Origin of the sequence: Lactobacillus sp. UMNPBX6, from assembly GCF_002553975.1 — a bacterium.
Classification (GTDB): Bacteria; Bacillota; Bacilli; order Lactobacillales; family Lactobacillaceae; genus Lactobacillus; species Lactobacillus gallinarum.
The window spans coordinates 1-40,758 of record NZ_PCZD01000011.1 but is presented as its reverse complement, the minus strand read 5'-3'; the positions used below and the strand labels follow the sequence as shown (position 1 = coordinate 40,758).

Annotated in this window: 43 protein-coding genes, 2 tRNA genes, 1 pseudogene and 1 riboswitch; of the genes and pseudogenes, 21 read left to right on the top strand and 25 right to left on the bottom strand. The window is 36.8% G+C overall.

Features of this window, described 5'->3' with window-relative positions:
- Positions 1-70: 70 nt before the first annotated feature.
- A complete protein-coding gene (locus CP357_RS03305) occupies positions 71-829 on the bottom strand; it encodes a ribonuclease H family protein (RefSeq protein WP_087176616.1) in 759 nt (252 codons plus the stop codon).
- 87 nt (positions 830-916) lie between these two features.
- Here CP357_RS03305 and CP357_RS03300 point away from each other — a divergent pair, with 87 nt between their 5' ends.
- Positions 917-1,843 (top strand): alpha/beta hydrolase, encoded by a 927-nt coding sequence (locus CP357_RS03300; RefSeq protein ID WP_025005603.1) that lies wholly within the window; start codon positions 917-919, stop codon positions 1,841-1,843.
- 21 nt (positions 1,844-1,864) lie between these two features.
- On the top strand, positions 1,865-3,322 hold the full coding sequence (gene cls / locus CP357_RS03295) for a cardiolipin synthase (protein WP_098036531.1): 1,458 nt from the start codon (positions 1,865-1,867) through the stop codon (positions 3,320-3,322).
- On the opposite strand, the gene CP357_RS03290 is transcribed toward cls, so the two are convergent.
- Complete coding sequence (locus CP357_RS03290) at positions 3,317-3,796, bottom strand: hypothetical protein (protein WP_025005605.1); 480 nt, start codon at positions 3,794-3,796, stop codon at positions 3,317-3,319. The genes cls and CP357_RS03290 overlap by 6 nt on opposite strands.
- Before the next feature lie 91 nt (positions 3,797-3,887).
- Here CP357_RS03290 and CP357_RS03285 point away from each other — a divergent pair, with 91 nt between their 5' ends.
- Genes CP357_RS03285 through CP357_RS03275 form a run of 3 tightly spaced genes read left to right on the top strand, consistent with a single transcriptional unit; the run spans position 3,888 to position 5,935 of the window.
- A complete protein-coding gene (locus tag CP357_RS03285) occupies positions 3,888-4,592 on the top strand; it encodes an NAD-dependent protein deacylase (RefSeq protein ID WP_087235853.1) in 705 nt (234 codons plus the stop codon).
- A 49-nt stretch (positions 4,593-4,641) separates the two neighbouring features.
- On the top strand, positions 4,642-5,160 hold the full coding sequence (locus CP357_RS03280) for a methylated-DNA--[protein]-cysteine S-methyltransferase (RefSeq protein WP_025005607.1): 519 nt from the start codon (positions 4,642-4,644) through the stop codon (positions 5,158-5,160).
- Positions 5,147-5,935: a TerC family protein gene (locus CP357_RS03275; RefSeq protein ID WP_025005608.1), complete on the top strand. Its 789-nt coding sequence runs from the start codon at positions 5,147-5,149 to the stop codon at positions 5,933-5,935. Before CP357_RS03280 ends, CP357_RS03275 begins: the two co-directional genes overlap by 14 nt.
- Positions 5,936-5,972: 37 nt before the next feature.
- Here the strand turns inward: CP357_RS03275 and CP357_RS03270 are convergent, their stop codons facing one another.
- On the bottom strand, positions 5,973-6,335 hold the full coding sequence (locus tag CP357_RS03270) for a DUF488 domain-containing protein (RefSeq protein ID WP_087176621.1): 363 nt from the start codon (positions 6,333-6,335) through the stop codon (positions 5,973-5,975).
- A gap of 69 nt (positions 6,336-6,404) precedes the next feature.
- Here CP357_RS03270 and CP357_RS03265 point away from each other — a divergent pair, with 69 nt between their 5' ends.
- From CP357_RS03265 to CP357_RS03250, 4 genes are all read left to right on the top strand, one after another.
- Positions 6,405-7,037 (top strand): DNA-3-methyladenine glycosylase, encoded by a 633-nt coding sequence (locus CP357_RS03265; protein ID WP_087176622.1) that lies wholly within the window; start codon positions 6,405-6,407, stop codon positions 7,035-7,037.
- A gap of 48 nt (positions 7,038-7,085) precedes the next feature.
- Positions 7,086-7,259: riboswitch (Lysine riboswitch) on the top strand.
- Between the two features lie 105 nt (positions 7,260-7,364).
- Positions 7,365-8,978 carry an ABC transporter substrate-binding protein/permease gene (locus tag CP357_RS03260; protein WP_087235857.1) on the top strand — a complete coding sequence of 538 codons (1,614 nt, stop codon included), beginning with the start codon at positions 7,365-7,367 and terminating at the stop codon, positions 8,976-8,978.
- On the top strand, positions 8,978-9,733 hold the full coding sequence (locus tag CP357_RS03255; protein WP_098036530.1) for an amino acid ABC transporter ATP-binding protein: 756 nt from the start codon (positions 8,978-8,980) through the stop codon (positions 9,731-9,733). Before CP357_RS03260 ends, CP357_RS03255 begins: the two co-directional genes overlap by 1 nt.
- 80 nt (positions 9,734-9,813) lie before the next feature.
- Positions 9,814-10,746 carry a DUF805 domain-containing protein gene (locus CP357_RS03250; RefSeq protein ID WP_098036529.1) on the top strand — a complete coding sequence of 311 codons (933 nt, stop codon included), beginning with the start codon at positions 9,814-9,816 and terminating at the stop codon, positions 10,744-10,746.
- Positions 10,747-10,844: 98 nt separating this feature from the next.
- On the opposite strand, the gene CP357_RS03245 is transcribed toward CP357_RS03250, so the two are convergent.
- The 8 genes from CP357_RS03245 to CP357_RS03205 form a co-directional block, all read right to left on the bottom strand.
- Positions 10,845-11,759, bottom strand: coding sequence for an HNH endonuclease (locus CP357_RS03245; RefSeq protein WP_098036528.1), 915 nt, complete (start codon positions 11,757-11,759; stop codon positions 10,845-10,847).
- Positions 11,760-12,404: a YfbR-like 5'-deoxynucleotidase gene (locus CP357_RS03240; RefSeq protein WP_013436958.1), complete on the bottom strand. Its 645-nt coding sequence runs from the start codon at positions 12,402-12,404 to the stop codon at positions 11,760-11,762.
- Between the two features lie 86 nt (positions 12,405-12,490).
- Positions 12,491-13,594, bottom strand: a complete 1,104-nt coding sequence (locus tag CP357_RS03235; protein ID WP_098036527.1) for a glycosyl hydrolase family 8 — start codon at positions 13,592-13,594, stop codon at positions 12,491-12,493.
- Between the two features lie 8 nt (positions 13,595-13,602).
- The gene (locus CP357_RS03230; RefSeq protein WP_098036526.1) at positions 13,603-14,910 is read right to left on the bottom strand and encodes a glycosyltransferase family 2 protein; all 1,308 of its coding nucleotides are present in this window, start codon (positions 14,908-14,910) and stop codon (positions 13,603-13,605) included.
- Between the two features lie 134 nt (positions 14,911-15,044).
- Positions 15,045-15,911, bottom strand: coding sequence for a hypothetical protein (locus CP357_RS03220; protein WP_057726600.1), 867 nt, complete (start codon positions 15,909-15,911; stop codon positions 15,045-15,047).
- Positions 15,912-16,065: 154 nt separating this feature from the next.
- On the bottom strand, positions 16,066-16,206 hold the full coding sequence (locus tag CP357_RS03215; RefSeq protein ID WP_003548644.1) for a hypothetical protein: 141 nt from the start codon (positions 16,204-16,206) through the stop codon (positions 16,066-16,068).
- A 71-nt stretch (positions 16,207-16,277) separates the two neighbouring features.
- A complete protein-coding gene (locus CP357_RS03210; protein ID WP_098036525.1) occupies positions 16,278-18,056 on the bottom strand; it encodes a glycerophosphoryl diester phosphodiesterase membrane domain-containing protein in 1,779 nt (592 codons plus the stop codon).
- 92 nt (positions 18,057-18,148) lie between these two features.
- On the bottom strand, positions 18,149-18,553 hold the full coding sequence (locus CP357_RS03205) for an iron-sulfur cluster biosynthesis family protein (RefSeq protein ID WP_005727488.1): 405 nt from the start codon (positions 18,551-18,553) through the stop codon (positions 18,149-18,151).
- Between the two features lie 199 nt (positions 18,554-18,752).
- Here CP357_RS03205 and CP357_RS03200 point away from each other — a divergent pair, with 199 nt between their 5' ends.
- The 3 genes from CP357_RS03200 (at position 18,753) to htpX (ending at position 21,428) form a co-directional block, all read left to right on the top strand.
- Positions 18,753-19,859, top strand: coding sequence for an SLC13 family permease (locus CP357_RS03200; RefSeq protein WP_056945544.1), 1,107 nt, complete (start codon positions 18,753-18,755; stop codon positions 19,857-19,859).
- Positions 19,860-19,956: 97 nt separating this feature from the next.
- A complete protein-coding gene (locus tag CP357_RS03195; RefSeq protein ID WP_098036524.1) occupies positions 19,957-20,517 on the top strand; it encodes a LemA family protein in 561 nt (186 codons plus the stop codon).
- A 14-nt stretch (positions 20,518-20,531) separates the two neighbouring features.
- On the top strand, positions 20,532-21,428 hold the full coding sequence (gene htpX / locus CP357_RS03190; RefSeq protein ID WP_098036523.1) for a zinc metalloprotease HtpX: 897 nt from the start codon (positions 20,532-20,534) through the stop codon (positions 21,426-21,428).
- A gap of 31 nt (positions 21,429-21,459) precedes the next feature.
- On the opposite strand, the gene CP357_RS03185 is transcribed toward htpX, so the two are convergent.
- Entirely contained in the window at positions 21,460-22,401 is a 942-nt protein-coding gene (locus tag CP357_RS03185) for a helix-turn-helix domain-containing protein (protein ID WP_087176632.1), read from the bottom strand.
- Positions 22,402-22,556: 155 nt separating this feature from the next.
- Here CP357_RS03185 and CP357_RS03180 point away from each other — a divergent pair, with 155 nt between their 5' ends.
- Genes CP357_RS03180 through pepI form a run of 3 tightly spaced genes read left to right on the top strand, consistent with a single transcriptional unit; the run spans position 22,557 to position 25,455 of the window.
- A complete protein-coding gene (locus CP357_RS03180) occupies positions 22,557-23,906 on the top strand; it encodes an ATP-binding cassette domain-containing protein (protein ID WP_098036522.1) in 1,350 nt (449 codons plus the stop codon).
- Positions 23,907-23,908: 2 nt separating this feature from the next.
- Positions 23,909-24,562, top strand: coding sequence for an energy-coupling factor transporter transmembrane protein EcfT (locus CP357_RS03175; RefSeq protein ID WP_087176634.1), 654 nt, complete (start codon positions 23,909-23,911; stop codon positions 24,560-24,562).
- 8 nt (positions 24,563-24,570) lie between these two features.
- Positions 24,571-25,455 (top strand): proline iminopeptidase, encoded by an 885-nt coding sequence (pepI, locus tag CP357_RS03170; RefSeq protein ID WP_098036521.1) that lies wholly within the window; start codon positions 24,571-24,573, stop codon positions 25,453-25,455.
- A gap of 138 nt (positions 25,456-25,593) precedes the next feature.
- On the opposite strand, the gene CP357_RS10290 is transcribed toward pepI, so the two are convergent.
- From CP357_RS10290 to yycF, 9 genes are all read right to left on the bottom strand, one after another.
- Positions 25,594-25,968 (bottom strand): SLAP domain-containing protein, encoded by a 375-nt coding sequence (locus CP357_RS10290; RefSeq protein WP_098043882.1) that lies wholly within the window; start codon positions 25,966-25,968, stop codon positions 25,594-25,596.
- A gap of 140 nt (positions 25,969-26,108) precedes the next feature.
- Positions 26,109-26,498, bottom strand: a complete 390-nt coding sequence (locus CP357_RS10285) for a hypothetical protein (RefSeq protein WP_191335439.1) — start codon at positions 26,496-26,498, stop codon at positions 26,109-26,111.
- 131 nt (positions 26,499-26,629) lie between these two features.
- Positions 26,630-27,109, bottom strand: coding sequence for a 23S rRNA (pseudouridine(1915)-N(3))-methyltransferase RlmH (gene rlmH / locus CP357_RS03160; RefSeq protein WP_098036534.1), 480 nt, complete (start codon positions 27,107-27,109; stop codon positions 26,630-26,632).
- Positions 27,110-27,588: 479 nt separating this feature from the next.
- Positions 27,589-28,830 (bottom strand): S1C family serine protease, encoded by a 1,242-nt coding sequence (locus tag CP357_RS03155; RefSeq protein ID WP_098036520.1) that lies wholly within the window; start codon positions 28,828-28,830, stop codon positions 27,589-27,591.
- Between the two features lie 81 nt (positions 28,831-28,911).
- Positions 28,912-29,709 carry an MBL fold metallo-hydrolase gene (locus tag CP357_RS03150; protein ID WP_098036519.1) on the bottom strand — a complete coding sequence of 266 codons (798 nt, stop codon included), beginning with the start codon at positions 29,707-29,709 and terminating at the stop codon, positions 28,912-28,914.
- A gap of 16 nt (positions 29,710-29,725) precedes the next feature.
- Positions 29,726-30,550 (bottom strand): two-component system regulatory protein YycI, encoded by an 825-nt coding sequence (locus CP357_RS03145; protein WP_098036518.1) that lies wholly within the window; start codon positions 30,548-30,550, stop codon positions 29,726-29,728.
- A gap of 2 nt (positions 30,551-30,552) precedes the next feature.
- Positions 30,553-31,902, bottom strand: coding sequence for a YycH family regulatory protein (locus CP357_RS03140; protein ID WP_198995850.1), 1,350 nt, complete (start codon positions 31,900-31,902; stop codon positions 30,553-30,555).
- Entirely contained in the window at positions 31,892-33,748 is a 1,857-nt protein-coding gene (walK, locus tag CP357_RS03135; RefSeq protein WP_098036533.1) for a cell wall metabolism sensor histidine kinase WalK, read from the bottom strand. The genes CP357_RS03140 and walK overlap by 11 nt, the downstream gene beginning before the upstream one ends.
- Positions 33,749-33,815: 67 nt before the next feature.
- Entirely contained in the window at positions 33,816-34,532 is a 717-nt protein-coding gene (yycF, locus tag CP357_RS03130) for a response regulator YycF (RefSeq protein ID WP_056945541.1), read from the bottom strand.
- 135 nt (positions 34,533-34,667) lie between these two features.
- Between yycF and CP357_RS03125 the strand changes: the two genes are divergently transcribed.
- From CP357_RS03125 to CP357_RS03110, 4 genes are all read left to right on the top strand, one after another.
- Positions 34,668-34,740: transfer RNA gene (locus CP357_RS03125), tRNA-Lys, on the top strand.
- Positions 34,741-34,860: 120 nt separating this feature from the next.
- Positions 34,861-35,082 (top strand): hypothetical protein, encoded by a 222-nt coding sequence (locus CP357_RS03120; RefSeq protein ID WP_025005631.1) that lies wholly within the window; start codon positions 34,861-34,863, stop codon positions 35,080-35,082.
- Positions 35,083-35,222: 140 nt separating this feature from the next.
- Positions 35,223-35,295: transfer RNA gene (locus CP357_RS03115), tRNA-Lys, on the top strand.
- A gap of 170 nt (positions 35,296-35,465) precedes the next feature.
- Positions 35,466-36,146 (top strand): SLAP domain-containing protein, encoded by a 681-nt coding sequence (locus tag CP357_RS03110; protein ID WP_087363442.1) that lies wholly within the window; start codon positions 35,466-35,468, stop codon positions 36,144-36,146.
- A 50-nt stretch (positions 36,147-36,196) separates the two neighbouring features.
- Here CP357_RS03110 and CP357_RS03105 read toward each other — a convergent pair.
- A pseudogene (locus tag CP357_RS03105) lies at positions 36,197-37,192 on the bottom strand (helveticin J family class III bacteriocin).
- 52 nt (positions 37,193-37,244) lie between these two features.
- On the bottom strand, positions 37,245-37,568 hold the full coding sequence (locus tag CP357_RS03100; protein WP_098036516.1) for a helveticin: 324 nt from the start codon (positions 37,566-37,568) through the stop codon (positions 37,245-37,247).
- Positions 37,569-37,725: 157 nt separating this feature from the next.
- On the opposite strand from CP357_RS03100, the gene CP357_RS03095 reads away from it, so the two are divergent.
- Positions 37,726-38,079, top strand: coding sequence for a helix-turn-helix transcriptional regulator (locus CP357_RS03095; RefSeq protein ID WP_013436925.1), 354 nt, complete (start codon positions 37,726-37,728; stop codon positions 38,077-38,079).
- Positions 38,076-38,498 carry an ImmA/IrrE family metallo-endopeptidase gene (locus tag CP357_RS03090; RefSeq protein ID WP_098036515.1) on the top strand — a complete coding sequence of 141 codons (423 nt, stop codon included), beginning with the start codon at positions 38,076-38,078 and terminating at the stop codon, positions 38,496-38,498. Before CP357_RS03095 ends, CP357_RS03090 begins: the two co-directional genes overlap by 4 nt.
- A gap of 71 nt (positions 38,499-38,569) precedes the next feature.
- Here the strand turns inward: CP357_RS03090 and CP357_RS03085 are convergent, their stop codons facing one another.
- Both CP357_RS03085 and CP357_RS03080 read right to left on the bottom strand, forming a co-directional pair.
- A complete protein-coding gene (locus CP357_RS03085) occupies positions 38,570-39,763 on the bottom strand; it encodes an SLAP domain-containing protein (protein ID WP_098036532.1) in 1,194 nt (397 codons plus the stop codon).
- A 215-nt stretch (positions 39,764-39,978) separates the two neighbouring features.
- The gene (locus CP357_RS03080; protein ID WP_098036514.1) at positions 39,979-40,650 is read right to left on the bottom strand and encodes a hypothetical protein; all 672 of its coding nucleotides are present in this window, start codon (positions 40,648-40,650) and stop codon (positions 39,979-39,981) included.
- Positions 40,651-40,758: the final 108 nt, after the last annotated feature.

The window sequence follows — 40,758 nt, the reverse complement described above, 5'->3', positions numbered from 1 at the left end:
TTGAGAATTTTGATCGTTCTTTTTATGGCCTAGGATTTAGTTTTTTCCCAGACACATTTTTTTATGCTTTTTACATTTTATTGTCCATATAGCGATTTAATTCATGATCCACAAATTCATTGCCTCGATTATTGGCGTGGCCTTTAGTCCATTCAAATGTACTATCTGGGAAATGCTTAAGCAAACGATCAAGTTCTTGCCATTCTGCCACATTTTTTAAAGGTCCGCCAGAACGCTTCCAACCGCGTTTCTTCCAACCGGCTAACCAGTGCTGATTAATTGCATTTAAAACATACTTAGAATCTAGCACAAACAATAAATGCTTTTCATTAAAGCCAAGCTCAATTAGTTTTTTCAAAGCATTAATCAAAGCAGTCTGTTCCATCTTATTGTTAGTTGCACCATATTCACCGCCTGAATCATGAACTTCTTGATCATCCCATTCAATCAAATAAGCCCACGCTGCTTTATCAGTTTTCTTAACATGGCCGCCCTTATATACGCCTGTATTACGAGTACCGCCATCAGTATAAGTCACTGCAAAAAACTCTACGGTTGAATGCGCCGTTACTTTTTTAGCTTGTGGCTTATTTTTTACTCTATTACTTTCTTGTTTAATCTTGGCAATGGCATTTTGCAAGGTATCTTCACCCTTTTGCAAAATATCTCCCTGAGTCCCATTGTTTAAACCTAGATAGTCAGTCGCATCAGTAATATTTTCAAATGACTTATACTCTGCTCCGGAAAAACCATCTACCTGCTTTTTTGCATCATCCCACGTGCGGTAGACGCCTGGTACACGACCATTTTTTACAGCATAAAACTTCATGATTCACCTCAAAAACAAAAAATCTCTACCCAATGTTAAAATATAATTATTATTCATTATAGGGAATTATGTAAGAAGGTGGCAAAAATGTTCTTTAACTCCAAAAAATATGCCGAAGAAGCTGAAAAGAACCATAAATATGATCTAAAACAAGAACCCAGCATGTTTAACATGATCTCATTAGGTCTGCTTGCTTCCTTTGCCCCTACACGTATCTTTCTCAAGTTACGCAAACGACACATCGAAAACAAGGCAGTAATTCAAGAAAGTTCAGTAAAGCAAGTTCCTATTATTTACTTCCATGGCTTTCGCGGTGGAGATTACACTACTAATGTAATGGTTCATCAAGCAATGCATGATAAGGGAACCGATAAATTTTTAAAGGTTACGGTTGATTTATTAGGCAACTTCAAATTAGAAGGTACTTGGTCCGGCGATGAGCATCCTATTGTACAGGTTGCCTTTCGTCAAAGAATTGTGGGAATTTACGGCATTGATTATTATCTTAGCTTTGTTTTACCCTTTCTTTCTAAAAAATATCACTTCAAAAATTATATTGCTGTAGCTCACTCTTTAGCCTGTCCTTGTATCATTAGAACGGAAATGAAGCATGCCTCTAGTAAAACTTTCCCTCATTTAATTAAATGTGCGTTAATTGCCGGCCCCTTTGACGGTGTTACTTATCTAGGCGATATTCCTAACGTAAATATTCTTAATGAAAATGGCCGTCCTAGTGTCATGAATCCTCATTATTTATATTTGCTTTTTAATCGCCGAAAATTCAATTCAAATATTTCAGTGCTAAATATCTACGGCAATGTTCTTGATAACACTAACACTGATAAATTTATTTCTGTAGTTTCAGCTAAAAGCATCCGCTACATTTTGGCTCCTAAAGCACATTTCTACCAAGAAGTAGAAGTTCGCGGCAAAAATGATGCAGAACATAGTTGGATGCATGATAATCCATTCGTTATTGATATTGTTGATAAATTTCTCAATTTAAAAAAATAGACTGTATTTGGGAGGAAGAACATGGTCTGGTGGCATGATTTTATCAGAATTATCTTTATTACTAACACACTCCTTGCTTTTTACATCGTTTTCCACCGAAGGCGATCAGTTTCTACAACTTGGGCCTGGTTAATTGTTTTGCTTATTTTTCCAGTAGTTGGTCTTACTCTTTATGCATTTTTCGGCCGGGGTATTTCCCAGGAAAATATTTTTTCAATTAATAAGCAACACCACATTGGCTTACGCAACGTTCAAAAATCAATTGCCAAAGCACCCAAAGAAGTCAGCCCCTCTGACACTTCTAAATTAGGCAAAATCGCGATTCATTTTTTTAACCGCAATAATGAATCGCCTCTCACCAAAAACAACAACGTGGAACTCTATACTGAGGGTGAAACCTTCTTTCATGATTTGCTCAAAGACATAGTTCGAGCAAAGGAAACTATCAATGTAGAGTTTTATACTTTTTATAGCGACAATATTGGTAACCGTGTTTTACAACTTTTAATCCAAAAGGCTAAACAAGGTGTAAAAGTACGAGTTATCTATGATGCCTGGGGATCAATGGGTGCAACCAAAGCCTGGTTTGATCAATTACGCAAAGCCGGCGGAGAGGTTTTGCCTTTTATTACTTCCAGAAATATGATCACTAGATATCGAATTAACTATCATTTGCACCGTAAGATTGTTGTAATCGATGGGCGTATTTCCTGGACTGGTGGCTTCAATATCGGTGATCAATACTTAGGAAGGAAAAAGAAATTTGGTCATTGGCGTGATAGTCAGGTGCGCATCGTCGGCTCTGCTTCTTTGTTATTGCAAGAGCGATTCGTGATGGACTGGAACGCTTCAATCAAACGTCCTGAACAAATTATTCGCTTTAACGATACGCTTTTCCCTGATCTTGATGAAAAAAAGATCCATCGCGGAGATGTTGCTACACAGATCATTTCTGATGGCCCTGACCGTTATATTCCCTATATGCGTAACGGTATGATGCGCTTAATGCAGCTAGCGAGAAAAAGATTATGGATTCAAACACCTTACTTAATTCCTGACGATGCCGTCTTTGCCACATGGCAAACTATCGCTATGTCTGGTGTCGATGTGAGAATCATGATCCCGTGCAAGCCCGATCACCCTTTTATTTACCGGGCTTCTCAATGGTATGCCAATGAGCTTACACGCTGCGGCGTAAAAATTTATATTTATGAAGACGGCTTCTTACATGCCAAGACTACTATCATCGATGATTATTTTTCTACCGTTGGTTCGATGAATCAAGATTATCGTTCATATGATCTTAACTTTGAAGACAATGCCATTTTCTATGATAAAAAATTTACTAAAAAAATGATCGAAGTTTTTGAAGCAGATATGAAAAAATCTCACTTGCTTACTCACGAGGAAATAAAAAAGCAAGGTCGTATATTACGAACCTTGCAAAGTTTTTCACGGATGCTTTCCCCAATCTTATGATTGGATTTCAACGGGAATATTTTTACCTATATATTTTTGCAATGCGGCAATAACTTCGTTAACTTGAATCCGAAACCGCATCATATATGCCTTATTATTGTTAGTTCTAAAAATGGCCATTACTAATGGCTTTTTAGGATTAGGGACATTAATTAATGTGACACTAGAGATTTCATCGTACTTAACCGTTCGCTTAAAGTAACCTGAAACCACCATTTTTTTAGGACTAAAACCTGAAAAACCATCAACTATGCTAATTAACAAGAATAAGGCTAAAAATACATTTAAACCTGGATCACCTTTTTCAATGTAGTTCCAGGTAAAACCTAACCAAATAAAAATAATTGCCCAAACGATTGAGGAGATACGATAGTGTCCACGAAATTCTACTTTAGCTTGCCAATACCAACTGTAGCAAGCATAAGCTAGCATCAATATATTAACTACAATGTAAAAATAAGACATATAAGCCATAAAAATCCCCTCAAAAAATTTATTTCTTTTAATTATAACAAAGACAGGATTCATAATTAAACAAACAGATTATAGAACAGAGGCATAAACTATGAAAAAATCTGATTTAATAGAACTGCAACAAGAAATTGATAAAGCAAGCCACATCGTTTTCTTAACCGGCGCAGGTGTCTCAACTCATTCAGGCATTCCTGATTATCGTTCAAAAAATGGGATTTATAACGGCGTGCAAGAAAGTCCGGAAAATATTCTTAGTGAAAGCACTCTTTACAACCGTCCAGAATTTTTCTACCAATTTGTAATGAATAATATGTATTTCCCAGACGCTAAACCCAACCTAATCCACCAAAAAATCGCTCAAATTTGCAATCAAAAAGGTGATCTTATTACCCAAAATATTGATTGTTTGGATACGAAAGCCGGAAATAAACACGTGACAGAGTTTCATGGAAATCTATATAATATATATTGTACTAAATGTCACCATTCAATTTTTTACGAAAAATATTCTCAAAATTACATCCATCAAAATTGCGGTGGCATTATTCGACCAGACATAGTACTATATGGTGAATCAATTAAGCCTGAAACTTTAACTAAATCCGTTGAAATTATGCAAAAATCTGATTTAGTTATTATTTGTGGGACAAGTTTTGTAGTTTATCCATTTGCTCAACTTTTGGCCTATCGCAATGAGAAAGCAAAAATTTTTTCCATTAACAAAACTAAGATTCCTGCATCAGGAATTAAACAAATTATTGGTGACGCTCTTGATGTATTTAAAATATTGAATTAATATAACATTTAATATTTTCAAAGTGAAAATTTATGTAGGTGGTGAAAATATGGCAGAGGTTTTTTATTATGATTATGTGACGATCAAACCATGGACTTACTTTTTAACAGCTTCCATATTTGGTTTGACTTACGTAGGGCTCAAAGGTGACAAAAGCGTTTCTCCCATTTTTAGCTTTTATCCTCACCGAATGCTTGTACATGATCCTAAAAAATTAGCTCCATATATTGAACAATTAAAAGAATATTTCGCTGGAACAAGAAAAAAGTTTGATGTTCCGATTGATATTTCTGAATTTGGCACTGAATTCCAAAGAAAAACATTACAAGTTGTGCAAAATCTTCCATATGGTTTTACAGCCAGTTACGGTGATATTGCAACATCATTACCTAACGCTACTTCTGCACGCGCAGTAGCACATGCGGTAGCGTTAAATCCTGTTTTGATTTTTATTCCAGACCACAGAGTTATTCTCTCCAATAATCAAGTGGGAACTTATCGTCTAGGACAAAAAGAAAAAGTTAGGTTAATTGATTTAGAAAAGAGTCATATGCATGGCAATCTTTAAAATGTATGCCCCATTTTTTGACCTAGGCAACTGGGCTCATGTTTTAACCAGTGGTAAAGATTGGATGATTATCCTAACCCTGATTTTAATGGAATGTTTGCTTTCCGTTGACAATGCCGTAGTTTTAGCAGCACAAACGCAAGTGTTGCCTACAAAAGCAGAAAAGGAAAAATCATTATTATATGGTTTATGGGGTGCCTACCTTTTCCGCTTTATTGTTATCGGAATTGGAACATATTTAATTCATTTTTGGGAAATTAAATTAGCTGGTAGTATTTATTTATTCTACCTAGCTTTTAAGTTTTTCTATGATCAGCGTCACCCTAAACAAGCCGCTGAACGTGAAAAAGAAAAGGAAGAGCGTGAGGCCGCTCACCATAAAGGAAAGAAAAAGAAGAAACACGTTTTGTCTTTATTCTGGCGAACGGTTATCTCAATTGAATCCATGGATATCGTATTTTCTATCGACTCAGTTCTGGCGGCATTAGCTGTCTCAAGTAATCCTGTCGTAGTTTTAATCGGTGGAATGATCGGTATTCTCTGCATGAGAGGGGTTGCCGAAATAATTATTAAATTAATGGATATCATCCCTGAATTACAGCCGATGGCTTATCTATTAATTGGGATTATCGCCTTAAAATTACTTTTAGCACTTCCACCTCTTCGTTTTGAATTACCAAACATGGTTTTCGCTATCATTGTTTTTACTATTTTAACTTTGACTATTCTTTTCCACTTCTGGCGTGTTAAACGTCATGGACATAAGCATATTTAAAATAAAAAAGCTTGTCTGTTATGATAAGCTTCTTTATTTACTTCAATTTCTTTTCTACATATTTCTTCAAAACAACCGCTTGATTATGTTCCCTATTTTTAGCCCCATAAAGAAAGAGTACATCACCTATTTTCAATTTCTCTTGTACAGTTTTGATAAACTCAGGCATAAAATCATTGGCATCTAATTCTGTAATATACTTTTGTTCAAATTCCGGGAACTTCTCATCCTCATGATTAAACCATTTTCTTAAATCATTTGTCGGTCCAATCTGCTTATCCCATTCATCCAGGGCCGCTTTAACTTTGCTTATTCCTCGTGGCCACATACGATCAACTAATATTCTATAGCCAGCAGGTTGCTCATGATCATAAATTCTTACTAATTTTATTTCACTCATTTGAAAGAATCCTCTCTTTTAGATTAGTCTATAACTAAGATTAAAAAATTTAAACCAGAAAGGCGTTAAATGAACTACACAAATTACTTTACTAATCGTCCAACTGATGAAATTACACACGATTTAATTGGACGACCTCTTATTTATAATGAGGGAAAAGAAAAATTAGGCGGCTATATTGTCGAGGCTGAAGCGTACATGGGCAAAGATGATCGTGCAGCTCACTCTTATGGCGGTCATCGCAGTCCCGCTAACGAAGGACTTTACCGCCGCGGCGGCACCATTTATATCTACGCACAAAGACAATATTTCTTTTTTGATGTTGCCTGTCAAGAAGAAAATGAACCACAAGGGATTCTTATCAGAGCAATTGAACCTGTTTGGGGAATTGATACTATGATTAAAAACAGAAACGGCAAAAGCGGCGTTTTGCTTACTAATGGCCCAGCCAAAATGATGCAGGCTTTTGGAATACACGACAAGAATTGGAATTTGCATTTTCTTTCTGATTCTCCATTTATAATTGATCTTGAAGACAAACACAGAAAACCTGCCCAAGAGATTATTGCAGATAAACGCGTGGGTATTAATCAATCTGATCCTATTTGGGCTAATAAAAAACTACGTTATTACGTAGCTGGAAATCCTTACGTTTCAGATATGAAAAAGAGAAATTATGCTAAAAATAATGGATGGACTTGACATATTTTAATTTTTCTTTTATTATCTTTCCATAGTTAAATAATTTTCCAATGCAATAGAGGTTGCGACAACCACAAGATAATTCAGAGTCCGCGAAGACAATGAAGGTTATCTTAGGGCTGCCGCCGAAATGGATTTAACATTCGCGTGTTGATCTGTTGGGCTATAGAACAATATTCTATAGACTGTCCTGGTTAGTCCCCAGGGAGCGCTATAAGATTTGGTTTTAATACTGATGATTATGACCTCGTTGCTGATGAAGCACCGAGGTTTTTATTTACGCTTTATTGTATTGGCTTTATGTTGAAAACATTGGAGGGTTTTTCATTGAAGTCAAGATTTAGATGGATTGCAGCATTACTAACAATCCTGATCGGTTTATTTATTGGATTCAGCTTTAACAGCCGCGAGACTCAAGCTGCTAAAAAAGATTCCAGCGTATTAAAAATAGGTATGGAAGCTAACTATCCACCATACAATTGGACTCAACCTAAGAAGACAAACGGTGCTGTGCCAATTGATGGCTCAAATTCTTATGCAAATGGTTATGACGTTCAAATCGCCAAAATTATTGGTAAGAGACTTCACAAAAAAGTTGTGGTTGAAAAGACTCAATGGGATGGTTTATTACCTGCTTTAACTTCCGGCAAAATTGATTTAATCATCGCTGGTATGAGTCCTACTGCTGAAAGACGTAAGGCTATCAACTTTTCAGAGCCATACAGAAAGAGTACTTTCGTTGTTATTACCAATAAAGCAAGTAAATACTCAAATGCTAAGAAATTATCTGATTTTAAGGGTGCTAAGTTAACTGCTCAACAAGGTACTTTGCACTACGATTTAATCAAGCAATTAAAGGGTGCTAAGCGTGAACCAGCTATGCGTGACTTCTCAGCCATGCGTCAAAGTTTAGCTTCTGGTACCATCGATGGTTATGTTGCAGAAGACATCGAATTCGAAAGTTACCACAGCGTTAACCCTAACATCATTGCCGTTAACTTGAACAAGATGGCTGGTTTCCACGTTGATCATGATGATTCCGTAACTAGTATTGGTGTTAAAAAGGGCAACACTAAATTACTTAACGAAGTTAACGCTACTTTAAGAACTATTTCTAACAAAAAGCGTGAACAATTGATGTCACAAGCCGTTAAGGAACAACCTAAGGCTGGTAACGAAACTAAGAAGGAAAACTGGTTAGTAACTACTTGGAAGCAATACGGCAGCATGATCATGTCCGGTATTGGTATGACTTTACTTTTAGCCTTAGTTGGTACTATTGTTGGTTTCTTTATCGGTTTGCTCGTTGGTATCGTTCGTACCATCCCTACCCCAACTACTCGCGGTAAGCGTTGGGCTTTAAACTTCGTAAAATGGCTATTATCAGTTTACGTTGAAATTTTCCGTGGTACTCCAATGATGGTTCAGGCCGCTGTAATTTACTACGGTATTGCTCAATTCTGGCACTTAAACTTAAACAGAACTATTGCCGCTTTAATCATTGTTTCAATCAATACTGGTGCCTACCTTGCCGAAGTTATCCGTGGTGGTATTATTTCTACTCCAGAAGGACAATTTGAAGCAGCTAGTGCACTTGGTATGACTCACAACCAAAGAATGTGGCATATCATCTTGCCTCAAGCTATTAGAAACTGTTTACCATCAATCACCAACGAATTTATCGTTAACATCAAGGATACTTCAGTATTGAGTATCATCTCAGTTTCTGAATTGTTCTTCGTTGGTACTACTATTGCCAGTCAATCATTCAAGTTCTTCCCAACTTACTTAATGATTTCGGCAATCTACTTAATTTTGACATTTACTATTACCAGAATCTTCAACTTTATTGAAAAGAAACTTGAAGGTAAAAAGAACTACAACTTGATGGCTAACCAAGTTCAAGTTGGTACTCCAAAAGATGCGGAGGCAAACAATTAATGACTGAATCAAACGAAGTAATTTTAAGTTTAAAGCATATGCAAAAGTCCTATGGGGCTCACAAGGTATTGAAGGACATTTCTTTCGATATCAACAAAGGCGAGATCGTGACCATCATTGGTCCTTCCGGTGGTGGTAAGTCTACTACCCTTCGCTGCATCAACTTGCTCGAAGAACCTACTGGTGGCGAGATCGATTTCCACGATGAAAACATTTTGGCACCTGGTTACAACCGTAATACCTTTAGATCCAAGGTCGGCATGGTATTCCAGCAATTCGACTTATTCGAAAACAAGAATGTTTTGGAAAACTGCATGATCGGCCAAGAATTGGTCCTCAAGCGTTCAAAAGACGAAGCACGTAAGATTGCTATGGAGAACCTTAAAAAGGTTGGTATGGATCCATTTATCAAGGCTAAACCACAACAATTATCTGGTGGTCAACAACAGCGTGTTGCTATTGCCCGTGCGATTTCAATGAATCCAGAAGTTTTATTGTTCGACGAACCAACTAGTGCCCTTGACCCAGAAATGGTTGGCGAAGTACTAGACGTTATGCAAAAGCTTGCTACAACCGGTTTGACGATGGTGATCGTTACCCACGAAATGGGCTTTGCCAAGAGCATTTCAGACCGTGTATTGTTCATCAGTGACGGTATCATTACTGAACAAGGTTCACCTGATCAAATCTTTGATCATCCAAAGAATGAAAAGACACAAAAGTTCCTGAGTAACTTCAGAAAAATGGACTTTTAAAATTTTAAAAGCAGAGAAGTTTGATTACTTCCCTGCTTTTTTAGTTTATAATTAATAAAAAATTAATTGGAGGAATATTTATGAATGAAAGAGTGTATTACTTCGTCAAATCGTATGATGAAGATTTACCAAAACCACCAGCAGAAAGTTTTGGTCAAATTTTAAACGAAACCTACTTGCATCCCTTCGATTGGAGCGCAAGAACCACTCGTAAGTCCTACTGGTGGAGCGTCTTAACCAACTTCATTATTGCCATTTTAGCTATTGTAGTTGGCTTCTATGCTTTCAATGAAGGCCTTAATCCGGGTATCAGAGTAATCGACGCTGTGGTTGCGATTGCTATCTATGTCTGGGTATTTCTAGCTGGTCTTGGTCAAATGATCCGTCGTTTGCATGACGTTGGCTACAGCGGCTACTGGTACTGGGCTACCTTCACTGGTTATGGCACAATGTTTATGTTTTACTTAGCACTTCAGCCATCTGTCCAACACAAGGTTAAATGGGGCAAGTACTTGTTCAGCGATCAAGATTATCCTGAGGACGGCGCAAAAAGTAATGTTCCTATACCAACTATTGGTCAAATCTTGAAGGAACACTTCTTTGACTGCTTCAAGTGGGATGCTAGATCTACTAGAACCTCATTCTGGGTAGGTACTGCAATTAGCCAAGTTATCATGACAATCGGCGTACTTGCTTGTTACCTACTTGCTTTCATGCTTTTAGCTCCTTTCAGCGTTACTGAATTTGATTCTGGCGATGCCAAGGTAATCGGTGTAATCTTCATCATTTTTATTATTTCCTTTATTGCAGCAGCTATTTGGGCCTTTTTAGCACAATTAGGTCACACTGTTCGTCGTCTGCACGACGCAGGCTTTAACGGTGGTTGGTGGTGGCTGGGCGTAATTCCTTACGTTGGTCAACTGTTGCTAGCATTCTTGCTCTTCCACCCTACTGTCCAAAATGAAGTTAAATGGGACAAATATTTATTTGATCCAGAAGATCGAATTAGATAGATCAAAATTAAAAAGATCATTCCTATATGGGGATGATCTTTTTAAAACTCATTTTCTATTTTGAATTGAGTTTACAAAAAATAGCGCTTTTTTACGTTTTAAATAATATCCTTATTTTCCTTAATGCGAGCTAATTTCCAGCCCGTATCAAAATACATCTTGCGCGTTTGACGCAAATCATCATAATCACTTTGTAAACTATCAATGGCATCCTGTAAGCCCTTATTTTGCTTTCTAATCGCATTTAGCTCAGGATCATTGATCACACCCTTAAGGTGTACTTGAGCCGCTAAATAGCGCCGACGATGCTCAAATTCTTCTCTCAAAGTACCCAGCGCATCTTCATACTTAACTAGCTTTTTATTGATCTCAGAAATTTGATCATTCAGTTGAATAAACAACTTATAAGGCATATCCGACTTAATTCGGTTGCATTCCGCACAAGCTAAAGTTAAATTATCTAAGCTGTTGTTGTGACTAAGAGAAACAGGATCCTTATGATCTACGCTGCGGCCACGTCTGCCGCAATATTGGCAGCGGTATTTATACTTGGCCCGAATGCGTTCACGATCAATAAAATCAACTTCGTTTAACTGGAAATTGATCTCCAAATCCATTCCCTTTAAATTTTGCTCAAAAGTTACGCCTTGGTTAGGCACATAATTAAGCTTGCCATCTTCGCTTTTAATTACCGCCAAATTCAAATCAGACCTTTTAATCTGTTGGCGGGCGATTTCATTGCCATCATAATCTTGTAAAAAGGCCTCGTATTTTTTACGGTCCTTTTTATTTTTCACAATAAAACCTGATTGATCTTGTTTCTTTGCACCGACAAACGTGTAAAGCAAGCTTTGAGCAAAAGTTGCGACCGCATCATTTGCGTAATCTTCCGGATTCAGGTTGCGCGTGATACAAATGTCGCAAATACTGGTCAACTTAGGATTCATTAACCCCTCTTGCTTAAAATGCAAAGAGTCCATGCGTAGCCCGCATGAACTACATTGAAATTTCACCTAATCATCCCCTAACAATAGAATGCTAAAAGCTATTCGTTGCATCTTATCCTTTCCCGCGAAATCACCTTTAAAAAGATCTGGCAAAATTTTCTTAATAAAGTATTGTACGCAAACTAAATCGTCGAACTTCTTGATCGTTTCAAGACTTTCCTTGAACATTTGCATATAAACCGGGTTCGGATTACCTAATTCGATTTCTCCATAAGCTTCATATAACAAATCTAATTTATCACAGATTGATAAAATTTTACCCTCTAAAGTATCATCTTTGCCTTCTGAGAGACGTTTAGTATAAATTTCTTGAAATTCTTCTGGAATCTCATCCTTAATGAACTTGGTGGTCATTGTTTCTTCAACGTCACCGATCATCTTTCTAAGTTGAGGAGTAGCGTATTTAACCGGTGTCTTAATATCACCGATGAAACGTTCAGTATAATCGTGATTCAAACTCTTTTCGTAAAGGGCCTTCCAATTGATCTTCTTATTGCCGTGAACTTCTTCGATATCACCCATCATTTGTGCGAGTTCAGCTGTTCTGAAACAGTGATCAGCTACTGAGTGGTGATGATACTTGAAGTAGCCCGGTGCTCGATCAATTGACTCTAAACTATTAAATCCTTGAATATATGCATTTAATCCCATTTTTTTATCCTCCTCATTTTCCTTAAAATTTTTACTATGTTATCAAAGATTGATTTTCAATGCAAATAAAAAGAGGCCTTTGCCTCTTAAAATCTATGCGCCGGTGTCAGTATCGTTGCCATCGTCGTTAGTACTGCATCATAGTAATTATTTTTAGGTAATTTTTTAGCAAAAATATATTGCTGCGAATCAAACAAATTATCATAGCCTTGATTGCGATTTTCATTCACCGCAATATAAATTGGCGCGCTAAAGCTAGCTGATTGATAATTATTGACTGGCTTGCCTTTTAAAGTATAGCCTGCTGTAATTGTATTTTGCTTGCTAAAAAATTTAAGCAAGCGATGTACAGTATTCTTTGCTAATTTATCCTTACTAAATGCTAAATCCATTGGCACCCGGCAAGCATTGGCATAATAATCACCATCATATCGATCAGTGGTAACCCTTCCTTTAACTGGCTTAGCATCTTTTGATGTCAGCCAGGCAAAGTCTGGAACTAGGCCACTCTTATGCTGGTGACTCAATTGATTGAGCCGCTTGAGCATTGTTTTTTTAATTAAGAGCCACCGCGAATCATTGCTTTCACGATAAAATTGATCAAACATTGTCGGCAATACATCTGAAGTCCGCATTAAATTATAATACTTCGACTTAGAATCGGCCCAATTGCCCACCGTTAAAGCGTGCGTTGTCGGATTATATTCATAACGCAAAATATCGGCAATTAATTTTTGCCCTTGCCGCTGATATGCTGGGTTTTTCCATCTTTTAGCCGCTAAAAACAAAGCTTTAGCAATAAATAAGTCCCCATCAGTAGCGCTATTGCGTTCACTGCTCCATTTTCCATTTTTCTTTGTTTGCCGCCAAGCCATCAATTGCGTATTACGATCCCGGTGTTTTAAATAATACTGCACTAGCTTAGCAAAGTTGCTTTCTTTAACTGCTGGATCATGCGCCGCAATAAACATCCCATATCCTTGGCCTTCAGATAAAACCGTCACTTGTTCCTGCTTAGGCGTGGTATTAATATAGGCAAGATTCTTTTCTTCAACTACATAATTTTTATGCCAAGAATGTAGAAAAAAATTACGCACCGCTGAATTATTATCTGCTCTGATATAGATCATAATACCGGTAAATGCAATCGTTACGAGTAAAAATCCTAGTAGCATCCATCTTTTTTTCATCTCATCACCTAATCCGCAAATCTCTTAGTCTTAACCCATTTAGTACTATCACGATGAAAAACGCGATCTAGCATTACTGAAGTAACCGCATGAATTGATACAATGATGAACAATTGCGAATAAGTAAAATATGATGCTAAGGCTAGCCAAATCTGTTCGTCAGTTGCCTGCCCATATTGCGTAGTCATAGCTAGGTTAATTTGCAAAATATAAAGCAAAACCATCAATAGCCAATTAAAGAGCAGAATTTGAGCTAATAAAATATTACTCCGCGAAATTGTAAATGGTATTACTACTGCAGGATTCCAAAGATGGACGATTAAGGCAATCAAATTAGAAAAAAAGATCAGATCTGATAAAACAATCGCCAAATTAAACCAGAAAAAAGTGCAGGAATAATAGACAGTCTCTAATTTAACCCGCCAGTTGCTTTTATCAAAAAGATGGCAAAAATTATTGATCACCACTTCATAGTTACCTTTAGCCCAACGCAAGCGTTGGAAATAATAATCTTTTAAGCGTTCTGGTTCTTGCTGGAAGGCTTCAGAATTATAGGCTAAGGCAATCAAACTACCTGAGCCCATAATTTTAAAAGAAATATCAGTATCTTCGGTCAAAGCGCCATTGCGCCAGCCGCCAATTGATCTGACATAATCAGTATTAATAATAAAGTTAGTCCCTGGAATACGACCAATCTTAAATAATTGCCAGATACCGCAGTGTTGAATTCGCTGGGTAACAACAATTTTCTGATTGATACACTTAGTTAAAAAATTCTGCCGCGCATTTCTCGTCTTATTGCGCCCAAAAGCAGCCTTATATCTCACCGGATTTTCCAAAATCTTTTTAATTAAAAAATACAAAGCATTTTCTTCTGGCATGGCATCTGCATCATATACACCAAGGTATTCTCCTTGGGCAATCTTCAAAGCATCATTTAATACACCAGCTTTGCCACCACTACCTGTTCGTTCAATTACTTGAACATTGATTTCCCGTTCAGGATATTGCTTGATTATTTCCCGGGCAATTTTAGCAGTATCATCAGTACAATTATCAGCATAGATTAAAATTTGTAACTTATCAGCCGGATAATTCAAATTTAAAATTGCCTGCGTAGTTTTACTAATAACTAATTCTTCATTATGAGCTGGTACAACTAACGTAACTTTTGGGTAACGCTTAAGTGGCGTGATTTTAACTAAGAGCTTGCTGTGCTTTAACCAAAAGAAAACTGCACCACTTAAGGTAACTAGAGACATCAACAAAGAAAGCCAAATCGAGATTAACGTTAAAATTTGTAATGCTTCACTCATTTTTCGTCTTTTTTCCTTTTTTATTGATTACCGTATTTTCAACATTAAAGTAAATGACAAACGCACAAATAAACATAACTATGAAAGCAAGTAAAAAGATGCCTGAAATGCTTAAAGCTAAGAAATAAAACCAATTAGTCATTTGCTTCAGCCTTTAAATATTCAACAATTAAGTCAGTTTCCAATTCGCGGTCCAAATGTTTTACAATCACATTTGGATCTGTAAAACGATCCACGTTTGTTTCATCAATTCGCTGACTCGTCCATTTCAAGCCTCCGGGAAGATCATCTTGCACTTTTTTTAATTCCGCAATTGTCTCCTGATTAATCTGCTTGATAATGTCATCTCTTAATTCAGGCGAAATAATAAAAAAAGTGGCATCTCCTAAATAAAAGAGTTCCTCAGCTGCTAATCTTCTCTTTTTTAAGATATCAGCTAATTTTTCTAAATACTGCGCGTGCTCTTCTGGATGAAGTTGAGCAAACTGTTCGTGGTTAGCCCAACGCAACATTGATACATGCATCCATAAATGTAATTGTGGCCGTTCTTTAATATTACTAATTACTTTTGAATAAATTTTATTAGCAGTGTAACATGTATGCATTTTTAGAGTGCCATTGTAGCGTTTAAGGTAATTGCGAATATCTTGCCGATTTTTACTAATAAAACGCCAATCTAGGACATAATAGCGCAACACCGTTAAAAGCCCTGCCTCTATCGGAAAAGCTACCACTAAAAACCACTTTGCTTCTGTAGGAATTACAACATATCCCAGCACTAAAAAGCCCGCTGCAATCGTCGTTAACAAAATTATCAGCCAGCTAACCATTATATTAGGCAACAATAATCCCGTCATAATAGCTAAAATTAGAATTAAAAATAAGCCATTGACTATATTTGCCGAATATTCTTCCACTTGAAAAACAGCAATTACTGGAAAAAGTATTGCTGCAACGAGATCTAAATAGATCAAAATATTGTATTTATTATTCTTATTCATATATCTAACTATCTATATCCTATATATTTTTTAGAAAAACATAAGTTAAATTATATTCAAAATTTTTTTAATGTCCATGCATAGATAAAATTTTTTTAAACAAAAAAAGCTAGAAGCCTTAGCTCCTAGCTTTTAATTTCAATATTATCAAAGACTACTTGTTTTCGTCTTTTGCGGCCTTGTTCAAGAAAGCAACAACTGCTGCTACGTGAGCAACACGCTTCTTTGCGTTTCTCTTGTTCTTAGGTCTTTGGTTTGGTTCACAACCAGTGTTGTAATTTTCACCTTTACGCATATGCTATACTTCCTTTCAGATTTTCGAAAATCTAGTATAGTTTACCATGTTCAGCCCTTCAGATCAAGTCTTCATGCAGACTCAAAATTTTTCGACAGATGCAGGACAACAATATAATTTAAGATTCGCGTAGCATAACTAGCATCCTTTTGGAAACTTTTAATTACCTTTTTAGCTAAATCAACTCGATCAGTAATTAAGCCATCAACTTGTTGATACATCATCTTCTTCATTAATTTTTCGTCATTAACTGTCCAGGCATAAACAGGACGATCCTGCAAATGGGCTTGCCAAATAAAGTCTGAATTCAAGGTAGAATATTCCATTGAATATCCACTAGCAACACTTTGCGGATAAGTAAAATTATAAGGTTGAATGTAAAAGACAACCAAACGTGGATTAATTAAGTGCAGTCCTTCAACCACGCGATAGTCGAGTGATTGTACTTGATACGTATTTTTGAGAATCGTTTTGCCATATTTTTGATTAAAGCGCTGCAGCATTTTCTTCGAATCTTTAGCCGTCGTTTTAATTTCAATTAGCAATTTTTGATGCAGTCTTTTGGCTTCCTCAAGATATTGATCAAAGCTAACTAACTTAGCATGATAGCCGTCTTCTTTGGCAGTTAACTTTTCTAATTGCCGTAAAGTTAAATCATTCGGGGCTTTATTAACTCCCGTTAGCTTCAATAAATTCTCATCATGAATTACGATATATTTTTTATCCTTAGTTTCATGAACATCAATTTCAACGTAGTCCGGCTTTTCTTTAGCCGTTTTTCTTAATGACTGTAACGTGTTTTGTACGCCATTTTTATCATCAACGCCGCGATGAGAAATAATTACTGGCGCTTTAGCATTTACACTAGTCAAATATAAATAATTGGTGGATATTGCATCAATCATTACTAGTACAAACACAACTAATGTACTTAGAATTATTTTTTTAGTTTTACCTGTTTGACTTATCTTTTCTTGCCTTAAAGCTTTCAAAATAATAGATAAGCCCAGTACACTAACATAGACTAACGCTACTTCACTAATAATTTGAACAAGCGAAAGATTGATAATGGCTACAATTAACGGACATTTCCCAGGTAATAAATCAACTAATAGCTGCAAGCAATACATTGCTAAATAGAAAATTGTCATGACTGCTGCAGATAAAACGGCTAAAACAATAATCCTCCAGCAAATCGTCCGCCAACGGTAGTGCGCCGTTAATCGCCAACTTCTTTTTACTGCTTGCGCCGACTTTAAGTGGTCAAAAACGATGATGGGTAAAGCAAATACTAGCCTTGCACCAAGGATCAAAGCGGCTAAATAAAACGCAATCAAAACGGCTAACAAGATTGGCGTTCTCGTCAGATAATCCAAGATAAATTCTGAAATCTGCACTTTGCTTAAAAGTGGTGTTCTAAAGATGACATCGGCTAACGGTACTACCAATAAAAAATAGAGCATCAAAATAAAAAGCGTGCCCAAACGAATTTTTTTGATATTTTGCCAAGTTTGAATAAAACTATTTTTCCACGTAAAAACTTGATGCTTAATATCCCAAACGCCATGAAGTAAATAAGCTAATTGCGCATACAAGACTACTAATAAAAGCAGCAACTCAATTATCAAAATTAAAAAGGCAACCGTATGCGTCGTAATGATCATCACTACATTTTGATAAGATACGAACGGAATAGCACTAGCCTGCAAAACAAAGGTTGTAATATAGCGAAAAAATGGAATAACAATAAATTGATTAAATAAACTTAATCCCATAAAAAGTAGCAGATACCGCAGCCAATTTTGGCAAAATTCACGACTACCTGCTTTTATTTCTTTGACCAAAGTCATTGTTCTTCCCCCCTTACATTGAAATTACTTTCTTAATTCTATACTAAAAAAGGACGAGGTCATTCCCTCGTCCCTATGATTAATTTTATTTTTTAACATTGACCGCCGTTTTTTAGATCATCAGCAGTAATTGCTTCAGGTTCATATTGGGTAACGGTCATCCCGCCATCAATAATGCCGCTGTCTGAAGATAAACTCAAAGTTGAGTTGCGCGCATTTACCACTAGACCTGGTTCAAAGAAAGTTGTTTCCGGCTGAGCAGTATACAAGTCAAGACCAGCATTATTTTCGATTGAAATATTATACTTAGGATCTTTTTCAGCAAGGATTACAAACTGGAAGCTGTCGCCAATAGTACAAGTGCCGCCTTTTTTAGAATACTTGGTTGAACCATCATCTAAAGCCAAGATGACAATTTGGTGATCTGCATCCATCTTGCTTTTAATCATTTCTGCAGCATCTGGTTTAATATTGATTGAAATTGCATTCTCTGTCATTTTGTTTCCTCTTTTCAATCTAAATTTGATTAATTTACTTATTTAAATATAGCACGACTAGTTCCAACTAACTAAAAATATGCTCGAAAATGCCGCTAATCTTGATATTTTTAAAATTTATCATTGCATGCAACCACAAAAAGGCTCAAAATGGTACATAGGGTTTTTAGACGATTGTAATACGTAAGGGGGACCTTTTATGACCGTCTTAAAGAATATTGCTAAAGATAGAATTTTACAGATTACAGTTTTAATTACAGTAGTAAGTCTTTTTTTCGCTAAGCCGCGGTTAGCAGATATTAACTTTCACACTTTATGGTCTGTTGCCGCAATGTTGACGCTGATCCAGATCTATGCTTATTTGCACGTTCTGGATGTTTTAGCGTACAAACTTACGAGTATCGCAGATAATACGCGTAAGTTGAACATGCTGTTCACGGTTTTGGCCGTCATCGCCGGTATGTTCTTAGGTAATGACATTACTGTATTAACTTTAATTCCACTTTATTTAAATATCGCTAAGCGCTACAAGCTACCACAAATTTTGCCAGTTACCTTAATTGGTATGGGGGCAAATATTGGTGCTGCATTTACACCATGGGGGAATCCGCACAATATTTTCTTAGTAAGTCGCTACAACGTAAGTCCAATTAAGTTTTTTGAATGGTCTGTACCTTATTTGGTAGTTTCATTGATCATCATGTGGCTGGTCTTTTTGTTTATTCCTAAAAAAGATATTCCTACTCAAAAAACAGAACCTATCAGAATTAGTTGGCGTCCTACTATTATTACAACTGTAGTATTTATTTTCTTCTTCTTTGGCGTCTTCAGAGCAATTGATATCATTTGGCCATTAATTGTCGCCATAGTTTTAGCACTTGCCATCAATCCGCGCATAATGCTTAAGATTGACTATGCCCTACTTCTTACCTTTACAGGCTTCTTCATCTTTATTAGTGATATCCAACAAATTCCCGCAATTGTTAACTTAATTCATGGTATGGTTTACTCCGAAATTTCAACTTATTTCGCTTCAATTCTTTCAAGTCAGGTTATGAGTAACGTACCATCGACTATCTTAGTTGGTAAGTTTACTAACTATGTCCAAGCATTATTCTTGGGTTCAAACATCGGTGGTTTTGGTTCAGCTATTGGTTCAATGGCCAATATGTTGGTATTAAAGACTTTCAACCAACACGGTAGTGTAAGTAAGAAGAAATTCTTTATTCAATGGACAATCATGCAATTTGCCGGTTTGATTATTTTAACCATAGTTGGATTAGGATTATTAATTTTCAGAATTTAATATTTTTCATTAAGAATGTCGCTTAGACATTCTTTTTTTATTGCCTCCAATATCAGAAATGGATAAAATTAAATAAACGTATAGAAAGGGGAATATTATGTCACCATTAGTATGGATAATTTTAATTATCATTATCTTATTAGTCGGTATTTATATTGCAATTTACAACGGATTGCAAAAATCTCGCGTTTTCGTTGATGAATCATGGAGTCAAATTGATGTTCAACTTAAGCGCCGTAATGACTTAATTCCTAATTTAGTTGAAACTACTAAAGGCTATGCCAAACATGAAAAATCAACTTTAGAAGATGTAGTTAAGTTACGTGATCAATTAGTTAACGTTCCTCAGGGAGATCACGAAGAAGCAATGAAGTTGTCCAATCAAATTACTGATTCTTTAAAATCAATTTTTGCATTGGCCGAAGCATATCCTGACTTAAAAGCAAATCAAAATTTCTTAAAACTTCAAGAAGAATTAACCAACACAGAAAACAAGATTGCTTACTCTCGTCAGCTTTACAACTCAAGTGTTGCATCATACGATCAAAAATTGCTTACTTTCCCTTCCAACTTGATCGCCAAAATTCATGGCTTTACCAAGATCGATTACTTGGAAACCCCAACTGAAGAAAAGGCTGTTCCTAAAGTTAAGTTTTAGTTAGAAGGAAAATTATGTTATACCAACAAATTGCCCGTAACAAGCGTAAAACTGCGTTAATTATGGTTCTCTTTGTGGTAATTTTAGCCCTTGTTGGTGCTGGACTAGGCTATCTTTTTAGCAATAGTCCATGGATGGGAATCATCATTGCCTTAGTAGGTAGTTTAATTTACTTATTAATTATGTGGCAAAATCCGGCCAATATGATTATGAGTCTTAACCATGCTCAAGAAATTCAGGAAGCAGATAATCCTGAATTGTGGCATATCGTTGAAGATATGGCTATGGTAGCAAGGGTACCAATGCCCCGCGTCTATATTATTCCTGATCCAAGTCCCAACGCTTTTGCGACAGGACGAGATCCTAACCACAGTGCGGTAGCTGTAACAGAAGGCATTCTTCAACTGATGGATCGTGAGGAACTAGAAGGCGTACTAGGACATGAATTATCACATGTACGCAATTACGACATTCTGCTTTCCACCATTGCTGTTGTGCTGGTCGGAGTAATTTCCTTTATTTCCGGCATGGCATCTCGTTACATCTGGTTTGCTGGTGGCGGCCGCGATCGTGACGATGATCGTGATTCAAATGCCTTTGAAATGATCTTTAAAGTGGTAGCCATTGTCTTTGTTTTAATCTTAGGACCATTATCGGCTTCCCTTGCTCAAATGGCTCTTTCACGCAATAGAGAATATTTAGCAGATGCTTCCTCTGTAGAATTAACGCGTAATCCGCAAGGATTAATTTCTGCTTTGAGAAAAATCGAAAATAGTCAGCCAATGAAGCAGGCTGATCGTAGTAGTGCTGGGCTATATATCGAAAATCCATTCCATAATCATGGCCTATCGCATCTTTTCGATACTCACCCACCTACAGAAAATAGAATTAACAGACTTGAACACATGTAAAAAAAGAATCTGGAAAATTTCCAGATTCTTTTTACTTTAAATTGATATTAGCTTGTCTAAATAGCTCTTCTCGCATAGCAGCTGGCGTCATGTGATAGTATTGGTTGAATTTCTTATAGAAGAAAGACTTGCTTGAATAACCTACACGCCCGATAATTTCTTTCAATGATAAATCTGGTTGGGCAAGCAATTCACGTGCTTCTTGCATTCTTCTCTCATCTACATGATCAACAAAGCTCTTACCAGTCTTAGCTTTAACCATATTTGAGAAATAGTTAGGATTAAAGCCAAAGTACTTAGCTGCTTCTGCTAGAGATGCATCCGCAAAGTGCATATCAATATAATTATTCAATGATTTCTTTTCAAATTTAGTTTTATCCAAATTAGTTGGCGTTGCCATTCTTTGAGTTCTAATTGAAATAATAAGCATCACCGTTAACTCGGCCTGAATTAATGCCTTGATGAAGATATCATTATTCAAATATCCTCCAATAATATGTTGCATTACTTGAGAGGCACGAGTGATTTGATTATTTTTTAACCATAAAGCATGCTCGTTTTCAAGGCTATCAACTATTTGCTTAATAACCTTCATTTCCCTGCTGCCTTTATAACTAAAATCATTAAAGTATTTACGATATCTAAAACCAGGCTTAAATTTTAGTTTAGCAAGTACTGTATCTGATGTTTGTTTGGTAATCTCATAAATGCTATTTTCCGTAAGTAAAAGAACATTACCGGATTTCATTGGGATAATCTTTTCACCACTCTTAATCGTCACAGTACCTTTGGCGACATATAAGATTGTCGAGACATCCATGCGATAGCGATGAATGCCAGTATTATGATTTTCAAGGTAGATTGTAAACAGATCAAAATCGGGATTGCCAGCCTCGAGTTTTACCTCGTTCTTATCTGTTATGTTTGATTTTAATACGCTAGCCAGATATTGATCCAGAGCAACAGCTGCCATATGTCCACCTTCCTTAATTAAACAAATAATAATAGTACTATAAGTATATTATAAAACAAAAAGATATTTAGCATTGTGTATAATTGCTTTATTGTATCGAAATGACTCTTTTATGGCAGTAGACAGGCAAAAAATCATTTTGTACAATCAGAATTATGATGATAGAAATTAGTGATGTAACCTTTTCTTACGAAAAAGAACCCCTTATCCACCAGCTTAATATGAATATCGCACCTGGTTTTAATCTTTTAATTGGACCAACAGGTTGCGGCAAATCCACGCTACTAAAAATTATTGCAGGACTCTATCCAAAATATGCTGGAAAATTAACAGGAGGAATTGATCTTCATGGTCAAAAAGCGGCCATGATGTTTCAAAATGCTGCGGAACAATTTACGATGACAACGCCACGTGAAGAAATCGTCTTTGCGTTAGAAAATTTGCAAATAAAAGCTAAGGATTATGACCTCCACATAAAAAAGGCAGTGGAATTCACCAAAATTGCAGATTTGCTTGACCAAAAAATTAGTACATTATCAGGTGGTCAACAGCAGCGTGTAGCCCTAGCCGTCTTAATCGCAATGGATGTCGATGTTTTTTTGCTAGACGAACCTTTTGCTAGTTGTGATCCTAACACACGTCATTTTTTGATAAAAAAATTAGCAAGCTTAGCTGAAACTGGAAGAACGATCCTATTAAGCGACCACGTATTGGATGATTATGAGCAAATTTGTGATCAACTATATCAATTTGAAGGTAAAACCGTTAAAGAATTATCTGCTAATGAAAAAAATAAATTGTTTACGCAAAATAAACAATTCCATGCACGATCTTATTCTTTTATGTTGCCAACCGGCACACCCGTTTTCGAACTAAACAAGACACAGATCAGACAAAATCGTCTTTTGCTTAAACAAAACAAACTAAAAATCTACGGCAAAACAACTCTAATTACTGGTTCAAATGGTGTCGGCAAAACATCACTATTTAAAGCAATGACTAAAATGATTCCGTACAAAGGTAATTTTACCTATTTAGATAATGAAATTGCAAAGATAAAATACCATAAATATTTATCTCAGGTAGCACAAATTTTTCAAAAGGCAAGCGATCAGTTCTTAACAGTCACCGTCAAGGATGAGATTGAGTTAAGCAAAAAAGACCGCAATCACTTTTTTACTGATGAAAAAATTGATGAATGGCTAGACAAATTACAGCTAAAACAGCATCTTGATCAAGTAGTTTATTCTTTATCTGGTGGTCAGCAAAAGAAGCTGCAAATTTTGTTAATGCTGATGACTAAGCATAATGTGTTGCTAATTGATGAGCCTCTGAGCGGACTGGATCATGACTCGATTGAGTTAGTTCTGCAACTGATGCAAGAATGCCAAGAGAAGCTCCACCAGACGTTTTTAATCATTAGCCATCAGATAGACGAATTAGCTCAATTTTGCGATTACAGGCTTGTTTTTGCGGACCAGCAGCTAAAATATGTGGAGGAGTAGCCATGAATCCTAGTTTAAAGTTCATTTTGGCTTTTATTATTTCCCTGGAAATATCTTTGAAGGCCAGCTTAACTACCAATTTGATTGTCATTGTTTTTGCGTTGATTTATCTATTAATTACTAGAATCAGGATCAAGGAATTGATTTTGTTAATCGCCGTGCCATTTATCGCAGCGTTCACGATATTTGCGACGCTGTTTTGGTTCTCACCGACGCCTGATGCATATTACGCTTGGAATCTGTCGACCCGTGTGTACGTCTATACTTTGACCATTGCTTGTGTCACGAGAAACACTACGGCGACAGATTTCGCTCGTTCGCTTGAACAAAATCTGCATCTACCTAGTAAATTTGCGTATGGCGTTTTGGCGGCAATCAATATTATTCCGCGAATGAAAATTGCAGTTAAACAAATTAGAGCTGCGGCCATGATGCGCGGGATGTATCTGAGTTTTTGGTCACCGGTACTCTACTTTAAGGCAATCTTGGTAGCACTCAACTCCGCCGACAATTTAGCGCAAGGAATGGAATCCCACGGCTATGTCGAAGGACAGAAGAGATCAACTATCGTGGCAATTCCATTAACAAAAAAAGATTGGCTGATCTTCTTTACTTTATTGATTTTGGTTAATATTTCGTTGTTTATTTTTAAGTAGGCAAAAAGATGGAAATTATTGAAGGAAAGATGCCCTTCATGGGCTACGAAACTTATTATCGAATTGTTGGTAAAAGAAGCAAAAAGCCACCGCTAGTGCTGCTTCATGGCGGACCTGGCTCAAGCCACAATTATTTTGAGGTGCTGGATGAATTAGCACAAAAAGACGGGCGCCGCATCATTATGTATGACCAATTAGGTTGCGGTGAAAGCAGCATCCCTGATGATCATCCTGAACTTTACACTAAGGAAACTTGGGTGAAGGAATTAGTAGCGTTACGTGAACATTTGGCATTACGCAAGATGCATTTGCTTGGACAAAGCTGGGGCGGGATGCTCGCCATTATTTACATGTGTGGCTATCATCCAAAAGGCATTCAGAGTTTGATTCTGTCTTCTACCCTGTCATCGGCATCCCTTTGGAGTAAAGAACTCCACCGCATGATTAAGTATTTGCCAATTGAGGAGCAAGCAGCGATTCATAGAGCTGAGTTGACCAGCAATTTTAACGATCCTGACTATTTGAAGGCTAACGAGCATTTCATGAATCAACATGCCATCGATATGACGAAGACCTGGCCGGAGTGCGTGATGCGCAAAAAGCGTGGCGGCACCGTTGCGTATGAAACAGCATGGGGACCGAATGAATATACTCCGGAAGGCAATCTGCATGACTATGAGTACACGAATAAATTGGGTAAAATAAAAGTTCCAACTCTGATTACGAGTGGAACCGATGATTTATGTACGCCATATGTGGCTAAAACAATGCAAGACGAGATTGCCGGCAGTAAGTGGCGGTTGTTTGAAGGATGCGGCCACATGTCATTTGTTGAACAAACTGATGAATATGTTGCACTGCTGCAGAAGTGGCTGGATCAATATGATGAATAATAATAGACTGACCTTGATTGGTCAGTCTTTTTTGATGTAAAAATGTTAAATACGTTTACTTTTTTAAGAATAAAACAAAAACGAAGGAGCAATTTCTGCTTCTTCGTCTTTCTTCATTCTTTCACTGCGTTTGTGAGCCTATTTGAAGTTCACTACTTTAACGTAGCGTTTGTTGGTTGCGGTTGCGCCGGCTACCTGGTAGTAGCGCTTGCCGTTCCTGAACTTGTATGAGCCACCATATGTGGTGATGATTCGACCCTTTATAAGTACAGTGTAATCGGCACGGCGTTTGCTGGTTGCGTAAACGTAGGCGTTACGTTTTAAAGTACGCTTAGTACCATCAATATTTGAAGCCTTGATGTAAGCCTCGTTGTAGTCGTCTCCTAAAGCTAATTTATAATATTCGCTACCATTAATATCTACTGTATTTGGTAAAACAGAAACTTTACGATAAGAGTAATACTTTTTGCCTAATGACTTACCTTTATCGTTATAAAGAATAGCAGTATGCATCAAAGTCTTATTAACTGGTTCCGCAGAAGTAGTGAGCTTAGTATCACTAGACGTATTGCCGCTACCTTCAATATCAGAGGTATGAATGTATATATCCGAATTGGCACTATTAAGTCTAGTATATGAAACATTGTTAACTGTTACTGTACCACAGTTACCGTAGTTGGATATTTACCAGCTACCTCCCAGTTAAAACTATCCATGTTAACTTTAACTGTTACAGGAGTTTTATCATTGCTAGAAACTGTAGCTGTAAAAGCTTTTTGAATTGCTGCAAGTGTATCACTCATAGAATTCACTTTTCTTACAGGGATGTAATTAAATGAAGCATTATCCGTTACATCATTAATTGATTGATCCTGATCATAACTTTTACCAGCAAATGTAATTACAGGATTAGTGCTAGTTTTATTAGCAGTAGTAGTAACAGCATTTGTCGTAGTATCAGCTTGTACAGTTGAAGCAATTGTAGGTGCTACCGTTAACAAGGCAGCTACAGCCAAGCTGATTAATTTAGTTCTCTTGTTCATGATTTTGTCCTTCCTAAATATCTAAAATCACTTAACTTAAACTAATGGTATAGTATATTTCTATCGTGAAATGAGTATACATTATTTTGAAAATGCGCAAATTAAAAAATCCCTTATTAGGGATTTTTGCTCTACTTATGATACGGACTACCCGAATTAATCATGAACGCACGATAAATCTGCTCAATCAATACCACTCGCATCAACTGGTGTGGCATCGTCAACTTACCAAAACTAATCAGATCATCCCCGCGCTTATTAACAGCATCACTTGTTCCCAAGCTGCCGCCAATCACAAACGTGATATCCGAATGACCGTACGTAGCCAGATCCTGAATCTCCTTCGCAAATTCCTCACTACTGCGCTGCTTACCTTTAATCGCAGTCACGTAGACATACTCCTTATCCTTAATCTTGCTCAGAATCCGTTCGCCTTCGATCCGCTTGACGCGTTCATCTTCAGCCACACTGAATTTCTCCGGTGCTTTTTCATCAGGCACCTGTACAATCGACACTTTCGCAAAGCGGCTTAGCCGCTTTTTATATTCCGCAATCGCATCTTTAAAATACTTTTCTTTTAATTTTCCAACACAAACAATCTTAATATTCATACTTACTAGTTTATCATCAAAATTAACAGAAATTCCACTGTAGTTTTCCACATCCTGTTCAAAACACAATCTACATTTTGTGGTATTATTAACTACATCTTCAATACTTTGTGGTCAAAATTTTATTGAATTTTTTTCAAAAAACTTTCCCACATTTTACCTATGGATAAGCATTTTTCACAAACTTTACGTTAAAAAGCCTAACATACCGGCATGAACGCACGTTTTAACAAAATTTATTCACTTATTTTTAAAAATATTATCCACACTAATCAAGCACAAAATCAGCCGAGTTATCCACAATCCACAGAGTTATCCACATTTGTCAACAAGCGCTCTTTCATTAGCAGTTTCTTGACAAATGAAGAAAACGAACTTTTTCTTGTTACACATTATTATAGTTAATAAAAAAAGCTATATCTGCATTTAATCCGCATGATATAGCTCTTTTTCTTTGCTTAAATATTTTTATTTATTAATTAGTTGCCTTCAAGTTTTACCTTCATGTCAACGTCTTTACCATTTCTGTTCACGGTTACATTTACGGTATCACCAACTTTGTGACTGTAAAGGATACTGTGTAACGATGCAACATCGTCAACTTTCTTGCCGTCAACCTTAGTAATTACATCGCCACTCTTAATGCCTGCATTTGCAGCGGAACCACTCTTATTGACAGATGCAATGTAAATACCACTCTTAAGGTTAGACTTAATCTTCAAACGGCTTCTGTAACCTTCTGGAATACCTTGAAGTGCGATTACTCTCACGCCAAGTTGTGGACGCGTAATCTTACCCTTCTTAACCAGTTCATTAACAATAGTTACTACTTCATTTGAAGGAATTGCGAAGCCCATCCCTTCTACAGAAGTACCATCGCTTGATTGTGCCAACTTCATTGAGTTAATACCAATAACTTGACCAGCTGAGTTAACTAATGCACCACCAGAGTTACCTGGGTTAATTGCGGCATCAGTTTGGATAACTGTTTGTTGATTGCCTGATGAAGTAGAGATTGTTCTTGCAGGTGCTGAAATAATCCCTTGCGTTACCGTAGAAGCATATTCACTACCAAGTGGTGAACCAACCGCAATTACGGTTTGACCGGCTTCTAGGTGCTTAGAATCGCCGAATTGAGCCGTTTGAGTTACATACTTAGCATCAATTGATAAAACGGCTAAGTCAGTTGTACTATCTTTACCCACAACCTTAGCATTTACAGTTTTACCATTAGCAAGCAAAACTTGTACTGCGTCACTACCGGAAATAACGTGGTTGTTAGTTACAATGTAGCCTTTACCATTAGATTTCATGTAAACGACACCAGAACCTTCACTATAAGTTTCAAGCTTGCCACTCTTACTTGAAGAACTGTCGCTATCATCGCCAAACAAGCTACTATAAAGTGAATCTGCACCGCTTGAAGCTGATTGTCGCTTCAAATTAATGACAGAAACAACCGCACCTTTCACATCATTATAAGCAGCAGTCATCGTACCACCATTTTTGGCACTCTTTTCAGAAACCTTGCTGCTGCTTGAAGAAATACTGGTTTGTGCAGTGTTATTAGCTTGACCATTATTCATTTGGTCCATTGCGTAATAAGACACGCCACCGCCGACAAGTCCGCCAACTACACCAACGATTGCTGCAGTAGCTATAATTTTGTTACCGCTCTTTCTTCTAGGTTGATTTTGATTATTATTTTGATTTTCTACCATACCGTTACTCTCCCCTCATATCATTGTTAATACTATACCGAGCAAATTTGAAAAATATATGAATAATCTATACAAAAACTGCTAAATTTCTATCAACTTTGTTGGACTAGCGGGTTCTGTATCAATAATTTGTACATCATCACTCAAATTTGCATCCCCTTCAATCAGCATTTCTTTCGCCGTCTCATGTGCTAAGTATTCCGTATTATTATGCTGACTACGGTGTGCCAAAAAGATATGCTTCGTCTTGGGCGTTACCACATCAACTAAAGCCTGGGCTGCTTCATCGTTTGACAAATGCCCAACATCTGACAGAATTCGCTGCTTAAGCGACCAAGAATACGGTCCATCTCTTAGCATCATAGTATCATAATTGAATTCCATCATATAGGCATCCGCATCCTCAATCGTCCCCTCAACTTCTTCAGAGACATAGCCTGTATCTGTTAAAAACACAATTCGTTTTCCACCACTTGTAAAAACATAATACTGTGGCTCGGCCGCATCATGACTAGTTGCAAATGCCGTAACATCGAGATCGCCAAAAGTTTTAGTCTGCCCTGGTTCAATCGTATTCATCTGCTCTGCCGGCAACTTACCGATCTTTTGCGTATCTAATAGATACTGCCATGTGCCGCTATTAGCAAAAGCATCGATCTTGGGATAACGGCGCATCAAAACGCCTAAACCACCGCTATGGTCCGTATGGTCATGACTCAAAAACGCCATATCAATATCATTAATATCTACGCCAACATTGGCCAATAATTGCTTAGTTTTTTTGCCAGAAAGGCCAGCATCCATAAGGATTTTATGCTGGCTTGTTTCGATTAAACTAGTATTACCGGTTGACCCGCTCGCTAAAACGGAAACCTTCATCTTTGTCTTTACCTCTCTACTTTTCAACGTTATACGTAGTCGACTGGAGCATTTGCGCCGTATATGCGTTAACTCGCTTTAACGTAATATTCTTAGTGGTCTTGTTTTCTATCCAGACTAACCAAGTCGGTAACAAAATCGTACTGCCACGAACTTCAGTCAACTTAGAATAGCCCAACTTAATTTGCGTTACCTTCGAATTGTTAGTCAACTCTCGATTAGTATACATCGCACGCACTGCACGCACTGCACTGATCGTTGACTGCAATTCTCTTACTGGACTAGCTGGACCCATGTAAGATTCCGCATAATTGATAATCTGATGATCCTTGACCGCAATGCTCAATTGAGCTGAACCAGCATAAATCTCGCCATAGTCAGTTGTTTGCACAAAAACATAATTGTCTTCGCTGGACATATCCGGCTCATACTTGAATTCTTTTCCATAAGGGACATTCTTAGGGTCATTCTTGAATTTATTTACTTGTTCCAGTGCCTTTTTAGGATTTTTATCCAAGAGCGTTGTCATCTTAGGTGCAGCGTAAAGAACATTTTCGTCTTTAGAATAGCGTGCGTTAACATTGGTCAAAGCACCTATTTTATTGGAAAGATAATTACGGTTTTTGGTTGCTAAATAATAGCCTGAAGCAGGTGCATTAGAAAGTTTATCTGGCAAATCAATATTATCTGACTTCATTTCTGAACGGATGCTGGCCACGCTACGAGTTGCCGTATCTGCCCCACTTAAATTAACAGGAGAGCGCAGGATTTCAATTCCTAAATAGATATCAATTAACAAGAAAACAATGAAAAACAGCCATTCTATTCGTTTATGGTCCATTTTTATTTCACCTCATTAGTTTTAACTGTCTCCCCAGGTTTACGGTAAGGAGCTACATTCTTCTTTTCCCACTCGTCAACGCTCTTCCACTCATCGTAAGCCTTTACGTAATAAGTTGGAATTAAGTTAATCAAGCTATGGTGACTAGAATCCTTTTCTATCTTGAAACCTACAATAATTCGTTGAATATCAGATTGCTTAAGACCATGCGCACCTAGTTCACTCACTACCTCAGCAGTCGGCTTTAACTCTTGAGTTTGACCATCAAAAGGAATCGGAATTTGGAAATTAACACTGTTGAAGGCAACGTTAATTGAATCATATGAAAAAGTAGTTTTAACCTGCAAATCATGCTGGTTCAAGAAAACAGGAATCCCTTCAATATAGTTGACATAGCCCACATTAGAGCCATCCGCGTCAAAGAAGCGCAGATCTTGTTCGGTTAATCCCAATTGGTGCACGTAGTACACGCTATCAAGCAGACGGTTAGTTGCATTCGGAATCTTATTCTTTTCAAAATGAGTATACAAGTAATTATGCTCACCTGATTCAGGATCTGGCACCTTTAATCTGGTGTAATAGTTGATAGAATAGATGGTTTGTCCACTCTTATTAGTCTTGCTAGTTACTCCAGAAGTTCCCAATAAGCGAGAAACGAAGTAAGAATAAGACTGGTGATTAGTCAAATAGCTGTAAACCTTGCTATTGGTTGTTCGACTATAGAATGGTGAATAACCTTCCTGCAATTTAACCAAGTGCACTGGACTCTTAGTTTTGGCATTACGAGCAAATTTACGCAACTTATCAAAGTTAGCGCCCTTGATCTTAATGCGGTAAATCGCACTAGTTTGATCATTGCCTAAATAAATAATGTTATTGGAATGCGAAACAAAGAAGCGATTAAATTCTCGATTATCGTTATTAGAATTGTTCAAACGATTGAACAAAGAAAAGGTAATTTCATCAGGATAAACTAATTGCAAATAAGCATCATCATTCAAATATTCTTCGTACTTAGCGCGAGACTTAACAATTTTCTTTACATCGCTAACTGCCTTGGCTTTTTGAATTTCCTTGGTAAATTCCAAAGTTAAATTATTTTTTGAATCATACAACTGGCATAATCTGCCGTCTACAAAACCGTATGAAGTAGTTGGAATGTACAGATCATACAGTGATTTTGCACTATGGCTACGAGCCTGCTCTTTTGTAGTATTATTCTGATTTTGACCAATATTGCTGAAACGCTGGTCACTCGTCATGATAAAAATCCATAAAACAATGGAAAGAACAATGGCGAGCAGGGTAGCTAAACCTAAGAAAAATTCACCGAATTTGAATTTAAACTTCATCCCAGTCATCCTCCTCTGTCATTGGTTCATAAGGCAAGGAAATATAGAAGGTAGAACCCTTGCCCTCGCTACTATCAGCCCAAATTCGACCATGATGAGCTTCCACAATTTCTTTAGCAATGGCTAAACCTAACCCGGTTCCGCCTTGAGCACGTGAACGAGCCTTATCTACACGATAGAATCTATCGAAGATCTTACCTAAGTCCTTTCTAGGAATACCTAATCCTTGATCAGAAATACTCAAGATAACGTGACCTTGACTATGAGTTAAGCGAACGGTAATCACACCACCATCAGGTGAATATTTAATCGCATTATTCATAATGTTGTCGATCACCTGCATCATCTTGTCAGTGTCAATCTCTACCCAAAGGGCCTGATTGCCTAACTCACGTTTGATAGTGTATTTCTTTTTGTGGTCCTTATTTTTATCGGTTTTCACAATCATATCAAACCGGTTCAAAATATGGTTTACAAAGTCATTCAAGTTAACGAATTCCAGATCCATCTTTGAAACGCCACGGTCCATTCTGGACAGGCTAAGTAAGTCGTTAATCATTCTGATCATTCGACTTGTTTCTTGCTGAGTGACTTCCAAGAATTTAGGCGCAATTTCAGGATCTTTCCATGCACCTTCATTTAAAGCTTCAATGTAGGCTTGCAAACTTGTTAAAGGTGTTCTTAACTCGTGAGAGACGTTGGAAACAAATTGTCTTTGTGAATTTTCATTCTTTTGTTGTTCCGTGACATCATGAAGAACGCAAACACTACCTGATACGAAGCCTGTTACACGCTTAATTAATGAAAAACTAGCATGCAAAATAATTTCATCACGCGTACCCGGATCAAGAGTAACAACGATTTCCTTTTGGCTAGAAATCAAATCTTGTGACGATGTATCTTTCAAACCTAAAACTTCTGCTATTGGCTTATTAATGATCTCATCTTCGTCCGCATTCAAATAGCTAAGTGCCATGTGGTTAACGACGCTGACGTTGCCGTGACGGTCGGTAGCAAGCACCCCATCACTCATGTGCGACAGCACGCTATCTAGCCTACGTCTTTCACTATCTGATTCTTCTTGCGATTGTTCAATTCGAACGGACAAAGTATTAAAGGCTTTGGCCAATTGTCCCAACTCATCGTTTGAGTAGATTTTTACCTGACTAGAATAATCACCGTTGGCAATATGCAGGGCCTGTTTTTGCATTTCCTCAATCGGCTGAGTAATTGCGCGGGAAATAACTAGTGCTAAAAATGCTCCAAGTAGTGCCGCAATTAATGAAGCAATCAAGAATGTTAAGGAAATCTGCCGCAGATTATCGAAGACATCCTGCATGCTGGCCTTAACATAAATTGCACCAACATTGTTGTTCGAACCGTTGCCACTAGTTAAAGGCGAGATCTGAATCATGTAATTGCCATGATCATCAACCACCTTATTAATCTGGTGCCCGGTTGAAATTACTTGCTTAACATCAGTATTGTTAATTCGCTGACCAATCTTGCTTTTATCGTTCAAATTAGAGACCGCACGAATCGTATCTTTATTATCAACAACGATAATTTCACTAATCGAGTCATTGTTATAATCATTGACGATTTGATTCAAGCGATCATTGGCATTTTTGCTATCGCTGGCTAGTTGATTGGCCAACTGATTGCTTACGATCGTCTGAATCTGAATCGATGATTGAAAGTTTTCAATACTATTTTGTTCTAATTGCCTGGTAAAATAAGCTCCAATTACTTCAATTGTTGCTAGCAGCATCAACATAAACACAATCGCTAGCTTAGTATTAATTGAATTAAATGTAGCGTTTAATTTCTCTCTGAGTTTTTTCATCATTCATTCAACATTTTTAACATAAAAAAGAAAGTCACTTACCTTTTCAGTTTTGTGACTTTCTTCATTAACCTTCACTTGGCTGTTTTACGTAATATCCTACACCACGACGAGTAACCAAAACCTGAGGTTGAATTGGATTGTCTTCAATCTTTTCTCTCAAGCGGTGAACAGTTACGTCGACTGTACGCACATCGCCAAAGTAGTCATAGCCCCACACAGTTTGTAAAAGGTGTTCACGAGTCATAACTTGCCCCATATGTTGAGCTAAGTAGTAAAGAAGCTCAAATTCACGGTGAGTAAGTTCGATCTTTTGACCATCTTTTTCAACAATATAAGCATCTGGCATGATAACCAAGTTACCGATCTTAATATTCTTATCTGTATCATCTTGGCTGGCTGCTTCTGCCTTCTTAACGATATCACGACGGCGCAAGTTAGCTTTAACGCGGGCAACTAATTCTCTATTAGAGAAAGGCTTAGTGACATAGTCATCAGCACCCATTTCTAGACCAAGTACTTTATCAATTTCAGTATCTTTAGCTGTTACCATGATAATTGGCATATCGTGCGTTTGACGAACTTCACGAGCAACCTCGAGTCCATCTTTCTTTGGTAACATTAAATCCAGGATCATTAAGTCTGGATCGTATTCGTCAACTTTCTTAACAGCTTCTTCGCCATCATAGGCGGTGTCGACATCAAAGCCTTCCTTAGTTAAATTAAATTTAATGATATCAGAAATCGGCTTTTCATCGTCGACGACGAGAATCTTTTTTGGCATCGGGAATGCCTCCTTTGCCCTTACATTATACTGGATTTTGCGGTTTTAGCCAAAAAAATCGAAAAAATTTAAAAAAAGTCTTGCATTTTTTGCCAGTTAATTGCATAATAATATCTGTTGATTGATTCAGCACATGGGTGGCTAGCTCAGCTGGCAGAGCAACGGACTCTTAATCCGTGGGTCCAGGGTTCGATCCCCTGGCCACCCATAATATATTAGTTAGAGATAGGATTTTAATCCTATCTCTTTTTTTGATCTTCTAATTGGATTTAAGGTTGCCGATCTTGGTAAAATATAGATAAGATATTTTGACTAAGGGGGCTTTACTATGAACGAAGCTGTATTTTTCAATCCGGGGGATGCGATTGCATCTTCCCATGACTTCAAGGAAGCACGCAGAAGTGCACAAATTATTAAGGCAGAACGTCCAACGGGCCGCCAGATTGTAATTGCTAAAAATGATAAGAGTGGTATCTATGCTGTCTACTATGCGGACAAGATGCAGGAAGATCAGACTGGCACTGCATATCACATTGAAGATAAGCTTTAAGATTGATCGGTCAAATGGCCGATTTTTTGTTTTTTATGTTTTTGAGCAATTATTTTGACTTTTTTTAAAAAAGTACTTGTCAAAAGCAAAATCTACTGGTAATATATTTAACTGTCAGCGAGAGAGCTGATAAAAAATATGGGTGGCTAGCTCAGCTGGCAGAGCAACGGACTCTTAATCCGTGGGTCCAGGGTTCGATCCCCTGGCCACCCATAATATGGAAATGGCACTGCAAGAAGGCGGTGCTTTTTTTGTGCTTAAAATTAGATATGTGAAAAAGGCGGCTTGATGGCCGTCTTTTTGGGATCAGTGTGAATTATTGTACCCCCCAATTTATGTGCTTTAATATGGTTAACATTCGAATATTGATGAGGTGTTAACACATGAAAAAGAATAAAACAATATTTACTGTTCTGATCGCTGTCTTTTTAGGCATCGTTTCACTAGGCATGAATTCCAGCCCAGTTAAGGCAGCCAATAATGTGAAGCTGTATTTAAACAGTAACTCCTATGTATACAACAACAAAGGCCAACGTTTACGTGGTAAAAACAATTACATCAAGAAGAATAAGGCTGTTACTGCTCCAGGAAAATTGCTAAAAACAAATTCTGTGAAGAGATATTACGTGCAAGTACGACAAGATTTACAATCAAGTCCTGATTTTAAAGTTGATTTATATTATCTTCCATATAAAGTTATTAAATCTCAACCATACTACAAGTTGAACAATAATAAATATATCAAATGTTGTAATATCAAAAGAATAAACCAAAAAACTGTTTTTACTAATCAAGCAACTGTAATAGTTGGAAAGCCATTACCACCAGATAAAAATGTATATGCTATGAACCCATCTGGTAAATTTACCAAGAAGATCTTAAAAAGAGGACAAAAATTAGTAGTCGATGAAGCCAATATTTTAAATGGCTCACTTTATTCTTCTTATCATATTAAAAACACGCAATACTGGATTTACTCTGGAAATGTAGTTAAAAAGCCAAAAATGCCATTTTCAGCTCATCCAACAAAATCATTTATCAACATGCAAAGAACGCAATATTAAAAAAAGACCAATATGTTTAAGCATTGAACATATTGGTCTTTTTTTATTAACTACCAATTAATCTTAAAAATTTTATTCTTTCGAGTTGTATAATCTGAACTATCATGGTAGGCAACAGTCAGATAAAGATCATTTTCACTATTAACTTGAATACCTTCAAATTCTGTAGCATATCCCGATTCATTTAATTTAAAACTATTATCTAAACGAATTATATCCCATTCAGAAGCTTCAGTAGCTTCCCATGGAATTTTGACTATTTTTCTAGGTTTAGAATAAATATCTGTTTGATCTGGATGTGCCTCACTTGAAATATAAATATTCAGGTTATCATCAATATCATATCCTTGTAATGATGTAATTTCTTTTACTAGACCTTTAATTTTAAATGCTTTCAAGCACTGATCAGCTAATGCGTCTGTCTTCAAATTTACATCACCTGTACCAACTCTATCTAAAGCATTGTTAACATCTTCCAAATTATAAAGTGAAAAATATCCTGTGTCACTTTTATCTACAGTAACAATTAAAAAATAACTATAATTTGGAGATGGAGATACGGCTGCTTCAGATCTAACCAAGTCATTACCACTATATGCTAATCCAAATTTCCTACCAGCTTGATTTAAATTGGAAATGCGAGGTAATTGCGTGTTGAATTTATATTCAGCTTTACTGAACTTTACTCTAGCAATTTGAGTATCCCAATAAATTGAAGGATGATCAGGATCTTTTTTAGGCTTAGTACCGATAAACCATTCACTTGCTCAACTATAAGAATCTGTCCGATTAGCATATTCCCAAGTTTGAGTATGACCACCAGCTGCTTGCAAAGTTTTATTAGCAGGAACAGAATGAATCCCATCTAAATACAATCGCTCAACATTACTATTCTTGCCTTTTCCTTTCACAAAATCTCTCCCATGACGAGCACGATATACTACCGCATCTGTACCCTGTTTTAGTAATTGAAGAGCATAATTGTAGGTCTTTCCAACATTACCCTTTTGAACTACAACCTCATGTAAGCCATTCAACTCATACATTTTCTCTATATTCGCATTTGTAATATCAACCATAATAAAACCTCCAAAAAATCTACTTATCCTGAGTCTCGTGCAAGTCATTCATTTGCTTTGCAACTTCCGCAAAAATGTCCTGCACTTCTTGTTCATTCAACTTAAAGCTCTTAGCTTGCAAGCCATCAACTACTGCATTGCCAACTCGATTGATCTTCTTTTCATCAGATAAATTCTCTTGGTCATACATGTTGATGTAGCTTTTCATTAGATTGCTTGTAACGATACGCAATCTTTCCAGCCTTTTATTCTTAAAGTGAACATGACTCAAGATACCAACACTTACAACACTAATAACCCAAAACGCTAGAGCTATTAGTTCAACGTAATCATGAATATCCATGATTTCTTTCTTACTTACACACGTGTTTCTAGGCTTTTTCTTATTTCTTTCATACCTCGTTGACAGTTCTTATGCCACGTCTAAAGACTAATATTGTCAATAAATTTTTAGTAAAAATACCTATTTAATAATTTAAAATATTCGGAGAATGCTTGCCATGATTGAATTAGAGCGTACTAAAGAATTAGCAAAAAAATATAAAATGAACTTACGTGAAGTGAATGATAAGGCTGGGTTAGGTACTAATTCTATCTATAATTGGAAGAATAAAAGACCTGGTGGTGATGCCTTAGAAGCCGTTGCCGAAGTACTAAATACTTCAATCGACTATCTAAAAGGCAAAACCGATGATCCTACCCCTATACCTGCAAAAGGACAACCAACTTCTATTCCACTAGACGAAGAAAAGCCTTATTCATATCATGGTTACAACGTTCCTGAGAGATATCTCAATATGATTCGAGGATTAATGGAAGATGACATTAAGGAAGGTCGTGCAGACAAGAAATGAGAAACTTAGGCAAAGAAGAGTTAATTGAGTACTTACTCAATTATGCTTTTAAGCAAAGTCTTTCATACATCTTGGTTAAAGGAGAGACATATGACCCAGCACTTTCATTTAAGAATGCTCATAAAATGGTAATCAATACTAATTGGCATAATCCTAATGAATTGCCTTTTATCATTGGTCACGAAATTGGTCACTTAATGTTAGGTGATTCAGGTATTGCTTATTGGCCTAGCTTTTCAGGACAAAACTCGGAAGAAGAGGAAGCAGATCTATTTTCTCTTAAGATTATTTACGACTATTCCTGCAAAAATGGTGACTACATTCAAGAACCAGGAACCTTTATGCAGAACTATGGCATCCCCGAAAGAATGACCGCTGCAACCAAGCAACTTTTTAAAGACAATGACGATCTAATGTAACAAAAAACTGATGCTCCTAGCTTCATAGCTTAGATGCATCAGTTTTTTAGTTTTAAAATCTATTTTTAATTTTACTTTTTCGCAGCATCCTCTGCTTCAGCTTCTGTGTTCGATGGAGTTAATTTCAAACCATTTGGATCAACTTTAACTTCACTTGCTTTTATGTATGCATTTTTAATTGGAACACGATCGGAAACATAGTCGCCATTGTTTGTTAAGCGATAAACGCTTCTATATTCACCATTCAAATGTAAACGATAGAATAGTTCAGCCTTATTTTCCTTGGCTACCCAAATGTATGATAAGCTATCAACTCTCCATACCAAATCGTTCTTCTTAATTCTAATATTTTGAGAAGTACCATCTGCATTGTAGACTTCAACTGGTTGATCCATAGTAATTAATGATTTGTCTGTTTTGTTATAACTCTGAACTGATAATTGCTTAGCAGCTTGAACATCATTATTATAAATCCAATAATCTGTTCCCTTAATATGATAAATTGCTAGCTCATTATCGTCATCACCGTCTTGCCCAGTACCAGCACGTGTCCCTTGTTCTAAACGGTCTACTACAAACTTATCACCTTTTTTAACACGTTTATTAGTACGTTGAACTTCAATCTTGCCAGGCACTTCTGTAAATAGATAAGTATATGGAGTAGTTACCGTTACAGTGGTTTCATCTTTACCAACTGGTTGGGTATTATTGGTTGTGGTGTTTGACGAATTATTAGAACTTGTTGAAGTATTAGTTCCGATAACTGGACCTAAGTTAGCAGTTCTAACATATTGCTTTCTTGGTCCGCCTACCTTGAAGTAGTGCTTGCCATTCTTAAAAGTGTAGTAGCCACCATAAGTAGTTACTATTTCGCCTTTGTATAACTTCCATTTCTTACTGCTTGCAGTCATACCGTAAGGTGTTCTTTGAGTGGAAGTACGGTAAATATAAGCATTGTGGGTTACTCTACGCCTTACACCATCAATATTAGTTACTCTAACATATTGATCTTTGCCTGAAATTTTGTAATATTGATTTCCTTTAATAGTTACAGGGGTTGGGTCAACATAAATTGAGCCATAGGTAATATATTTTTGACCTGTTGAAATGCCATCTTTATCATAAGCAATTGAATTATGCATAACTGTCTTTCTGACAGAATTATCTGCAGCTTGAACAGTGTGGGCTTGTGAGCCGAATGAAAGCACTGGGCTTACAGCCATTAATGCTGCAACTGAAGCCAAGATAAGTTTATTCTTCTTCATTTTAATCATCTTTCTGTTAATATCTCGCTGATACTTCTATTATCTCCCCCCCAATTTTTAAGTCAATCAATATGGACATAAATGAAAATGGACTATAATTGTATTAACATTCAATACATTAAACTCCATTTAAAGAGAAACAAAAAACTGATGCTCCTAGCTTCATAACTTAGATGCATCAGTTTTTCTATCTTCTTTTAACGTATTTTTTCACTTTAAAGGCCAAATAAAAGTAAATTGTCGCCTTCAACGCCAATATTGTTATCTTTCTTAAGTTGCTTCAAAGAATTTACCACAAATTTCTTCTGACTACCCTTAAGCTTATTAGCAGCCTTCATCGCTGCATTAAAGTCGCGTTTATTTTGTTTATTCTTTAGACTAATAATGTTCTTATCAGCGCTTCTATTAGCAATTCTCTTCAATGGATTTACTACTCCACGCATCCCCTTGCTGTTGAAGTAATAATATTGAAGCATTGCTTGCGTAGTCCAGCAGCTGTACTTCTTATCCTTAGAAACTACTAAGTATAATGGAGCACCACTAATTTTGCCGTGGAATCTTACTACCTTTTCAACTCTAAATTTAACGTTTTGGACCTTAGCTGGACTAATTGTCTTGCCCTTGAAGGTTTCATAATGCGTTAAAGCATATTTGTAGTTGCTTTTACCTACATAAATAAGATCTGCATCCTTAGAATTTTTAATTCTTAAAACATAGCCTTGTTTAGTTAACTTAGGGTCATTTTCAATTACGGCCTTCGGATTAACATTTGTGGTTTTAGGTGCATTGCTAGCAGTACTTGCAGCTTGAACAGTAGCAGGCGCAACGCCTAAGAGAAGTCCCGCAATAACAGCAGAAGAAAACAACATTTTTTTGTTAAGTTTCATACTCAATTACCCCTTTATTCATGAATTCAGGAATATTATTGCACAAAAATTTTGAAACTGTCAAATCTTTTGTGTAAATAGATCTTTCTCGTAAATTGATTTTTTAAT

What these genes read in the sequence shown, in the direction of transcription:
- rlmH (WP_098036534.1), bottom strand. Translation starts at nt 27,109, where the DNA reads ATGAATATTAAGATTGTTTGTGTTGGAAAATTAAAAGAAAAGTATTTT.
- CP357_RS03235 (WP_098036527.1), bottom strand. Translation starts at nt 13,594, where the DNA reads ATGAAAAAAAGATGGATGCTACTAGGATTTTTACTCGTAACGATTGCA.
- CP357_RS03220 (WP_057726600.1), bottom strand. Translation starts at nt 15,911, where the DNA reads ATGAATAAGAATAATAAATACAATATTTTGATCTATTTAGATCTCGTT.
- CP357_RS03230 (WP_098036526.1), bottom strand. Translation starts at nt 14,910, where the DNA reads ATGAGTGAAGCATTACAAATTTTAACGTTAATCTCGATTTGGCTTTCT.
- yycF (WP_056945541.1), bottom strand. Translation starts at nt 34,532, where the DNA reads ATGCCAAAAAAGATTCTCGTCGTCGACGATGAAAAGCCGATTTCTGAT.
- CP357_RS03250 (WP_098036529.1), top strand. Translation starts at nt 9,814, where the DNA reads ATGAATGAAAGAGTGTATTACTTCGTCAAATCGTATGATGAAGATTTA.
- CP357_RS03215 (WP_003548644.1), bottom strand. Translation starts at nt 16,206, where the DNA reads ATGCGTAAAGGTGAAAATTACAACACTGGTTGTGAACCAAACCAAAGA.
- CP357_RS03255 (WP_098036530.1), top strand. Translation starts at nt 8,978, where the DNA reads ATGACTGAATCAAACGAAGTAATTTTAAGTTTAAAGCATATGCAAAAG.
- CP357_RS03265 (WP_087176622.1), top strand. Translation starts at nt 6,405, where the DNA reads ATGAACTACACAAATTACTTTACTAATCGTCCAACTGATGAAATTACA.
- CP357_RS03120 (WP_025005631.1), top strand. Translation starts at nt 34,861, where the DNA reads ATGAACGAAGCTGTATTTTTCAATCCGGGGGATGCGATTGCATCTTCC.
- CP357_RS03275 (WP_025005608.1), top strand. Translation starts at nt 5,147, where the DNA reads ATGGCAATCTTTAAAATGTATGCCCCATTTTTTGACCTAGGCAACTGG.
- CP357_RS03195 (WP_098036524.1), top strand. Translation starts at nt 19,957, where the DNA reads ATGTCACCATTAGTATGGATAATTTTAATTATCATTATCTTATTAGTC.
- CP357_RS03145 (WP_098036518.1), bottom strand. Translation starts at nt 30,550, where the DNA reads ATGGACCATAAACGAATAGAATGGCTGTTTTTCATTGTTTTCTTGTTA.
- CP357_RS03270 (WP_087176621.1), bottom strand. Translation starts at nt 6,335, where the DNA reads ATGAGTGAAATAAAATTAGTAAGAATTTATGATCATGAGCAACCTGCT.
- CP357_RS03175 (WP_087176634.1), top strand. Translation starts at nt 23,909, where the DNA reads ATGAATCCTAGTTTAAAGTTCATTTTGGCTTTTATTATTTCCCTGGAA.
- CP357_RS03205 (WP_005727488.1), bottom strand. Translation starts at nt 18,553, where the DNA reads ATGACAGAGAATGCAATTTCAATCAATATTAAACCAGATGCTGCAGAA.
- CP357_RS03080 (WP_098036514.1), bottom strand. Translation starts at nt 40,650, where the DNA reads ATGAAACTTAACAAAAAAATGTTGTTTTCTTCTGCTGTTATTGCGGGA.
- CP357_RS03200 (WP_056945544.1), top strand. Translation starts at nt 18,753, where the DNA reads ATGACCGTCTTAAAGAATATTGCTAAAGATAGAATTTTACAGATTACA.
- CP357_RS10290 (WP_098043882.1), bottom strand. Translation starts at nt 25,968, where the DNA reads ATGCATACTGCTATTCTTTATAACGATAAAGGTAAGTCATTAGGCAAA.
- CP357_RS03240 (WP_013436958.1), bottom strand. Translation starts at nt 12,404, where the DNA reads ATGGGATTAAATGCATATATTCAAGGATTTAATAGTTTAGAGTCAATT.
- CP357_RS03100 (WP_098036516.1), bottom strand. Translation starts at nt 37,568, where the DNA reads ATGGATATTCATGATTACGTTGAACTAATAGCTCTAGCGTTTTGGGTT.
- CP357_RS03290 (WP_025005605.1), bottom strand. Translation starts at nt 3,796, where the DNA reads ATGGCTTATATGTCTTATTTTTACATTGTAGTTAATATATTGATGCTA.
- CP357_RS03280 (WP_025005607.1), top strand. Translation starts at nt 4,642, where the DNA reads ATGGCAGAGGTTTTTTATTATGATTATGTGACGATCAAACCATGGACT.
- CP357_RS03285 (WP_087235853.1), top strand. Translation starts at nt 3,888, where the DNA reads ATGAAAAAATCTGATTTAATAGAACTGCAACAAGAAATTGATAAAGCA.
- CP357_RS03140 (WP_198995850.1), bottom strand. Translation starts at nt 31,902, where the DNA reads ATGAAGTTTAAATTCAAATTCGGTGAATTTTTCTTAGGTTTAGCTACC.
- CP357_RS03150 (WP_098036519.1), bottom strand. Translation starts at nt 29,709, where the DNA reads ATGAAGGTTTCCGTTTTAGCGAGCGGGTCAACCGGTAATACTAGTTTA.
- CP357_RS03085 (WP_098036532.1), bottom strand. Translation starts at nt 39,763, where the DNA reads ATGAAGAAGAATAAACTTATCTTGGCTTCAGTTGCAGCATTAATGGCT.
- CP357_RS03095 (WP_013436925.1), top strand. Translation starts at nt 37,726, where the DNA reads ATGATTGAATTAGAGCGTACTAAAGAATTAGCAAAAAAATATAAAATG.
- CP357_RS03090 (WP_098036515.1), top strand. Translation starts at nt 38,076, where the DNA reads ATGAGAAACTTAGGCAAAGAAGAGTTAATTGAGTACTTACTCAATTAT.
- CP357_RS03110 (WP_087363442.1), top strand. Translation starts at nt 35,466, where the DNA reads ATGAAAAAGAATAAAACAATATTTACTGTTCTGATCGCTGTCTTTTTA.
- CP357_RS03305 (WP_087176616.1), bottom strand. Translation starts at nt 829, where the DNA reads ATGAAGTTTTATGCTGTAAAAAATGGTCGTGTACCAGGCGTCTACCGC.
- CP357_RS03185 (WP_087176632.1), bottom strand. Translation starts at nt 22,401, where the DNA reads ATGGCAGCTGTTGCTCTGGATCAATATCTGGCTAGCGTATTAAAATCA.
- CP357_RS03180 (WP_098036522.1), top strand. Translation starts at nt 22,557, where the DNA reads ATGATGATAGAAATTAGTGATGTAACCTTTTCTTACGAAAAAGAACCC.
- CP357_RS10285 (WP_191335439.1), bottom strand. Translation starts at nt 26,498, where the DNA reads ATGAACAAGAGAACTAAATTAATCAGCTTGGCTGTAGCTGCCTTGTTA.
- pepI (WP_098036521.1), top strand. Translation starts at nt 24,571, where the DNA reads ATGGAAATTATTGAAGGAAAGATGCCCTTCATGGGCTACGAAACTTAT.
- cls (WP_098036531.1), top strand. Translation starts at nt 1,865, where the DNA reads ATGGTCTGGTGGCATGATTTTATCAGAATTATCTTTATTACTAACACA.
- walK (WP_098036533.1), bottom strand. Translation starts at nt 33,748, where the DNA reads ATGAAAAAACTCAGAGAGAAATTAAACGCTACATTTAATTCAATTAAT.
- htpX (WP_098036523.1), top strand. Translation starts at nt 20,532, where the DNA reads ATGTTATACCAACAAATTGCCCGTAACAAGCGTAAAACTGCGTTAATT.
- CP357_RS03155 (WP_098036520.1), bottom strand. Translation starts at nt 28,830, where the DNA reads ATGGTAGAAAATCAAAATAATAATCAAAATCAACCTAGAAGAAAGAGC.
- CP357_RS03300 (WP_025005603.1), top strand. Translation starts at nt 917, where the DNA reads ATGTTCTTTAACTCCAAAAAATATGCCGAAGAAGCTGAAAAGAACCAT.
- CP357_RS03210 (WP_098036525.1), bottom strand. Translation starts at nt 18,056, where the DNA reads ATGACTTTGGTCAAAGAAATAAAAGCAGGTAGTCGTGAATTTTGCCAA.